The sequence below is a fragment of the Vibrio sp. K4 genome, from assembly GCF_051122595.1.
In the GTDB taxonomy this organism is placed as follows: Bacteria; Pseudomonadota; Gammaproteobacteria; order Enterobacterales; family Vibrionaceae; genus Vibrio; species Vibrio owensii.
In genome coordinates this window covers 1,556,207-1,613,877 of the sequence record NZ_CP178577.1, presented here as the reverse complement: position 1 = coordinate 1,613,877, position 57,671 = coordinate 1,556,207, and the positions used below count along the sequence as shown (strand labels likewise).

The 57,671-nt window shown below is 45.9% G+C and carries 56 protein-coding genes (1 of these 56 cut by a window edge); 24 read left to right on the top strand and 32 right to left on the bottom strand.

The window, feature by feature from the left end; genetic code table 11:
- Nucleotides 1–135: 135 nt before the first annotated feature.
- The 3 genes from ACLIIY_RS07310 to ACLIIY_RS07300 are packed head-to-tail and all read left to right on the top strand — an operon-like array spanning nt 136 to nt 1,779.
- Entirely contained in the window at nt 136–351 is a 216-nt protein-coding gene (locus tag ACLIIY_RS07310; RefSeq protein WP_045481228.1) for a DUF6434 domain-containing protein, read from the top strand.
- Nucleotides 308–1,120: a class I SAM-dependent methyltransferase gene (locus ACLIIY_RS07305; protein WP_434528412.1), complete on the top strand. Its 813-nt coding sequence runs from the start codon at nt 308–310 to the stop codon at nt 1,118–1,120. The genes ACLIIY_RS07310 and ACLIIY_RS07305 overlap by 44 nt, the downstream gene beginning before the upstream one ends.
- Nucleotides 1,117–1,779 (top strand): DNA alkylation repair protein, encoded by a 663-nt coding sequence (locus tag ACLIIY_RS07300; RefSeq protein WP_045481222.1) that lies wholly within the window; start codon nt 1,117–1,119, stop codon nt 1,777–1,779. The genes ACLIIY_RS07305 and ACLIIY_RS07300 overlap by 4 nt, the downstream gene beginning before the upstream one ends.
- Nucleotides 1,780–1,868: 89 nt before the next feature.
- On the opposite strand, the gene ACLIIY_RS07295 is transcribed toward ACLIIY_RS07300, so the two are convergent.
- Nucleotides 1,869–6,269, bottom strand: coding sequence for an SslE/AcfD family lipoprotein zinc metalloprotease (locus ACLIIY_RS07295; protein WP_434528411.1), 4,401 nt, complete (start codon nt 6,267–6,269; stop codon nt 1,869–1,871).
- A 313-nt stretch (nt 6,270–6,582) separates the two neighbouring features.
- On the opposite strand from ACLIIY_RS07295, the gene ACLIIY_RS07290 reads away from it, so the two are divergent.
- Nucleotides 6,583–6,972, top strand: a complete 390-nt coding sequence (locus tag ACLIIY_RS07290; RefSeq protein WP_434528410.1) for an ATP-binding protein — start codon at nt 6,583–6,585, stop codon at nt 6,970–6,972.
- A gap of 47 nt (nt 6,973–7,019) precedes the next feature.
- On the opposite strand, the gene ACLIIY_RS07285 is transcribed toward ACLIIY_RS07290, so the two are convergent.
- The 3 genes from ACLIIY_RS07285 to ACLIIY_RS07275 are packed head-to-tail and all read right to left on the bottom strand — an operon-like array spanning nt 7,020 to nt 9,986.
- Nucleotides 7,020–7,658 (bottom strand): sugar transferase, encoded by a 639-nt coding sequence (locus ACLIIY_RS07285; protein WP_038896898.1) that lies wholly within the window; start codon nt 7,656–7,658, stop codon nt 7,020–7,022.
- A 10-nt stretch (nt 7,659–7,668) separates the two neighbouring features.
- Nucleotides 7,669–8,877 (bottom strand): glycosyltransferase family 2 protein, encoded by a 1,209-nt coding sequence (locus ACLIIY_RS07280; protein ID WP_045481212.1) that lies wholly within the window; start codon nt 8,875–8,877, stop codon nt 7,669–7,671.
- A complete protein-coding gene (locus ACLIIY_RS07275) occupies nt 8,874–9,986 on the bottom strand; it encodes a glycosyltransferase (RefSeq protein ID WP_045481210.1) in 1,113 nt (370 codons plus the stop codon). Before ACLIIY_RS07275 ends, ACLIIY_RS07280 begins: the two co-directional genes overlap by 4 nt.
- Before the next feature lie 393 nt (nt 9,987–10,379).
- Between ACLIIY_RS07275 and ACLIIY_RS07270 the strand changes: the two genes are divergently transcribed.
- Together ACLIIY_RS07270 and ACLIIY_RS07265 are read left to right on the top strand one after the other, a co-directional pair.
- Nucleotides 10,380–11,444, top strand: coding sequence for a molybdopterin guanine dinucleotide synthesis B family protein (locus tag ACLIIY_RS07270; protein WP_045410939.1), 1,065 nt, complete (start codon nt 10,380–10,382; stop codon nt 11,442–11,444).
- Entirely contained in the window at nt 11,441–12,949 is a 1,509-nt protein-coding gene (locus ACLIIY_RS07265) for an ABC transporter transmembrane domain-containing protein (RefSeq protein WP_434528409.1), read from the top strand. Before ACLIIY_RS07270 ends, ACLIIY_RS07265 begins: the two co-directional genes overlap by 4 nt.
- Nucleotides 12,950–12,983: 34 nt before the next feature.
- Here ACLIIY_RS07265 and ACLIIY_RS07260 read toward each other — a convergent pair whose 3' ends face one another.
- The 13 genes from ACLIIY_RS07260 to ACLIIY_RS07200 form a co-directional block, all read right to left on the bottom strand.
- Nucleotides 12,984–14,411, bottom strand: a complete 1,428-nt coding sequence (locus ACLIIY_RS07260) for a GumC family protein (protein ID WP_054823653.1) — start codon at nt 14,409–14,411, stop codon at nt 12,984–12,986.
- The gene (locus tag ACLIIY_RS07255) at nt 14,408–15,532 is read right to left on the bottom strand and encodes a glycosyltransferase (protein ID WP_434528408.1); all 1,125 of its coding nucleotides are present in this window, start codon (nt 15,530–15,532) and stop codon (nt 14,408–14,410) included. The genes ACLIIY_RS07260 and ACLIIY_RS07255 overlap by 4 nt, the downstream gene beginning before the upstream one ends.
- 96 nt (nt 15,533–15,628) lie before the next feature.
- Nucleotides 15,629–17,014, bottom strand: coding sequence for an O-antigen ligase family protein (locus ACLIIY_RS07250; RefSeq protein ID WP_331439514.1), 1,386 nt, complete (start codon nt 17,012–17,014; stop codon nt 15,629–15,631).
- Entirely contained in the window at nt 17,011–18,432 is a 1,422-nt protein-coding gene (locus tag ACLIIY_RS07245; protein WP_434528407.1) for a lipopolysaccharide biosynthesis protein, read from the bottom strand. Before ACLIIY_RS07245 ends, ACLIIY_RS07250 begins: the two co-directional genes overlap by 4 nt.
- The gene (locus ACLIIY_RS07240) at nt 18,425–19,597 is read right to left on the bottom strand and encodes a glycosyltransferase family 4 protein (protein ID WP_434528406.1); all 1,173 of its coding nucleotides are present in this window, start codon (nt 19,595–19,597) and stop codon (nt 18,425–18,427) included. The genes ACLIIY_RS07245 and ACLIIY_RS07240 overlap by 8 nt, the downstream gene beginning before the upstream one ends.
- A gap of 10 nt (nt 19,598–19,607) precedes the next feature.
- Nucleotides 19,608–20,792, bottom strand: coding sequence for a glycosyltransferase (locus tag ACLIIY_RS07235; protein ID WP_434528405.1), 1,185 nt, complete (start codon nt 20,790–20,792; stop codon nt 19,608–19,610).
- A gap of 152 nt (nt 20,793–20,944) precedes the next feature.
- Nucleotides 20,945–22,021 (bottom strand): glycosyltransferase family 4 protein, encoded by a 1,077-nt coding sequence (locus ACLIIY_RS07230; protein WP_434528404.1) that lies wholly within the window; start codon nt 22,019–22,021, stop codon nt 20,945–20,947.
- Nucleotides 21,996–23,555 carry a sigma 54-interacting transcriptional regulator gene (locus tag ACLIIY_RS07225; protein ID WP_434528403.1) on the bottom strand — a complete coding sequence of 520 codons (1,560 nt, stop codon included), beginning with the start codon at nt 23,553–23,555 and terminating at the stop codon, nt 21,996–21,998. The genes ACLIIY_RS07230 and ACLIIY_RS07225 overlap by 26 nt, the downstream gene beginning before the upstream one ends.
- Nucleotides 23,556–23,768: 213 nt before the next feature.
- Nucleotides 23,769–24,152: an Hpt domain-containing protein gene (locus ACLIIY_RS07220; protein WP_434528402.1), complete on the bottom strand. Its 384-nt coding sequence runs from the start codon at nt 24,150–24,152 to the stop codon at nt 23,769–23,771.
- 12 nt (nt 24,153–24,164) lie between these two features.
- Complete coding sequence (locus ACLIIY_RS07215; protein WP_041055789.1) at nt 24,165–24,854, bottom strand: AAA family ATPase; 690 nt, start codon at nt 24,852–24,854, stop codon at nt 24,165–24,167.
- Complete coding sequence (locus ACLIIY_RS07210) at nt 24,854–26,953, bottom strand: SLBB domain-containing protein (RefSeq protein ID WP_009706064.1); 2,100 nt, start codon at nt 26,951–26,953, stop codon at nt 24,854–24,856. The genes ACLIIY_RS07215 and ACLIIY_RS07210 overlap by 1 nt, the downstream gene beginning before the upstream one ends.
- Nucleotides 26,950–27,798: an OmpA family protein gene (locus tag ACLIIY_RS07205; RefSeq protein WP_020198006.1), complete on the bottom strand. Its 849-nt coding sequence runs from the start codon at nt 27,796–27,798 to the stop codon at nt 26,950–26,952. Before ACLIIY_RS07205 ends, ACLIIY_RS07210 begins: the two co-directional genes overlap by 4 nt.
- A 28-nt stretch (nt 27,799–27,826) precedes the next feature.
- On the bottom strand, nt 27,827–28,147 hold the full coding sequence (locus tag ACLIIY_RS07200) for an STAS domain-containing protein (RefSeq protein ID WP_005440957.1): 321 nt from the start codon (nt 28,145–28,147) through the stop codon (nt 27,827–27,829).
- A gap of 317 nt (nt 28,148–28,464) precedes the next feature.
- Here ACLIIY_RS07200 and ACLIIY_RS07195 point away from each other — a divergent pair, with 317 nt between their 5' ends.
- Entirely contained in the window at nt 28,465–29,307 is an 843-nt protein-coding gene (locus ACLIIY_RS07195) for a DNA ligase (protein WP_005440958.1), read from the top strand.
- A 7-nt stretch (nt 29,308–29,314) separates the two neighbouring features.
- On the opposite strand, the gene ACLIIY_RS07190 is transcribed toward ACLIIY_RS07195, so the two are convergent.
- Entirely contained in the window at nt 29,315–30,331 is a 1,017-nt protein-coding gene (locus ACLIIY_RS07190; protein WP_434528401.1) for a DUF3080 domain-containing protein, read from the bottom strand.
- 105 nt (nt 30,332–30,436) lie between these two features.
- Nucleotides 30,437–31,807 (bottom strand): MATE family efflux transporter, encoded by a 1,371-nt coding sequence (locus ACLIIY_RS07185; protein ID WP_009706068.1) that lies wholly within the window; start codon nt 31,805–31,807, stop codon nt 30,437–30,439.
- 281 nt (nt 31,808–32,088) lie between these two features.
- Between ACLIIY_RS07185 and ACLIIY_RS07180 the strand changes: the two genes are divergently transcribed.
- A complete protein-coding gene (locus tag ACLIIY_RS07180; protein ID WP_285375751.1) occupies nt 32,089–32,700 on the top strand; it encodes a riboflavin synthase subunit alpha in 612 nt (203 codons plus the stop codon).
- Between the two features lie 115 nt (nt 32,701–32,815).
- On the opposite strand, the gene ACLIIY_RS07175 is transcribed toward ACLIIY_RS07180, so the two are convergent.
- The gene (locus ACLIIY_RS07175) at nt 32,816–33,010 is read right to left on the bottom strand and encodes a CPXCG motif-containing cysteine-rich protein (protein WP_005427574.1); all 195 of its coding nucleotides are present in this window, start codon (nt 33,008–33,010) and stop codon (nt 32,816–32,818) included.
- 252 nt (nt 33,011–33,262) lie between these two features.
- Entirely contained in the window at nt 33,263–34,129 is an 867-nt protein-coding gene (locus ACLIIY_RS07170; RefSeq protein ID WP_039840916.1) for a fructosamine kinase family protein, read from the bottom strand.
- 224 nt (nt 34,130–34,353) lie between these two features.
- On the opposite strand from ACLIIY_RS07170, the gene ACLIIY_RS07165 reads away from it, so the two are divergent.
- From ACLIIY_RS07165 to ACLIIY_RS07155, 3 genes are all read left to right on the top strand, one after another.
- Complete coding sequence (locus ACLIIY_RS07165; RefSeq protein WP_434528400.1) at nt 34,354–35,322, top strand: response regulator; 969 nt, start codon at nt 34,354–34,356, stop codon at nt 35,320–35,322.
- Complete coding sequence (locus ACLIIY_RS07160; RefSeq protein ID WP_020197995.1) at nt 35,322–36,284, top strand: GGDEF domain-containing protein; 963 nt, start codon at nt 35,322–35,324, stop codon at nt 36,282–36,284. The genes ACLIIY_RS07165 and ACLIIY_RS07160 overlap by 1 nt, the downstream gene beginning before the upstream one ends.
- Nucleotides 36,285–36,424: 140 nt before the next feature.
- Nucleotides 36,425–36,769 carry a DUF3802 family protein gene (locus ACLIIY_RS07155; protein WP_005427720.1) on the top strand — a complete coding sequence of 115 codons (345 nt, stop codon included), beginning with the start codon at nt 36,425–36,427 and terminating at the stop codon, nt 36,767–36,769.
- Between the two features lie 34 nt (nt 36,770–36,803).
- On the opposite strand, the gene ACLIIY_RS07150 is transcribed toward ACLIIY_RS07155, so the two are convergent.
- The gene (locus ACLIIY_RS07150) at nt 36,804–37,292 is read right to left on the bottom strand and encodes an NlpC/P60 family protein (protein ID WP_009706073.1); all 489 of its coding nucleotides are present in this window, start codon (nt 37,290–37,292) and stop codon (nt 36,804–36,806) included.
- Between the two features lie 140 nt (nt 37,293–37,432).
- On the opposite strand from ACLIIY_RS07150, the gene ACLIIY_RS07145 reads away from it, so the two are divergent.
- The 8 genes from ACLIIY_RS07145 (at nt 37,433) to ACLIIY_RS07110 (ending at nt 42,747) form a co-directional block, all read left to right on the top strand.
- Nucleotides 37,433–39,466, top strand: coding sequence for a methyl-accepting chemotaxis protein (locus ACLIIY_RS07145; RefSeq protein ID WP_434528399.1), 2,034 nt, complete (start codon nt 37,433–37,435; stop codon nt 39,464–39,466).
- A gap of 193 nt (nt 39,467–39,659) precedes the next feature.
- The gene (locus tag ACLIIY_RS07140; RefSeq protein ID WP_434528398.1) at nt 39,660–40,073 is read left to right on the top strand and encodes an NUDIX hydrolase; all 414 of its coding nucleotides are present in this window, start codon (nt 39,660–39,662) and stop codon (nt 40,071–40,073) included.
- Entirely contained in the window at nt 40,063–40,479 is a 417-nt protein-coding gene (locus ACLIIY_RS07135) for an NUDIX hydrolase (RefSeq protein WP_434528397.1), read from the top strand. The genes ACLIIY_RS07140 and ACLIIY_RS07135 overlap by 11 nt, the downstream gene beginning before the upstream one ends.
- Nucleotides 40,476–40,952, top strand: a complete 477-nt coding sequence (locus ACLIIY_RS07130) for a hypothetical protein (RefSeq protein ID WP_434528396.1) — start codon at nt 40,476–40,478, stop codon at nt 40,950–40,952. Before ACLIIY_RS07135 ends, ACLIIY_RS07130 begins: the two co-directional genes overlap by 4 nt.
- 149 nt (nt 40,953–41,101) lie before the next feature.
- On the top strand, nt 41,102–41,428 hold the full coding sequence (locus tag ACLIIY_RS07125; protein WP_045411076.1) for a YceK/YidQ family lipoprotein: 327 nt from the start codon (nt 41,102–41,104) through the stop codon (nt 41,426–41,428).
- Nucleotides 41,429–41,629: 201 nt separating this feature from the next.
- Nucleotides 41,630–42,010: a hypothetical protein gene (locus ACLIIY_RS07120; protein WP_020197396.1), complete on the top strand. Its 381-nt coding sequence runs from the start codon at nt 41,630–41,632 to the stop codon at nt 42,008–42,010.
- A gap of 42 nt (nt 42,011–42,052) precedes the next feature.
- Nucleotides 42,053–42,271, top strand: a complete 219-nt coding sequence (locus ACLIIY_RS07115) for a hypothetical protein (RefSeq protein WP_005441533.1) — start codon at nt 42,053–42,055, stop codon at nt 42,269–42,271.
- 17 nt (nt 42,272–42,288) lie between these two features.
- Nucleotides 42,289–42,747 (top strand): GNAT family N-acetyltransferase, encoded by a 459-nt coding sequence (locus ACLIIY_RS07110; protein ID WP_039840910.1) that lies wholly within the window; start codon nt 42,289–42,291, stop codon nt 42,745–42,747.
- Here the strand turns inward: ACLIIY_RS07110 and ACLIIY_RS07105 are convergent.
- Both ACLIIY_RS07105 and ACLIIY_RS07100 read right to left on the bottom strand, forming a co-directional pair.
- Nucleotides 42,720–42,905 (bottom strand): DUF7661 family protein, encoded by a 186-nt coding sequence (locus tag ACLIIY_RS07105; RefSeq protein WP_434528540.1) that lies wholly within the window; start codon nt 42,903–42,905, stop codon nt 42,720–42,722. The two genes, ACLIIY_RS07110 and ACLIIY_RS07105, sit on opposite strands and share 28 nt — an antisense overlap.
- Before the next feature lie 35 nt (nt 42,906–42,940).
- Entirely contained in the window at nt 42,941–43,759 is an 819-nt protein-coding gene (locus ACLIIY_RS07100; protein WP_434528395.1) for a sterol desaturase family protein, read from the bottom strand.
- Between the two features lie 183 nt (nt 43,760–43,942).
- Between ACLIIY_RS07100 and ACLIIY_RS07095 the strand changes: the two genes are divergently transcribed.
- The 3 genes from ACLIIY_RS07095 (at nt 43,943) to ACLIIY_RS07085 (ending at nt 46,486) form a co-directional block, all read left to right on the top strand.
- Nucleotides 43,943–44,692: a tRNA-uridine aminocarboxypropyltransferase gene (locus tag ACLIIY_RS07095; protein WP_009706080.1), complete on the top strand. Its 750-nt coding sequence runs from the start codon at nt 43,943–43,945 to the stop codon at nt 44,690–44,692.
- A 173-nt stretch (nt 44,693–44,865) separates the two neighbouring features.
- Nucleotides 44,866–45,774: an N-acetylglucosamine kinase gene (gene nagK, locus ACLIIY_RS07090; RefSeq protein ID WP_009706081.1), complete on the top strand. Its 909-nt coding sequence runs from the start codon at nt 44,866–44,868 to the stop codon at nt 45,772–45,774.
- 214 nt (nt 45,775–45,988) lie between these two features.
- On the top strand, nt 45,989–46,486 hold the full coding sequence (locus ACLIIY_RS07085; protein WP_434528394.1) for a hypothetical protein: 498 nt from the start codon (nt 45,989–45,991) through the stop codon (nt 46,484–46,486).
- Between the two features lie 77 nt (nt 46,487–46,563).
- On the opposite strand, the gene ACLIIY_RS07080 is transcribed toward ACLIIY_RS07085, so the two are convergent.
- From ACLIIY_RS07080 to ACLIIY_RS07055, 6 genes are all read right to left on the bottom strand, one after another.
- Nucleotides 46,564–46,830: a DUF2960 domain-containing protein gene (locus tag ACLIIY_RS07080; RefSeq protein WP_005441547.1), complete on the bottom strand. Its 267-nt coding sequence runs from the start codon at nt 46,828–46,830 to the stop codon at nt 46,564–46,566.
- A 73-nt stretch (nt 46,831–46,903) separates the two neighbouring features.
- The gene (locus ACLIIY_RS07075; RefSeq protein WP_434528393.1) at nt 46,904–48,682 is read right to left on the bottom strand and encodes a bifunctional molybdopterin-guanine dinucleotide biosynthesis adaptor protein MobB/molybdopterin molybdotransferase MoeA; all 1,779 of its coding nucleotides are present in this window, start codon (nt 48,680–48,682) and stop codon (nt 46,904–46,906) included.
- Nucleotides 48,679–49,266, bottom strand: coding sequence for a molybdenum cofactor guanylyltransferase MobA (mobA, locus tag ACLIIY_RS07070; RefSeq protein WP_005441549.1), 588 nt, complete (start codon nt 49,264–49,266; stop codon nt 48,679–48,681). The genes ACLIIY_RS07075 and mobA overlap by 4 nt, the downstream gene beginning before the upstream one ends.
- Entirely contained in the window at nt 49,244–49,963 is a 720-nt protein-coding gene (locus ACLIIY_RS07065) for an energy-coupling factor ABC transporter ATP-binding protein (protein ID WP_005441550.1), read from the bottom strand. Before ACLIIY_RS07065 ends, mobA begins: the two co-directional genes overlap by 23 nt.
- Nucleotides 49,964–50,006: 43 nt before the next feature.
- Nucleotides 50,007–50,705 (bottom strand): ABC transporter permease, encoded by a 699-nt coding sequence (locus ACLIIY_RS07060; RefSeq protein ID WP_005427748.1) that lies wholly within the window; start codon nt 50,703–50,705, stop codon nt 50,007–50,009.
- A 6-nt stretch (nt 50,706–50,711) separates the two neighbouring features.
- Nucleotides 50,712–51,530 carry a substrate-binding domain-containing protein gene (locus tag ACLIIY_RS07055; protein ID WP_005441551.1) on the bottom strand — a complete coding sequence of 273 codons (819 nt, stop codon included), beginning with the start codon at nt 51,528–51,530 and terminating at the stop codon, nt 50,712–50,714.
- 343 nt (nt 51,531–51,873) lie between these two features.
- Between ACLIIY_RS07055 and ACLIIY_RS07050 the strand changes: the two genes are divergently transcribed.
- Both ACLIIY_RS07050 and ACLIIY_RS07045 read left to right on the top strand, forming a co-directional pair.
- Nucleotides 51,874–53,325 carry a sigma-54-dependent transcriptional regulator gene (locus ACLIIY_RS07050; RefSeq protein WP_039840901.1) on the top strand — a complete coding sequence of 484 codons (1,452 nt, stop codon included), beginning with the start codon at nt 51,874–51,876 and terminating at the stop codon, nt 53,323–53,325.
- A complete protein-coding gene (locus ACLIIY_RS07045) occupies nt 53,315–55,357 on the top strand; it encodes a sensor histidine kinase (RefSeq protein ID WP_434528392.1) in 2,043 nt (680 codons plus the stop codon). Before ACLIIY_RS07050 ends, ACLIIY_RS07045 begins: the two co-directional genes overlap by 11 nt.
- 100 nt (nt 55,358–55,457) lie before the next feature.
- Here the strand turns inward: ACLIIY_RS07045 and ACLIIY_RS07040 are convergent, their stop codons facing one another.
- A complete protein-coding gene (locus ACLIIY_RS07040) occupies nt 55,458–56,336 on the bottom strand; it encodes a mechanosensitive ion channel family protein (RefSeq protein WP_005427576.1) in 879 nt (292 codons plus the stop codon).
- A 2-nt stretch (nt 56,337–56,338) separates the two neighbouring features.
- Nucleotides 56,339–57,671, bottom strand: partial view of an ATP-binding protein gene (locus ACLIIY_RS07035; RefSeq protein ID WP_041055827.1) — the 3' portion only. The gene runs 1,013 nt beyond the window's last position; 1,333 of the gene's 2,346 nt are visible here — the last part of the coding sequence; the start codon falls outside the window, past its right edge; the stop codon is at nt 56,339–56,341.

Genomic DNA, 57,671 nt, shown 5'->3' with positions numbered 1-57,671 from the left:
AATACATAAACCACGGAAATATGACTGAATTGGCAAAAATGAAGTATTCGCGGACTCAAGGTGGATGTAGTTCATAGAAGATGTCACTCTTTCTTTTGAGCAAGGAGTCGCTACAAAGCACAAAGGGAGAGACATGTGAGCAAAGTGGATTGGCATAAAAACCATATTGAAGACAACACGTTAATTACGTCTTCCTATAAGAGCACTCAAAATGTACGTCGTTACTTCAAATCCAAATGTGGAGACGATTTCAAGTTTGACCGCGGCTTTATGCAGTGGATGAACGACGCAGAAGGAACAAGCATGGGTGAAGCCGCACGAGAGTGGTTACGCAGACAGCACGCAAAGTAATTTTATGGATAGCTATCAATACCGTTTAAACAACGCTCTCTTTAATTCGTTATGGACCAAAGCGGCAGGCGAGAAGTATCCCTCTGAACTACAGCCTTACAGCAGTTGCACTGTTCAGTTACTCGAACAACTCCAAGGTAAACTCATTGCGGGCAACCCCGAGACTTTATTGGACTTAGGTTGTGGATCTGGTGGTTTTAGTCGCTGGCTGAACCAGACATTAAACTGTCACGTGTTAGGCGTCGACCGCTCTGAATTTGCGATTGAGTATGCTCAACAACATACATTGAAAGGCTCAAACATCGAGTTTTTCAAATTAGAGTTTGAGAATTTATCCAGTCTTTCAGCAAAGTTTGACAGTGTGATCAGCATTGATGCACTGCCATTTGCAAGAGATGAAGACCAAGTGCTATCGGATATCCATCATTTACTTAACAAAGGTGGGCAACTGATCTTCACGACACGAGAACCATTAGAAGGATCGCCCAAGTTTAAAAAGCTCGGAAGCGCATGGCGTTTAGCGCTCGAAAAAAACGGATTTGAATTAATCGAGGCCACTGAAAGAGAGGGCATTTCCGAATTTTGGCATGCGGTCTATCAAGAATGGGTGAGTCATGAAGTTCAATTAAGAAAAGTCTTACCTGAAGAAGTTGTTGACGGATTGATGTTGGAAGTTGAACAAGTTGGCTCTCGTTTGTTTGATGGACGACCTTGGTGGTTGATTCATGCTAAACGTATCGAAATGGAAGTACAGAAAGAAAAACAATGAGTATTGTAGAAACGTTAACTCAACAGTTAAGTGAGATTGGATACCCAGATAAGCGAGTGCGTACGGGCTTGGTGAGATCGATCTCTGCCGATGGTTTCCGAAGTTTAGATAGTAAGCAAGCAGACTTCGTTTTTGAGCAATGTGAAACGTTGCTGGCAGAGCGTGATTGGGCATTAAGCGTGATTGCGTTTGATTGGGCGTTCAGAGTAAAAAAGCATTATGACGCCGCCACGTACGATCGATTCGAATCTTGGCTTTATCAATACATTACCGATTGGAATGATTGTGATGATTTTTGCACCCATGCACTCGGTGCGCTTATTGCTCAAGACAACAGCCTGTTTATTCGCACATTGGAGTGGGTAAAGAGTGATAACTTTGCCGTGAGGCGAGCAGCCGCTGTGACGCTTATCTATCCGATCAATAAAGGTCTGTATAAAGGGACTGAGCCTTTTCACATAGCGGATTTGTTGCTTGAAGATGACCATTACTTAGTGCAAAAGGGCTATGGTTGGATGCTCAAAGTGTTGGCGCAAAAAGAACCAGAGCGAGTGGTGGACTACTTGAAACGTCAGCATAGCAAGATGCCGAGAACGGCGTTTCGATATGCGATAGAAAAGTTGGATAAGCAAACTAAGCAAGAGCTGATGGCCCTGTAGATTACCTTTTCGGCACTTTGCCAAAACAAGCTGAGTGATACAAAAAAGCCGACAGAATCGAATTCTGTCGGCTTTTATCGTCTTACGGGTTACTTAACAGACAAATACTCAGAAGGAGACTTATCTGGTTTCGGTAAATCCATCGTCGCAACTGCGTTGAAACCGGCAGGCGTTAAACCACCAGAGTAATCAACAGTGCCATTTGGCAGGTTGGCTTTGGTTTCTGATGGGTTCCACATACGGAAGTAATCTGTCAGATCGTATCCGGTCAGGTATGAGGTACATGCCATCATGAGATCACCTTGGCTTAACAGGCTGCTTTGTGCAGAACAGTAGTTAATGCCTTGGTCGCCAATGCTGTCACCACGTGCTTTACGGTGTGCGAGTTTGAAGAAGTTCCAGCCTTGGTCTTCGCCAAAGATGCTCGGCTTATCGGCTTGATTCGTATACCAATCATCGATGTTGAAATGGTCTTCTGCCCAAAGCTTTAACTGGCCGAACATCGCTAAGCGCATGCCGACATCCGCTTCACTCCAAGCATGGCCTTCAAAACGGTCGAGCCATAATGGTGACTTGGATAGATCACTCGCAATGCGGTCCATGTATGGCTTTGATTCACGCTGTTCTTGCATGTAAAGGGCAAGAATGTTGTTGGTGACCTCAGTAGAGCCTGCCATCATAAACGGCGCTGAAGCGAGGTTGTGTCCGACTTCATGCCATAGCAACCAGTCATTGGTTGGGTTTGATGGAACGACAGTCCATGTTGGCCAGTAGCTGTTGCTTTGAACTGGGTAGCCTGAGTGCGCCGCACCAATCGAGATTTGCACATCATTCACGAAGCGATGTCGGTTTGCGAGCAGGGCATCATAAGTAAATCGACGGTGTTTCCCTTCTGCCGTGACTTGATCGCGTCCGTAAAAATCACTCGCATGGTTCGCGAATGCATTCAGTTCATCGGCAAACTTAGGTACGTCTGTGTCCAGTACGTTTTTCACTGGCGTCGTGTAGACGAAATGACCTGAATCGACTTCTGCCAATGGGACGTCAGTGTTGATTGGGTTTAACCAAGCACCGTCCTTCCACCAAGACGCACGAAGCACACCAGTGAAGTTAAACGTCACAACGTCACGAGAATCCACTTCTAGCGGTTGAATGTAAATCAAACCACCGTAAGGTACTTTGAAGCTCAAAGACGAACCGTCATATTGGAAAGTCTTTTGCACGCGTGGTGGGCGTTTCAAGCTCAGTTCGTGGTTTGCACGGCCCGTCAGGTCATCAACCAAAGCAACAATGATAGACGCTTTTACACCACCAGAGATGGTGACTTCTTCAAGTTGTGGCGCCCATAAGCCTGTCGATTGCATGCTGCCTGCCGTACCAATTACGGTTTTGTTGTCGGTATGAATCGCAACGCTCGCTGCACTGCCTGATTGAACAGGGCGACCAGGGTAGCCCGTTGTATCGACACTGATCTCTAAATCCCAGTAAGAGCGACCCAGCATCATGCGTGTTAACGGCTTTTCCATCCAGTTAAGAGGGTAAGACGGGTTCAGCTCGCCTGATTCGGTAATCATTGACCATTTAGCAAGTTGCTCTCGCGTCTCTTGACCACAAACATTACCGCCTTGATGTGCGTTGCTCGTGTAACAGTTCAGCATTTCGACCGCACGTTTGAAGCCAAGCTCATCTTGTACGTTTGGATTGAATTCGTATTGCTCATCATTCCAAAGCCAAACGGATAGGTTATCGTAGGTTGAAGTTAGCTCAGCTTGCGACAAGCGTTCACCAATTTCCCCTTTACTGCGGTAGTAAAGCTCGTGAGAAAGTAGACGATCAATGTTGGCACCTAAGTTCGCCGCTTTTACCATGCTATCCACGACTTCAGGGCTCATTTCGTAACGAGTAAAGTCTGGGCGATGGTGGTTACCACGGCTCGGAATGCCATGGCCTTCTCGCACTTCAATACAGTTTACTTCGTATTGGTAATTGTCTTTACAAACCGGAACGCCAGGAAACTCGCGTTGAAGCTCTGCGATTGCTGCTTGTTTCTCTTGTTCCGACTTCACCATGTGGAATGCATAACGTTGATGCTCTTGTCCATCAATGGAAACTTTGTATAGCGGTATCTCAAGGGTAGGCATGTCGATATTACCCGGCCATGTCACCGTACCGTTGTCATTAATCTCAATCTTAGTCGTGTCTGCATAACGTTCATAAACCACGAGGTCGTGCTCTGCGACGGTATGCAGGTTAGGTACGTTCGGACCTGATGTGCTGTGACACCAATAGCTGTCCGTACACAGAGACTGGAATGTCTTGGCAACGTTCGCTCCACCAACAGAAACGCCTGCCGCATCCGCTAAACGAGCAATCGGCTCTGGGTTACTCTCTTCTAAAGCATCAAAGAAGATGATGCTACCGCCGTTGTTTACGTATTCGATCAGCGCTGTGACGTCGTCTGCGTCCAACTTAGGTTGGTTGATGTCGGACACGACGGATTTTGTCGCGTAGCCATCAGTTTTGATTTCGTAAGACTGAAGCAAAAGCAGTGGTGTAGAGGTTGGATCTAATGAATCAAACTGGCCGCTCCTTAGTACGTCCATTTCACCCAATTTATAGCTTGGGTTGACAAAGAAATCGTAGATTTGACCTTCTTTGCGATCCCAACGGAATGCGTGACCTTTGTTGATGTTGGTAGCAATCGCGACAGATTCTTGCGTTGCATTCGGCACTAACCAATCAATCAAGTTGCTGAACATGATTTGCATGCTGCCGTGGTCGGTACGAGTATCCGCATCTTGTGCTTCTTGGTTGTGAGGCGTGCTGTAACGACATTGCTGCGCTTCGCTGTCGATGCCCAGATCTGCGCCTGCCCAGTAGTTTTCTGGACAAGAGAAGATAGAGGTGTACATCGCGTTACCCAAGAACACCACTTTACCCGAGCCAATCATACCTGCCGTCATGGTTGGTAGATTAAAGGTCGCGGTTTGTTTGGAAATCACTTCTGGGCGCTGCATAACCACCGTTGAGTTTTCATCAATGGTTGTGGCATCCACAATGTAGGCTTTTTGATCTTTGCCTGAACCACGAGTCCACGCTGCTTCTTGACCAAACGGAAGCCAGTAACTGTTGTCGTTACGTGGCATCAGAACAGGGAACGCTTCATTGGTTAGGTTGAAGTTGCGCATTGCACGTGTGTAACCAGAGCCACCCCAACCATGGTTATCATGGAAGATGTGCACGCTATCCACGCCAACATAAATCTGATGTAAAGAGTGCGTGACATAATTGCTACCAGAAGCGCGAACCGTACGTAGCATAGGGGCAGCAAAGCCTGACCATTGAGGCGTCTGCTTTAGTTGCCCATCAATGATTTGTGTTAAACCTTGGCTGAATTGCGCTTCGAACTCATTTGGCGTGGTGAAGTTCGTGCCTTCAATTTTTGCGCCGTTTGGTAGGCTCAAATTGATCAGCTCGTTAATAACGTTCGGGTATTGTGCAAACACCTGACGAACGGTATCGCTGATTTCAATATGGTTGCCAGAAGACACACCATAGCGATGAACGAACGCATCAAGGTTCTGTTTCACCAATGGGCTGTCGCTTAAATCTGCAAGTTGGTAATTGACCTTATTTCCTTTCACTTGGCCTAGAGTAAAGGTGTCGATACCAAAGATCAGGTTCTCACCCCAAAGGTATTCAAATTCACCGTTGGCATCCGTGATTCCGCGTGCGGATTGGCTAAAGAACTCGACGCCAGCAAGCGCATTTCCTTGCGAGTCGGTCAAACGGCTTTTGGTCAACGGTTTGTTGGCTGCACTTGGTTTGTATTCGTAAGTCGCCTCTGCATTGGCAGACACAAACGACCCCGTTAAGTTGTTGCTTGCGCCCGGAGTGACTTCTGGTTGAAGTTCTGGGTCAACGTGCGCGCTTGGTTGTTCACCTTCGTTTGCAACACTTGGATTGAGGAACTCATCAATCGCAGCTTGATCGTCACTTTCGTATAAGTCTTGGATGTCATAACTGTTGATTTCATCCAAACACACTTGTGCGTCCTGAGTAGGGCACGTGTCGATCTTGTTTAACAGCTTAGTGGCATTGTTTGCGTGTTGGCCGAGTACGTCTTTTAGGTCATAGGCTTGCGTTAATTCAGCTGGCTGTGAACCCATACGAGTTTGCTCAGGGATCTGGTAACTGAACTCACCTAAAGTCACACCACCAAATTGACAATCAAACTGGCCTTCTGAAGCAGTGTAGGTGAAGTAGCCAGACTCACTGATGTCTTGTCCATCACACTGAATATCGCCAGTGATCTGTTTACCGTTAATGAACAGCTTGCCTTGGTAGGTCGTTACGCCAATATCTGGTTGATCAGGCGGTAAATCTGGTTCGACCGTTGGAGGTGTGGTACTTGTTGAGTGTTTGTTTTCATCGCCTCCGCAGCCAAACAGCAGCGAAGCGACAAGGATTGAAAGAAGACTTCTTTTCAAAGACTAAACCCTTATGAAATGCCATCGTCGTCTGGATGGCGAGTTGGTTGAGATTAACTTAATCTAAAAGCTCACAGATATTGAGTTTTGGTTTATAAGTGCCTAACTTTTAGTGACTTTTTAGGGCTCAATAAATGCGCGCGCATTCTAGTTTCAAATGCGACAGGAGGGAACAAAAATTAATGGCGCATCGCGATTATTTACGCAAATGGAAGCAGGATTCCGAGAATGGCAAAACCTTGTGGTTGCTTTCGCTTTCTTTTCTATAAAAATAGCGTACAGTTTGCTGGTTTTTCACTGAAATCAACCCATTATGTCTAACGCGAAACTTCTTCTAATCCGTGGTTTACCGGGCTCTGGTAAGACGACACTTGCCAAGAAATTGTCCAAACAGCTCAAAGCAAAACATTTTGAAGCTGACATGTATTTTGAGAATGAAATTGGTGAATACCATTTTGATGGCACAAAGCTGGCTGACGCGCATGAGTGGTGCTTTCAACAAACCCGCAAATGGTTAAGCAAAGGAAAAACTGTGATCGTCAGTAACACGTTTGTGCGCAATTGGGAGATGAAGCGGTATTTGAAGCACTGTGAGAAAAAGCAGATTGAAGTGGAAGTACAGGTTTGTCGAGGTGAGTATCCGAGCATTCATGGTGTGCCATCAGCGACGATAGAGAATATGCGCCGCCAATGGCAAGAGTAACGGTTCTTCATTGTTTGTTTCTTTCTAATCAGTTGAGCCTCTGTGGTTTACTGGCCGCGACCGTCAATCATCACTACTAGTGTTTTGCTCATGATGGCAATGTCCATGGAAATCCACGAGTAGAAAGAACTCAAGCTCAGTGCGTAACTGTGGTCAAAACCTACCTTGCGACGAACGTCTTCGATACAAGAGTCATAACCTTGATTTACTTGGGCTAGACCTGTGATGCCAGGTAGCACACCGTAAGTGCGTTCAACAAAATAAGGGATTTCGTCTTCCAACTTTTGATAGAAAGCAGGGCGCTCTGGACGAGGTCCAATCAAAGACATTTCACCTTTTAGCACATTGAACAGTTGTGGAAGCTCATCCAAGCGAGTCTTACGTAGGAAGCGTCCAACCGGAGTGATACGTGGGTCGTTCTCAGAAGCCCATACCGCACCAGAGCGTTGTTCTGCATCCACATACATGGTTCGAAATTTCATAATTTCAAACAGATCCATTTTTTCCGGTGTGCAACGTCCAACACGAAGCTGACGATAAATCACAGGGCCTTTTGAGTTCATCACAATTGCTAACGCAATCAAAGGCATAATCGGCATGGTGACGAGCAAGATGAGCAGTGAAACAACCACATCGAAAGCACGTTTTGCTAGATGAATATTTGAGTCGTAGCGTGAAGTTTTCATGATGCTTTCCTTATTGATTAACGCGCTTCCAGCGTCCGTTTTCCATTCCAAGTAGGTAGCGTAGTCCGCCTGCGAAGTTAGCTATGTGTCCAACCACCAAGTAATTGATTAACTTAAATGGCTTAAACAAATTTAATACTGGTACTAAGTAAGTGATGAGAGCAACTGAGTAGACTGCCAGTTGTGCCAGCATCAGAAATTGAAATGCTGGGTAGTGAATCAGCAGTAATGAACTCACCAAACACATAATCATTAGGTAAGGTGTCGCAAGACGCAGTACCTTTCCCGATAGAAATGCAAATGCAGTGCCACGATAGCGGGGTAATAACAGTTTTTTCAATTTCAAGAACTGCTGCATGTTACCCGCCGAGATACGTAGGCGACGTTTGAAGTCCGAACTGTCTGAGCTTTCTTCCAGTTCGATGGCTAACATTTTTGGTTCATAAACGGAGTCATAACCTTGAAGCACAATGCGCATTGGCAAAATGAAGTCATCGTTAATGATCTCAGGCTCTAATGGCGAAAACAGTTTGGTTCTGAAGGTATAGAATGCGCCGTGAGAACCAATGGTTGAGCCGATCAATGACTCTTTGTACTTCACGTTCGATTGATATTGCCAGTAAGCTGCTTCGCCTTGGTTTTGTGTCGCCATGATTTGATAGGTTGCGTTCACCACACCCACTTTCTCATTTTGATAATGCTGACTGGCCAATAAGAGCGAGTCGCAAGAGACGAGGGCAGACACATCACTTAATGCAGTAATATCTGAAGTGACGCTCTCCATTTCCACGTTGATTAATCCGACTTTACCGCGGTTTACCTCATGGTCGTGAACAATGAACAGAGTGTCTGCGCAGATGGCTTCTTGAATCGTATCTTGTGCAATCGCTGCGGTGTTATCTGTACAGCCATCGCAAGCAATGACGACGGCCAATTTATCTCTTGGGTAGTCTAGGCTTGCTAGGTTACGGATTTTTTCTGCTATCCATTGTTCCTCATTGTAAGCAGGAACGATCACCGTGACACTTGGCAGTGTGCAGTCACGCTTTGAAGCTTTGTAGCAGCGCTCTTTTGCTTTTTGTTTTCTTGCATTCTTTTTCGCTTTTCGTTGTTCTCTGCGTGCTGATAACCAATTCAAAACCAAAGGATAACCGACGTGATGATAGATAATCAGTAGCGCAGACAAAACAAAACCAGCCGTCCATAGTAGATCAATCATGCGTTCTCTCCCTGAGCCAATGTAGCGTAACGGTTCACCATATTGCGAATGTCAAAATGCTTAAGAATGTGTGCTCTCGGTGATTGGGGTGTTTGTGATAATTGCAGCGATAGCGCATCTACCAACATTGGCACTTTGTTCGGTTCGACGAGCGCTCCAATTTGTGGGCACAGTGTTTCTTTTACCGCGCCAACATCGCTTGCAATGCAAGGTACGCCACAAGCCTGTGCTTCTAATGTGGATAGAGGGAAACCTTCTTGAAGTGAAGGAAGGCAAAACACGTTTAGGCTTTGATAAAAACGAGGCATGTCGCTGACTAATCCGAGGAAAGTCACTCTGTCTCCTAACCCAAGTGTGCGAACTTGTGCTTCAAGAATGCCTCTTTGGCTGCCGCAACCAGCAATGGCAAGGTGGGTGTTTTGTGGCAGATGAGAAAAGGCTTTGATGAGGATCTCTTGTCCTTTCACCGTTTCCAAGCGACCCGCGGTACCCACAATGAACTTGTCGGTAGGAAGAGAGAAAAACTCACGTGCTTTTTGTGGATTGCCATCGGTGAATTTCTCGCAGTCGATTCCATTATGGATGGTGCTTACGCGCTGATATCCCAACTTATTCGTAATTTGGTCAGCGACAAAGTCTGCATCTGCCACGACTTGAGGGCGAAGCACTTTAAGAAGCGTCGATTGCAGTCTCGCGGCTTTTTTATTGTTTAAATGCCACGCATCATGCTCAGTGTGGATCAAGGTTTTGATGCCATTCAAACGAGCTGCGGTGCCACCGTACAGCAAAGGCCCAATGTGATGTGTATGGACGACGTTTGCATCCAGTTGTTTTAATTTTGCTTTCAAAACCTTGAAGGTTAATAGATGCAAACCAGACGGCTTGTTTAGAAAGTGGAGTTGGTCTTCAAAGTCCGCCAACTTTTCCCAATGATTTAGCGCAGTTTGTTTGTTTCCCTCTAGGCTGATAACAAAAACGGAGTCTTCGGCTTTGGCAAAGCGAAGCATCTCAAGCACCAAAGTTTCCAAACCACCCGGAGCAAGGTGCTGAACGATGTGAACGATCACGTTGCCATTATTGCTTGAGTTTTTAGTCTCTGAGTTTTTCATTCCTGGCCCTCGACGCATTTCCCTTAATTTTGCTTATCCAGTTCATTGCAGTCTGTATGCCAGAAATAAACCTATTAAAATTCAGTGGTTTAAATCTTATCTTTCAAAGTGAGTCAAAACGAGAAGGGTAGATTCTCAAATTGAGATTCAAATTTCGTCATGTCAAGAGGAGCGAGAATTCAATTGGTTAGCAGCTATTTGGAATCTGACTAATAAGTTTCATGAATCTTTTATTTCAAACCATCAGTTCTTCACAACTGCTTCACATTTGGTTTTCTACAGTGCTTTCTGTCAGCGCAAAACCTGACCAAATACGCAGGGCGTTGATACCACTAAGTCGGAAATCGAGTTGAAAAAACGCATCTCTACAGATGGTAGAAATGGAGAATTCTTATGATTATGTTGAGTCAGGCTTACCGTATTGCTTCGGCTAAGCGAACTTTTGTAACCCGTCGTGTTCCTCTTGAACTTATGCAATCTCTCGTTGGAGGAAATGGGGTAAGCAAGCCAAAATCTGGTGATCTTGTATTGGCGAAAATTGTGCAGGTTGGTCATCACAAATTTGGAGAGAGAACGGACGGACGACGCGCCGCGTTGTTTGAAGGAGACGAGATCATCTTGGCGTACGGGCATCGCTATGCGCCGGATCAGTTTGAAGCTGTTGTACCAGGCTCACTCGAAGAGTGCCATTTGGTGGCAGCGGGTGGGATTGCTGCTCAAGCGATCTCTTGGCATTCGAAGACCAAATCGCCAACGGTCATTCAACCTGTTGGTCTTATTGCTGATTACTCGGGCAAAATCATTAATGTGTCCGATTTCGCTGTGGATGAATCGAACTTGGTTGATCTCGTCCCGAGCGTAGCGGTGGTTGGTACTTCTATGAACGCAGGCAAAACCACTTCTGCCGCGCACATCATCAGAGGTCTGAACAAGGCCGGTTATCGTGTTGGCGCGATGAAGGTGACTGGAACCGGGGCAGGCGGCGACCTTTGGTTAATGAAAGACTCCGGTGCTTATATTGCGCTTGATTTCACAGATGCAGGTCACGCCACCACCTTTAAAGTAAACAGTTTTGACCTGATGAATATTGTCGATCGTCTGTCTCAGGAGTTGATTCGATTTGGGTGTAACGCCATTGTGGTTGAGATAGCCGACGGGATCTTCCAGAAAGAAACCAGAGAATTACTTGAGAATCGAGAGTTTAAAGCCCGCTTCCCAAACGTCGTTTTTGCGGCGAGAGAGTCATTAGGTGCAACGGCAGGCGTCCAGTGGTTGAGTAATCAAGGTTATTCCGTCTCCGCTGTCAGCGGTATTGTGTGTGCGTCACCCTTGTCTACCCGTGAGATTACGCAACAAATAGACACGCCAGTCTATGGCTTAGATTTGCTTATTGAGCCCAGTATTTCGAAGTCTTTACTGCACTTCCCAAGCATGACACCGGAGCTCGAACTCGCATGAAGCTGCACGCCCTTTTTTCCGGCGTGAGAAAACGCTGGCTGGTTCAGTTAGTGATACTAGGATTGATCATCTCCGCACTCAACGTCGGGAATGTCTTGGTGCTCGATACGCTTTGGCATGATGCGGAGTTTAACAACCTAGTGCTTTTCTTGTTGTTGGGAATTGGGGCGTACTTGCTGACGATAGTCGAAAGCTATTTAGGCGAGAAGCTTGGTCAGCATTACTTGAAAGACATACGACATCAACTCTATACCGAGTTGATGTCGCCTAAGAACGAACAACCTCCGAGAAGGCTTGGCGTGTCGATGAGTCGAATGATCACTGACAGTAACAACATTAAAAACTGGGCGAGTTTAGGGGCGGCGACGTTAGTCACCAGCGGGTTTTCATTTATTGGCTATCTCGTGTTGATCTTCTACTTGTGGCCGAGTTTTAGTTGGCAAGTGTCTTGGGTGGTTGCTGGGCTTTTTTCATTGTCTTTGGCGCTGACGCCACGCTTAACCGAACTTGCTTTAACACTGCGCACTGACCGAGGTCGTTTGAGCGGGCATTTATGCGAGCGCATTATGGGCTACCAAAGTGTGAATCAGTTTCGTCAGATTAAACGTGAAGGGCGACGCCTTAATCGCTGCAGCGAGATGTTGGGTGATACATCAAAGCAAAATAGCGTTTTCCAAGCTGTTCTCACTCAGCAAACGGCAATGTGGTTTTGTATTCTTCTTGCGTTATTGTTCACTCACCAAGTTTGGCAAGAGCATCCGGTGGGGCAAAATTTCGGCACTCTGATGCTGATCATCGGTTTGTTATTTAACGCGCTAAGAGACATCACCATCAGTTGGGGCTATGCCGTCACTTACTATGTCGCCAAGGAACGTTTGGAGTTGGCGATGAGTCGCACGCGGGGTAATTACAAGCGTCAAATTCATCAAATTGATACTGATCTTGCTTTGTGTTTGTGCATTAAGAACTTCTCCGTTCCGTTCTCCGGTGAAAACTTATCGGTCAATATCTTCAAAGGGCGTTCGATTGATCTGTCGAGCATCGACCCAATCAACAAAACCGCAATTTGTACCGTATTGAGTGGGATTGTGACCGACTACATGGGGGATGTCGCGTTGGAGAAAATGGACATTCGAACCATCAACAATTCTTCATTGCGTCGGCATGTTTACATCATCGATGACCAATGTCAGCTGTTTCGAGGTACGGTTTTGACCAACATTCGATATGGCAATCGTCGAGCCTCTGAAGAGGAGATAAGCAGTGTGTGTCTGTTTGTCGGCATCAGTCCAGAGCGTTTAGATTGTGGGGTTGCTGAGTTCGGACGCCATTTAGACAAAACGCTGTATAACCAGATTCTGATTGCACGTGTTTTGTTGTCGAAACCTAAGCTGATTGTGTTGAATCATCACGGTATTGGACAAGACGTCGTATTGATGCGTTTGCTAAAGGTGAATGCGAGTGTTGAAACCTATACCTTACTCAGCTTGGTGCGAATGGAGTAACACCATCGCACCAAGGAGCAGTCAAGTATTCGGCCTAAAAGGCGATTTTGGGAATGGTCGTAATCACTGGCACCCCAAGGTGTTTCTCGAGAGTCTTACGCGAGCGAATCGAATTGTCAGCCAGTTCAACAATGGTTGCCAAACCGATCCCTAAACCTGCTCCGCCAATGAATCCTAAAATGACAAATACAAACGCTGGCAGGTTGGCAGGAATCGTTGGTGTGTAAGGTTCATCAATGACTTTCACACGTTTGTTTTCCTCAAACACACCTAAAGACCCGGTGAGCTGTGCCATTTCGTAACGTTCAACCAGTTCGTCATACAACTCGCGTTTCACTGTCACGTCGCGAGCGAGACGGTTGATTTCAGTTGCGGTACTACCAAAACGGTTTGCATTGACTTCTAGTTCCTGAATCATACTTTGCAGGCTAATGGTTTCTTCCTGAAGCGACTCGTATCGCCCGCGCATGATTTGCAATTGATGAAGCTGAGAAACAAGCAGAGGTTGCGCATCACCAATATTGCTTACCGTTGCTGTACTGGCGATATCCCAAAGCTGATTGCTGTTCATTTCAGGTTGTTTTGAGTTGAGTAGAACCGAACGCTCTTGCTCTAGGCGATTTAGTTCGCGCAGCTTACCTTGAACCATACTGTGTGCTTCTGTGTACTTGGCGCGAAGTAGGGTTAATTCACTGCGGATCTCGATGATTTGTTCCTCAATCTTACCAATCACTGGGTTGGTCTTTGAAAGCTGTTGGTCCAAGCTACCCAAGCTTCGTTTTACACCTGCTAGTTCCGCTTCTTTCTCTGCCAATGTCTGCTTTAGGCTCGCTAAACGAGTCAGGCTTTGCGCTTGCATCTCTGGTGTCGCGTGCGAGTAGGCGTTTTTGTACTCCGCAAAAGCTTGCTCGGCTTTATCCAATTCTTCGCGGCGCTTATCGATGTGAATGGTAAGAAAGTGGCTTGAATCTTTAATTGAAGAGCGCTCTGGTGCAAGCAACTGTTCCACAAAATGGTCGCTGACGGAACCAAGCACTTCTTCCATGCCTTCAGATTTACCACTGGTTAACTGGATTTGAATGAAGTCTTTACCAAGCTGTTGAACCGTGAGACGATTAGCAAGATCTTTAATGATGAACTCTTGCTCTTTCGGACCCATGGTGTCGTCAATCAAGCCTTGTTCCTGAGCAACCGAATACAGCACATGACGGCTTTTTAGTAAGGTGCTTAATGCGCTCAAGCGGTCTTTCAGCATAGTCGAGACGGCAAGGTCCTCAAGGAACGGGTTCATTTTTGCTGTTTCTTGAATCAACATGCTCGTGTGCGCCACATATTTCGTAGGCATCATTTTACTGACGACAAACCCCAAGATTGGTAACACCAACATAGGAATGACAATCAGGTAACGACGTCGCCACGCACCGTGCAGTAATAGGGTGATGTTGTCTCTTAAATCGTTCATAACGCCCTCACTAATTGCTCAACTTGACGTGCTCTTGATTGCCAACTTTGTTGTTGGATGATCGAGAGTGATCCTTCTGGTGGTGGGAGTAAGTGATTGAGGCTTGCACAAACATCATCCACGTCCGCCACAACATGCAACATGTGTTGGTAAGGCTTAAGTGCTGGGAAAGCCGTACTGATGACTGGTGTACCCGTTGCGAGGTATTCCAACAGTTTAAGTGGATTACAGGCTTGAATTTGCGCGTTATCGACGAATGGTAGCCAGCTCGCATCCCAATGCTGTGAGTAGCTAGGTAAATCTTGATGTGCTCGCGGTCCTAGGTAATGGACGTTGCTTCGTTGTGGCAACGGGTTGTGAGGAAATTCATTTGGACCAATAAAGACCAAGTCCCAATCTTGCGCTTGATCGGCCACTTGTTCTATCAAACGGTAATCTAACCATTCTGATAGGCTGCCGTAAAAACCCAGGACCTTGCGACCATTGTTTGGCATATCTTGCGCTTTGGCTGCTGGCTCTGAGAACAAACTGAAATCCACGCCATGCGGTAGGGTAACGGTTTTCTCTTGTGGAAACTCAGCGGCGAGTTTGTCACTCGCAGCCAGAATCAGGTCTGCGCTGTCAATCAGGTCTGCTTCATGTTTTAAAACGGTTTGGTGGTCCACACCTGCTAGCGCGCCAAAGTCATCACCACAGTAATAAACAACGCCTTTGGTGCTCATTTCTCGACAAATGTCCACAGCGGTAGGCAGTGATGTCCAAAAAACGGCATGTTGAAAGCCTAGCTCATTCAGCTTTTTGCTCAGTTGATGTTTCATCATTTTCGTCGCTACGCTACGTGCCCATTTCGATTTGGGAGCGGGAATCGTCAACAGAGTAATGGTGTGGATGTTTGCGTCTTCTTCACGACCGAAAGGCGTTTGGACCTTGTCTTGTTGTTTGACTGAACCAGTCAGTTTAGTGACGAGGCGTTTAGCGTCTTTCGGCGTAAATTTTGGCTGCCTTAAGCCAATAGAATTGACCCAAAGAATACGATGGTTGTTCGCTAGGTGCTTTATCAGATGTTGAGTGGAAGATGGCAAGCCGCCGAAGTCTTCTCCAAATACTACGATATCTGTCATCGTTCTCTCCTTGAGCCAATTGATTCGTTGTTGTTACTCAAAGACGTATCACGATGCGTGCCAAGGAATTAAGTTTTATTAAAACAATAAGTTAGGTTATTTCTTAATTTGAGAGAGTGAAGGTTTCTCATTTTGACAATCAGTTTGAACGATGCGATTTATCACTATGGTTAGTGCGGCAAGTATGTAAATCGGCCAAGTGAAGCCTTGAGTGAGGAAGGTCCCCGAGACTATGGTGCCGATAAGTCCGCTCAATACGGCGTTTGCACCTACAGATAGGGTGAAGTGGGATTTTTCAGTCAGAAGTGAAATGGAACTCAATGACGTTTTTACCAGAGAAACGATCAGAGTAATGAAAACCGCTAAACCAACAAAACCGGTTTCAGCCAGTACACCAAACCAAGTACTGTGCACTGCATGGTTAATGCCATCCCAATGCGGGCTATAGAAGAAGTAGTTGTAGTAGAAGTTCTCTAAACCAACGCCTGTGATTGGGTTATCGAGTGCCATTTTGAAAGCCGCTTCCCAAGCGTACAAACGTCCCATTGCCGAGGCATCAATACCGGCTTCCGCTGCGCCGCCCGATGCTCGCCCAGAGATCCCAGCTACAGCATAAAGAATCAAAGCCGCGACTAAGCCTAGGAAGACAACCAATGCCTTACTCTTGATGTGTTTGAACGCGAAATACGCGAAAACTGAAAGCGCTCCTAATAGACCACCGCGGCTTTGTGTCTCAAGGATAGACATAAACAGAATGATACAAGTGAGCAGCGCGAACCCTCGCAGCCACATGGACGACCGTTTCTCGACCAATTGGCTCACCGTAAAGGCGAGGGGGAACATCAAAACCAGCGCCAAGTCATTGGGGTCGCCTAATACCGAGCCGAATGAACGACCAATCGACACACGCGTTCCTTCAACGATATCAATGCCGTTAGTGGCGTTATAAAGTGCAACGAGTCCGACCAACAACCCAGCAACGATAATCGCTTTTGACATTTGTGCGAGTTGTTTGGGGGTGGTGATAAGCCAAGTGATCGCCAGTGTCATCACAATGATCTTCCAATACGTATTCTTGAACACGGTAATCGCGATGTCGCGTGCCGAGGCGAACACAATACCGATGATGACTAACGCCCAGAAGATGAACAGCCACTTTAAAGAAGGGTGCCAGAAGACCGATAGCTGACGACTGATCAATAGATGAAAAGACAGCGCTCCAAGTGCGCCCAAAGACAACAATAATGGGATTTTGAAGTTGTAGATAACGGGAAACGCTTCGTGAATTCGAAAGAAAGAGAAGATGACGAACAGAGTCACAAGCCAAAAGGTTTGGTTGAGCACAAACAAGATGGCAAGCGGAGCAAAACAAATTGCGACAATCAAAATCGGATGCGGCATCACCAACCACGCTAAAGCGATAACCACAGTAATGGTTATCGCAGCGATGATTTGGGTTGGTCTCACATCCGTGGCATTCATAACGTCACTCTTTTCGCTTCCGTTCTTAATCTCATCACAAGATTGCTACGTGTTTCCTTAGACATGTATCGGAAGGCGATGCCTGCAAGCAGTGTGCATGTCAAAATGCAAATCACAATCGCGCTTCCGATGGATTGAGTAGAGTAAAGCAGGAACAGTGCCACTCCTGAGATGATTTGTAATGCGACCATCAAACTTAGGTGGAAAGGAAGCTGCATACACTGTTGTCCAATCACGAACGTCATCGCCAGTTTGGCTAGTTGCGCGTAGTAAAGCGCGATGAATACGCCATAAATACCAAGAGAAGAAAGCGCAAATAGAAGAGTAATTGCGACGCCAGCGGCAACGACATTGATTCCCAGCAACCAGCGAGTGCGACGTTTGTAAAGAATCGCGATGTTCAGCAGTTCGCTCCATTCTTTGATCATAGCGATTGGCAGAAGAAACAATGTGTAAAGCGCGGCTTCTTGATACGTTTCTGGTAAAAACTGGCTGATCATAATGAAGGCAAGGGTCGCGACTAGGACAGTAAGTGCTGCAATATAAATCATGCCGAAGTGAGAAATTCTTACAGCTTCTTTACCACGATTACGCTCTAGATAGGCGAAGCGACGTGGCATCCACCACATACCGAATGGTTGAACCAAAATACACATGCCAATGGCAAACTTCACCGCAATCGCGTAAACACCAAGTGTTGCTAGTGAAGCGTTCGCACCAATGAACCAACGCTCGGCTCCATTCAAGCAAAAAGCAACCAGCGCAGACATCATGACAGGGATGCAGTAATGTAGATGTTGCTTTGCAATCGCCATGTCAGGCATGACCACTCTGTATTTATTGATAATGTGCAGCCAGGTAAATTGGATAACAGCGGCCAGTAGGCCACCAAGTAACACAGAAATGACGTGTGGGTGAATCATCAGAGCGGCAACAATGAATACAACTTGAAGCACGGTAGTGGTGACCATCACGCTAAGCAGCGTTTTTGCTTTGTCATCTTGCATGCGCAGCCAAGCAGTACCAATACCAATCGCGCCCTCCAAGATAATAGCTAGCATCAGTACGATAAATTCAAACTGAGAAAACGGGCTAGGTATCGGAGCAACTAGAATCGCAAGCAGTAAAACCAAACCAATCGCCGCTGCGATCCAAACAGAAAGCGAGTAGATCTGGTTAAGCATGGTCGCTTTCTTCTCGTTGTCTTTCTCTACACCAACAAAGCGGTAAAGGGCCTCGTGCATTGCCATGCTCGCAAGTAGCGCAGTGACAACACCGAAAGAAGTGAGTAACTCAAGTTTGCCCATTTGCTCTGGCGATAGAAATTGAGGAAGCACTGGCAGCATGATTAAGCTGATGCTTTTGTTGATCACCAACGCTATGGCGAACAGAGACATATTGGTCATGGCTTTAGACATGGTCATATCCTTTGACGTTGTCGCGCTTCTTTGCGCTGTCTTGAGCTTTATTAGTCGGGTCAGTACAAAGCTGTTGGGTAATATCGAAGTAACAACGTTCTGCGGTGTATAAACTCGCAACGTTTAGTGCTTCCATCCCCATGGTGACTTTTAGCCAAGGTGCTTCGTTTAAAAGTCGAATGGCATTGTGAAGAGAAGCGGCGTCTTTCGGTGTGTACTTAATGCAGTTCTTGCCATGGGTTAACACTCGATCCCAATAGCTGTCGTCATGTGGAATCACGACACACATACCAGCGGCTAACGCCTCTAAAATTGATAACCCAAACGGTTCGTTCTCACTGGTCGACACAAACACACCACACTGTGCTCGTAGCTCGTCAAGGTTGTCTGGCGATTCGTGCCATTCAATGTTTGCCTGAGTGAAATCTGGCTGTGAACATTCAACGCCTTCAATGTTAGGTTTGATGTAGCAGATGGTCGCATTTAGGTTCGCTGACTCATCCAGCTTCATCGCGTCGAGCAACAGATCAACGTTCTTCCATTTCAAGAGGCTGGCAGCCCAGAACACTCGATTAGAAATCGGGTTTGCTTGCTTTGGCGCGCGTTCTGAAGACAAGCCGTTCACAAAAGAAGAGGTGTTTAAGGTTGTCCAAAAGCGTTCTACCGCCGGTTTTGGCATTTTTAAATAGGCAGCAAGCGCATCAATCATGGAAGCACGAGTGTTCGATAAATAATGAATCGCAGACGCTTTTACTAAGCAGTAGCCAGATGAGCGAGACACGCCGACTGGACCATGCACCATTTGCACGATAGGTTTGCGATTGAACAGACGAAGCAGGTACAAAGGCATGTCGTTGTTTGGTGAAGACAAGCCCATAAACCAGTCGAGTTTTGGTAGTTTGAACGTGACCAAAATCAGTTGCACCAGGTAAAAACAGTTCATCAACCAATAAGCGATACCATGATGAGACGTGAATGGAGAACGCTTGATTTTCAATACCTGTACGCGAGGGTTTGAGCTGAATGTGGCAGTCCAGTGTTCTGGATTTGTCGTCACGACATAGCTAATCACATCACGTTGGTCACACTGTTTAATCAACTCAGCGTTGGCAATTTTCGAACCGCCTTGCATTGGGATGGCGTCAAACATCAATACACGTTTCATGGTGAGCTCCTTAGTTGATGTTTAACCAGCGCGAAATTGGTTTCATACAGTGGCTGACAGGCATAGGTGTCAGTTCTTTCTGCGTCAGTTCATCGTGGTAAATGTCTTCAATCGCTTTTACTGAGGCAGAAACCGTTAGATGCTGATTCGCGTGTTGATGCGCATTCTCGGCTAGCTTATTTCGTAGCGGCGCATCTTGAATCATTTGCTGAATCGCATTTAACAGACTCGCCATACCGTGATTGGCGAACAATAGGGCACTGTGGTTGTGCTCAAACAGCTCCGGGATACCACCTGTTTTTGGTGCAATGATTGGCAACTTCGCTAGTGCCGCCTCACCAAGAACAAGACCAAATGCCTCTTCGTAAGCACCACTGATGAAGGCATCTACATTACCTTTCATCCAGTCTCCGGCGTTGTGTTGTTCCCCAACAAAATGCACACGATCCTCCACACCTAAATCAACGGCTAACTGCTTCAACGCGATACGTTCTTCACCATCACCAACAATCACCAAATGCGGATTATGTTGATGGTAGTTGTGCATACGCATGGCTTGGATTAAGCGGTCAAAGCCTTTGCGTTTAATGAGAGATCCAACCGAAATAAAGGTGAATGCTTGGTGAGGAATGCCCAGACGATCTTTGACATCGATAGGTGCATCGTGACTCTCCAACGACACGCCGTTATGAACGACATGAAGATGTTCTTCTGGGTAGCCATCTTTGAGAATCTCGTGACCCACATCTTTACTCACACAAATCAATTTTGGAGAAAGGTGCAGACCCAGTGAGAAGCGGTCACGCAAGGTGTAGTGGCAATGAAGCTGCGTTACCAAAGGAATGTGATTCATTCGAGCAGCTAGGCACATCCATTGGCATGGGCCGCCGCTGTTTACGTGGACAAGGTCAATGTTGTGCTTTTCGATCAACGCTGTGCCTTGTTTGATCAAATCGTTCCAACCACTGATGTCCCAGCGAGGCGTGTTCCAACCGCCAACAAGGCTGAAGTTCGAATGTTCTGCTTCGATGCCTAGAGATTGGCATCTCTCAATCAAAGGCTCGCAGTTTGACCAGACAATCGGTTGGTACTGGTCGCGATCAATATTTGTGATGAGGTCAAGCAGTACTACTTCGCTGCCGCGAATCCAGTTATCACCATAATGAACGTAAAGAATGCGTTTTGGAGTAGTCATAGTCGTTACCTCGGTTAGCCAATCTGTTTGGATTAGCTATTGCAACCGAGATGCCAAAATATGCTATTGCTTTAAGTGTCTGTTTTTGATTGGGAAATGCAGTGGGTGCGAAAATCAGATACGAAACTTCTCAAATTGAGAATAGATATGCATCAAGTGTGATTCTCAATTTGGTAGCGTTCAATCAGAATAGGAATGATGCTGCGAGAGGAATAGTGCGCTTTGATGGTCTCAATTGCTTTGTGGCGCATTGGGTATTGTTCGCTATGGCTCATTTCCAACCAGTTATTGATCTTGTCGGTTAGTGCCGGAATATCGTGAGCGAGGAATCCATTTTGACCATCTTGGATCAAATCAGGAAGGCGACCAACGTCAAGGCTTATCACAACGATACCACGCGCCATCGCCTCTAACGCCGCCATTGGCAAGCCCTCATAGCGCGATGAAATGACGAGAACGCTGATATTGCGCCAAACGGCATCCATGTCACTTTGATGACCGTGAAATATCACGTTGGTAGGTGCGCTTTCTACGAGTCTCGGTTTTTCGGGGCCGTCACCATAAATAGAGAACTCGACATCAGGAATTTGGCGGGCAATATCGATGAAGCGGTCTGCGCCTTTCTCATGGCTTAGGCGACCAACAAATGCGATTTCTTTGTAACGACAATGCTGTTCGGGAATCGTGACAAAGTTATTGAGCAATTCTGATTGAGTAGGGAGCTTGTCTTGAATGGCCTGACTCACCGCAAAGCTATGATCAGAGAGCCGCGCGGAATATCGGTCCAGCCAGTCATACACCCAAACTTTGCCCGTTGGTGTTTCACCGGCGTGGTAGGTGGAAATTAAACGGGGAAAAGTACGGGTGAATAGCTTTGCGCTTCTGGCTAACAGTGCCGCTTTGTAACCATGGGTGTGAATAACGCTGGGTTGATGCTCGGCCACCGCGCCAGTGATTTGTTTGACTGGAATGGTTTTTGACCGTTCTGACTTTGGGCACAGGTGCCACAAATAACTCACAGGGATTTGAGCCTGATTTAATTTGTCGATAAGTGGTGCTGGTGGATCGTATTCCACCACCAACACAACTCGTACGTTAACATGAAAGGACTGCAACCCTGTGGCGAGTTCGACTACATGGCTTTCAATACCACCGTAAATACGGCTATCCAGCAGAATCCAAACTTCGCCGACAACTGGGATCTCAAGATTGTTCGAGATTAGCTTCATCCGCTTCCCACGCTTGTTTTTTACGATACACAGTGGAAGGGCTAAGCTCCAACATCACCGCCGCGTTAAGCACGTTACCATCACAATACGCAATGGCGTTTTGAATCGCCTCTCGCTCAACTTTCCACATTGGACGAATGGTGCCATCGGAATTGAAGTAAGGCGATGACACTTGCGCCGCAGGGCTTGCTGGAGGCGCTTCGTTCGTAACCATAGTTGAGGCGAACTCTGGTTGCGCGGATGTTTCTACAGGCGCACTTTCTAATGGTTGTGCTTGCATTGGCGTTGCAGCGGTGACTGGATTTACCGCGGCTACTTGAGCACTTTCAACATGAGGTGGTGTGACAGTGCGTGCTTTTGACGGTTTGCGAGTCAGTTGAGCGGGTAGGTGTGCCAGAGTCACTTTGTCATCGTCATTCAACACGACTATGTTGCGAATGATGTTTTGCAACTGACGCACATTGCCTGGCCAGTCATAGTGCTTAATCACATGTTGGGCTTCGCTGTCGATATTGCTGAACTTCTTCTTATCCTGCTTCGCGTATGTGGTTAAGAAATGCTTAGCAAGTGTGACAATGTCACTACCACGTTCGCGAAGTGGCGGCATATCGATTGGAACAACGTGCACACGATAGTATAAGTCTTCGCGGAAACGTCCTTCTTCCACTTCGGTCAATGGATCTCGGTTGGTTGCACAGATAATCCGAACATCCACCTTCATCTCTTTGGTGCCACCAAGCGGGGTGTAGGTTCCGGTTTGCAGAAAACGTAGAAGTTTTTTCTGCATCTCAAGTTCCATTTCACACAGTTCGTCTAGGAATAGTGTACCGCCGTGGGCAAGCGTTGCTGCACCTTTACGGTCTGTGGTTGCGCCGGTAAATGCGCCTTTAACGTGACCAAAAATTTCACTCTCCATCAAATCGCGAGGGATAGCACTACAGTTAATGGCAATGAAAGGTTTGTCTCGGCGATCGCTTTGTCTGTGAACGGCTTCTGCACACACTTCCTTACCCGTACCACTTTCACCAACGATAAACACGCTTGCAGAGGTTGGGGCAACCGCATCAATGGTTTTGTATACCGCTTGCATCGGTAGGCTAGAGCCAATAAAACCATGGTAGTTGTGGCGATCGAAGGTTGATTGAATGTTCTCGACGAGATTTTCTAATTTCGCGCGTTTTAAGTGAAGAGCGACTGAGGTTTTTAAACGGTCCGCATTGATGGGCTTCTCTAGGAAGTCTTCCGCGCCTTTCTGGATCAGATTGACCGCGAGATCGACACTGCCGTGCGCCGTTGCGATGATGACAGAGGTCGGGATCTCGTTTTCATTGATCCAGTCCAACACGTCTTCGCCCGACATGTCCGGAAGTTTAAGGTCGAGAATGATAAGTTGCGGTTTGCTGCGCTCAATGAATTGAATCGCCTCACGTCCCGTTTCTACGTGGAAGATGTCGTAAGGCTCATCCTTGACGTACTGCTTATAAAGTATGGCTAGTGAAGTAGAGTCTTCTACCAGTAACACCCTTGGTCTCATAATCCTTTCCCAACTTTCTTCAATTCGTTGTTTTAATGCGTTAAGTCGGCTTGAGGTTCATGCTGTCATGATAAGTTCGTTTTTCTTGCCTCAAGCTGATGGCTTCTTTTCGATTCTCATTTTGAGAATCTTTATATTTAAGTATTAGCACACGCTGTGAGGATTGCAGAAAATTCTTTATTTTTTAGTTAATTAAATCCCTGAAATTTGTTGTTAGTCTTCAAACCCTTGCTCTTTTCTTTGGTTTAGCGCGGTAAAAGACTGTTCTGCCAGTTCTGGTAAGGATTGGCAAAGCTCAAAAGCTTGTTTTGTATTACCTTCAACACAGTATTTCTCGATGGTGCGAGCATGACGCGATAGAGTGCGATTACCCAAGGCAAGTGCAGAGCTACCAAGCGTGTGCACTTCAAACTCCATCGCTTCTTTGTCTTGGCTGTTGAGTGCCTGCTGAATCTTTTCGACGCGCTCACGAGATTCCTCAATATAGTGCTCGATTAAGGTAGGCATGATTTCCGCACAGGTGTCTTTGATCATTTGCTGAAGAATCAACTCATCAACCAATTCTTGCTCCAACGTTACATCAGTTTGAGTATTCATAGTGCGCGCTCCCTATAAGGTAAATAATTCGCTGTTCTTTATTTGTTTCGATATTTTCGCTTTCAGCTTCTCTGGCAAAAAGCGCAGTTTTTTCACCTGACGAATCAGTTCGTCTTTTAAACCTGCGTTGTGCTTCATGTTGAGCACAGCGCCTAGCAGATTGGCATTGCTGGTTTCTAATAGCTTTTTAGCTTGGTCGATTTGGCTCGTAGTCGTTGAGCCGTAACTGGCAACCAGTACACAAGTATCGCAAACGCCTGCAACGACTTGGGCAGGAATGTTGCTGCGGTTCATGCTCAGTAGCGGTGAAGTGTCAATTACCACTCGGTCGTATTGCTCAAGCCACTTATCGACCGCCTTTCGCAACATGGTTGGGTCGCGATAGGCGAGTTGTGTGCTCGCAAGGGAAGGGACGGTTAACCCTACCAGCGTTTGATGGTCTTCCTCACGAGAGATCAATTGTCCGACTTCTTCCGGTTCTTCTTCAAAAGCATGAACTGTGCTGTAAGCGGGCTTGAACAGGTTCAAGTCGACATAAAGTGTTTTATGACCTGCAAGAATCAAACGCTCCGCCAGTGCAGAAGCCACAGACGTAACCCCATCTTCAGACTGACAAGCCACGACACTAATTGACCTGTAGCCCTTGAGTTCACTTTGAAGATAGATTTGCTCAATCTCAGCATGTGTTGCAGGAATAGTCATTACAGCGCTCCTATTAACACTATAGTGGTGGTGATTTGTAGCAAGTCACGTAAACCAGCACGGGCTTTCTCAGCAAAACTTTCGTCTTTGTGCGGAACATAAATCGTATCACCGGCACGAATCACAGGCAGGTCGTAAATGTTGGCGGTTTTGCTGAATTCAACCAAGTTAAACACGCGTGCCTGACCTTGGCAGCAAGACATGTTAACCACACTGATCTTCTCAACGTAAGCACTGTCACTCGGTCCACCAGCTTCAGCAAGCAGGTCAAGAATGGTCATGTTGTCATTGAAGACATAGCGGCCCGGAGCATGTACTTCACCCAGTACGCGAACTGTGGATTCTTTAGAGCGATCAAGCCAGTTCTTGTCTTTCTCTGGAATGTAGATGGTATCGCCAGGGCGTACATCTGGCAGAATTGATTCATCGCCAGTTTCAAAGTAAAGCGACAGGTTAAGTTTGCTTACTTTTGCGTAACCCAAACCACGATGCGTCACTCGGATGTTATGAATATCAGCATCTTTGGTAGGACCATCAGCCGCAGACAAGATATCTAGGAAATGCATCTCTTTGGTAAAGCGGTAACGACCCGGCGCATTGATCTGACCGAACACATAAATTGATGCATCAGAGCTTTGGCTGACCCACTGTGATTTGTTGTCTGATGGGTCGTCTGGTAACGCATGAACACGAACCACTGTGCCTGCTGAAACCCTTGGCAACTTAGAATGTGGTGAGCCTTGTAGTATGTATTTATCCAAATCAAACTTGGTCACTTTACCGTTGTTGGAGATTTCAATCTTACTGGTGTCCGCACGGCGAGTAGGGCCGCCGACATGGGCAATCAAATCGATCAAGTCCATTTCGTCTGACCATTCGATACGACCGGGACGAACCACTTCACCCATTACAGCGACCGCACGACTTGGTGCAACCTTCAACCATGACTTTTCATTCATGTCGGTTTTTTCAGGGACGAAGATAGCGTCACCCGGTCCAACCGTCGGTACTTTTTGTTTAGACAGTCCTTCGGTGTGAGCGGTTAAGTCGAAATTGATGACACCACCATCCGCTTTGATAACGCGGATTTGGCGAGATTCTGCAAAACGTGTTGGACCACCTGCGTTAGCAAGAATGTCCATAAAGCTCGCACCTTTCTTACCTTCGTAGGCTCCAGGGTGAGCCACTTCACCCATCACGTAAACCACGTTCGCGCCGGCTTTGATCTCTTCTTCCTGCTTTGGCACAAAGATGGTTGCACCCGGAAGGATCTCTGGCAGCAAGCTCTGGTCGCCTGTATCTAGGTAGCGCTTTAAGTTAAACATAATTGGCGTGTTGTTGGTGATAACGCGGATTTGTTCCACACTAGCGTAACGGGTAACACCGCCGGCACGCATGACCACATCGACAAGTGTCGTGTTAGGTTTGTAGGTAAATGATCCCGGAGCGTTTACTTCACCGAATACTTTAATTGCGCGGGCAGAATCGGCACTGTCGCCGGAGTTTGCTAGTTTCGCTGCATCGAATTCTTGTTCAATATTACCCACCAACGGTGAAGCAGGGACGAAAAGAACGTCCAATGATTCTAGAGTTGGCAGTTTTGAATCGTCACCGGTATCGAGAAAGCGTTTGTAGTCGAACTCAATGTTCTTGTTGCCACGCTTTACGATGATTTTATCAAGCTGAGCACCAGCACGTAGGCCGCCAGCTTCATAAAGGAACATTTGAATATTGGAGCCAGATGGAAGCGTATATTCGCCCGGCTTAACCACGTAGCCCTGTACTGAAATCAATAGCTGTTGTTGTTTGATGAATACGCGTGCGTTACTTACATCGCGGAACACAGTTTTAAGGTTATCGGTGATGACATTTTGAAGCTGAGTCTCGTTGTAACCCGCAACAAAAACCGGACCGATTTCAGGCAGATTGATGCGGCCACGTTTATCAACTTGAAAACCTTTATTCAGAGATGCTTCGCCGGGCAGGTTGATTTGTACCAAATCGCCGACTTTAACCACGTCATCTTCCGCTGCCCACGCTGTATTTATGGTGATTAAACACAGCATCAGTAGGGTGGTGATGGCTTTGAGTATTCTCATAGTGTGCCTCCCATTTCTGCGCTTGTGTCTGAATTAGCGTTCAGGACTTCGATGCTCACGCGGCGATTAGTCAAACGAACCGCTGGTGTTTGCCCTTCGTAAAGGGGCAGTGTTTCGCCCACAGATTTGGTTTGCACACGGTCAGAGGTGATGCCAAATACGTTCAAGTAACGCTTAACTTGCTCTGCTCGGTCTTGAGCCAATTTTTGGTTATATTCCGGTGTGCCCGTTGCGTCTGCATGTCCGGTTACGACCAGAGACAAAGATGGATGGTCACGAAGGATATAAGCTGCCTCAGCAAGATGTCCCATGTACTTTGGGTTGATCTCCGCAGAGTCGACGGCGAATTGATTGTCTACGTTCAGGAGGTCATAGATGTCCGCAACGATGTTTAGGTCACTGCGCAGTGCTTCTATGTCCTGTGGTGGTTTACACGTAGTTTGCGACAATACGTAATCGAGCTGTTGCTCAAGTTGGTTTAGGCGTCGGCGCTGAATCACGATGTCGTTGGCTGCATCAAGGAGCAGTCCGCCTTCCAACTCACGAGCGATACGGTTTTGTTTCTCAAGTGCCTGCACAACGGCAGCAGGAAAACACCAGCGTGCGCCTTCTTGAATCAAAGCATCCAAGTGCAGCTTGGTTAACTGCCAATCGAAACGTAAACCGTGCTCAGGGCCAAGAGGCTCGTCGGGCATCACTGGTGAAAACTGATAATTCTCGATAGAAATATCTTGGTAGCTTTCAGCCATGCCACCCTTGCCATGATCAGGGTAGTTAAACGTTGAGCAACCAAACATGCCGACAACGAGACTACAAAACACACTTTGTCGTAAAAGATTCACCATGCCAACCTCCGTATTAACCGGTATTTTTTTAATGACCTTTTGAATTGACCGGGATAGCGTGATTGATGCGTAACAGGCTCATGATCTCCAATGGCTGTCCCGATACGTTTTCAATAATCATGCTACGCTCACGTTCAACTAGGCGCTTATATAGATAAACAATGGCACCAATCCCTGAAGAATCAAGAAATTGGACGTGTTGCAGATTGATTTCTACTTCCTTGTGATCGTCACTGTGAATCACCTCATCAATTTGATGTTGTGCTTGACGGCAGCCTTTTGCATCGAGGTCACCAAAAAATTCGATAGTTAGCGTGTTTGGGGTAGTTTCAAGTTTACGTAGTTCCATGATGCTTTCTCCATTTATTCGATTTCCTGATTTGGATAGAGCAGGGAACGTGCCAAATAAAAAATCCTTTAATTACATAGCATTAAATAAGTGTAGAGCGATGTTTCATATTGAAAATCTGGTTTTTCTCAATATGAGAATCAAAAAAGTGAATCGTTTTAGGGGTTTATAAATGCTAATCCGATCTGATCTTTATGTATGCAGTTGCACTTATTTGCTTATGAGTATTGCGTTGAGTCGTAGAACGTAAAATGTGGGTTAGGCGTTTACAGAGAGGTACGGTTCAATAGAGGTGCTTTTTCGTACAAGGTTCCCGCATGCCATTAAGAATGACATTGATTGCCCTCGCTGTAATAGCTTCCGCCCAGCCTCAAGCTGATCCCAACTTACTACCACCTGTTTCACTTGCCGATTCCTATCAAGACGGAATAGATGTATCCCAGTACTGGTATAGCGAAAAGCTTGATGGCATTCGGGCGTACTGGACGGGACAACATCTAGTGACACGAAATGGAAATCGCATCTACGCGCCAGATTGGTTTATCCGAGTGTTACCTGATTATCCTTTAGATGGCGAATTGTGGGCAGGGCGAGGTAACTTCCATCTTGTTCAGCAGACGGTTTTAGACAGAACACCGGTAGACAGTGCTTGGCAAAGAATCGACTTCATGCTGTTTGATATGCCTTATTCGGCTGGTGATTACAGAAAACGGTACTACAACATTCAGGACCTAGTGTTTGCGATTGACGCGCCTCATATTAAGTACGTTGAGCATCGTGCAATTCAAGATGAGAAACATTTGTTCGAACAACTCGACCAAATTTCGCAATCTGACGGTGAAGGTGTCATGTTGAGAAAGGTATCAAGCCGTTATCAGGCAGGAAGAGGCAGTGATTTACTCAAGCTCAAACGCTTTGAAGATGCAGAAGCCTTAGTGGTCGGTTACAAGCCAGGGACCGGACGTTTACTGGGAATGATGGGAGCGTTATTGGTGCGTTTGAGCAATGGCACAGAGTTTTATATTGGCAGTGGCTTTACCGATGATGTAAGAAAGTCGCCGCCACGAATCGGCTCGACAATCACATTTCGTTTTAACGGCTATACCCATAATGGAAAACCACGATTTGCCCGATTCTTAAGAGAGCGAGTTCCACAATAAATCGAAGCTACTGATTGCCAACACTCACACCGCAGCGTTTAAATAAGTCTTTCCAGAATTGCACATGCTCCAATGTCTTTTGTCGAAATTGGTCATGTGCTTTTTCAATACCGTAATTTGCACCATGTGCAGCCATTCTTTGTTCGACTAATTTAATCCCGCCATCGAGCTGCTGATAAGTACTGTCGACAAACGCCATGTAAGGTTGAACCTCGCCGACATAAATCGACTGAAATACGTTTCTCAAATAGCGGAACTGCGTGGTATCTCGGTTAGCACCACAAATAATTTTGTCTTGGTTTGCTTCGAGCATTTGTGTGGTTTGTTCTAGCCAACGGGTCGCATCAATCAAGGTGTAATACAGTCGTCCAACGAGACGTGTTTTTTCAATCTCTTCTTGATAGTTCACTATCGTTACGTCGGGTAAGCGAGAAAGGGTGCGATAAGGTGTTTGGTACATTTCATCCAAAGCAATGAAAGCGTCTCGTACGTGGGCAACTTGGTCTTTGCTCTCCATCGGCAACCATTCAGACCCGGTTAATTGCTTGCGCATGGCATCGCTAGTCAGCAACATATTGTCGAGATGTACGGTTAGGTGATGCCATTTCTGATCGTACAAACCGTTAAGTTTTGTGCTTTCTTCGTCACTCAATGGGTAATCATTCAAACAACCATTCAGCGTTCTGAGCAGATTGGTTTGATAGTCGAAATCGTAAAAGGCGTCTTGGACTTTACCCAATTGCGAGTTTTTTTCTGCGAGCAAGTTGAATAGACCACATTGACGCAATTGATAGCTTTCCAATAGGCCAAGTGATAGGCGAGGGAGCTCTTGAAACAGTTCTCTTTTCTCAGGAACAGTGACAGCTGGAGAAGCCTCTAGGTCAGATTCTGATGTGTCTAACACGTTAGCCAAGCGTTGATTGTATTTTTCGAATATCGCTTTTTCTGGGTTAAACCATTCGTTACACCCAGTGAGTAAGCTTGTCGATAATAAAAGCGCCGTAGCAACAAGTGAATTTCTCACAGCATTTCCTTTTTAATCACTTAGATAAGTATACTTTGTGACGCGCGGGAGAGATCAAAAAAGCCAGCGTTCGCTGGCTTTAAGATTTGATAGTCGAAGTTTGAATTACTGCTGAGAGAAATTCAACTGCACTTCTGGGTCTTGGCGGTGCATCCAACGCAAGCGAATACCTAGTAGGAATGCAGCCGACGATAGACCAATGATAAAGCCTAACCAGAAACCTTGTGCGCCCATAGGCTCAACAATCCAGTCTGTACGACCTAACACGTAGCCGATTGGCAAACCAAGCAACCAGTAGGCGATAAAGGTACGGTTGAAGATCGCGCGCATGTCTTTGTAACCGCGCAGAGCACCTGCCGCAATAACTTGCACTGCATCGGTACATTGGTAAATTGCTGCAAACAGCAGTAGCACCATTGCCAGTTCGATAACTTCAGGGTTATTGGTGTAAAGCAGGGCAATTTGCTCACGGAACACAACAGTTAGAATTGCCGTCATCATCGCAAGAGCAAGACCAACCATCACACCTACGCGAGAAGCAACACGTGCACCATCAACGTTTTCTTCACCCAAGCGGTGACCAACGCGAATACTCACCGCAGCACCCACACTCATTGGTAGCATGAAAACAAGTGAAGAGAAGTTAATTGCTACTTGGTGCGCGGCAACAATGATCGAACCGAGTGGAGAGACCAAAAGCGCAACCACGGCAAACAACGTCACTTCAAAGAACAACGCTGCAGCGACAGGGAAGCCCAGTTTGAATAGACGAATTTGAGCCTTAAGTTGAGGCTTGTGGAACTCGCCAAAAAGATTGATGCTTTTTAGTCGTGCAGAAGTGGTTACGTAAAGAAGCAGTAAGCCAAACATCACCCAGTAGACGATCGCGGTTGCAACACCACAGCCCACACCGCCTAGTGCAGGTGCACCGAATTTACCGTAAACGAAAATCCAGTTAAGTGGGATGTTCAGCATCAAGCCGATAAAGCCGATGAACATCGCAGGCTTCGTTAGCGACATACCATCAGTAAAGCTGCGTAAAGTTTGGAACAGCAAGAACGCTGGTACAGCAAAAATAACCGCATGGATATAGCCAATGGTTTTCTCTGTCATTGCTGCCTCGACATCCATTAACCCAAGAATGAACTGGGTTTGGAATAACACTCCGATGATTGGAATGCTGATCAGTAGGGCAAGCACAATGCCTTGTTGGATCTCGAATGGGATTTTAACGCGGCGACCTGAACCGTTTAGTTGAGCAACCACTGGTACAAGCGCCATCAATAAACCCACACCAAATAGAATTGATGGAAGCCAGATACTTGCAGCCACAGATACCGCAGCCATGTCCGTCGCGCTGACGCCACCTGCCATTACGGTATCGACAAAGCCCATCCCCGTCTGCGCGACAGAAGCGATCAACACAGGGGTGGCTAATTTAATAAGACTCGATGCTTCTTCTTTATAACGATGCACGAAATACTCCAGAGCGGAACAATATATTGTAAAAGAAATAATTTGAATCGAAAGAGAGTGCTCGAGGACAAAAGATGTGATGAACTGATCTGATGGTTGATTTTAGTCACTATAAGGTGAAAAAATGCCTCGGTGGAACTCCGCGCAGATGATAAACAATTGTATGCTCAGATACCATACCCACAAGATGTGGATTTTTGGTTAATTGATAGACGATTGTAAAAACAATCGGCGGACGTTTAGCTTGGCTATCAGTCGCTTCTAACAAATAGGTAAAAAGAATGTTTACAGGAATCGTTCAGGGTACGGCTAAAGTCGTTCATATCGACAAGAAAGATCGCTTTCAAACTCACGTTGTTGAACTGGAAGGCGCATTAAGTGAAGGTCTTGAAATTGGTGCGTCTGTCGCGCACAACGGTTGTTGCCTCACCGTAACGAAAATCGAAGGATCGCAAATCAGCTTTGACCTAATGCAAGCGACACTTGCGCTGACCAACCTAGGCGAATTGGTAGAAGGCGACAGCGTCAACATTGAACGCGCAGCAAAGTTCGGTGATGAGATTGGCGGCCACAGCATGTCTGGTCACATTAGCTTGATGGCAGAAATTGCAGAAGTCATTGATACGCCAAACAATCGCACCATTTGGTTTACGCTGCCAGAAGAGTCGATGAAGTACGTGCTTGCTAAAGGCTACATTGGCTTAGATGGGTGCTCACTGACCATTGGTGAAGTCGAAGACAACCGTTTCTCAGTACACTTAATTCCGGAAACGCTCGAAAGAACCTTATTTGGTCGTCGCCAAGTGGGTGAAAAAATCAACGTAGAATTCGATCCACAAACGCAAGCAATTGTTGATACGGTAGAACGTGTATTGGCTGCGAAGCAGCTCTAGTTCTGCGAGGAATAGCTACTCTGTTTAACTAGGCAAACGTAACAGGGTAAAAATAATAAAGGAGCACTTGAGGCTCCTTTTTTGTTTCTTCTGTTTTTAGGGGGGATGTGAGTTCCTACTCGTAGTTGTCGTCAATGAACAATTCGACCTTTTGCTGCAACTCATCAACTTTCATGTTGAGGTGAATCGCATGACAACAAGCCGGACAGTCATCATAGAACTCTTGGTTACCATTACTTGCATCGAGAGTGATGCCGATTGAGTGCCCGCAGTGGGGACATTTCACATGTCTTTCAGTGTAATTTTGCATACAAAAACTCCTAGTATTGCAGGGCTTTTAATACTTTATTGTAGAGAAAATACAGCCCTTATTTACTCGCTTGTCTCTTAGGGTTAGAGATACAACGTAAGCCGAGTTACTTAGAATATTAGGTGCTCTTGTTGCTAATTGAGTCGAAATAAGTACAAAAGTTGACCCCAAACCCAACGTTGGGCTTGGGGTCTTTCTCTAGAGTGATATGCGTCGAAAATTTACACTCAGCAATGATCTTTTCCTTCCAAATCAATAAGAAATTATCTTCTTAATTATCGATTGCGCTTGTTCCAGATAATGTCCGCCAAACAGGTTGCAATGGTTAAGAACATGATAGAGATTATAGATATCTTTACGTTCTTCATAGCCAACCGAAAGTGGTGCAACTGATTCATATCCTTGATAAAAATCAGGTTGGAAACCCCCAAATAACTCGGTCATGGCGAGGTCACATTCCCGATCTCCCCAGTAACAGGCTGGATCAAAACTAATAGGTCCTGCAGGGGTCAGTGCAACGTTTCCATTCCACAGGTCACCATGCAAAAGAGAAGGCTGAGGTGAGTGATTTGCTAAAAGCTGTTTCACGACGTCAATAAAGTCATCGATATCAACCAAAGATACGCCTTTTTCTTTCAGCAATTGTAATTGCCATCCGATCCGCTGCTCAGCGAAGAAGACGCACCATTTCTTGTGCCATTGATTTGGCTGAAGTGTCGACCCGATATAATTATCGCTGTCGAAACCGAACTCTTTTTGTTCACCCCACAAGTGAAGGCGAGCCAGTTGTTGGCCAAACTTAAAGCTGTTGCTGGCATCTTCAAGCGGTTTGGTTGGGAGGTAATTAAGGATAATAAATGAGTGCGTTTTAGTTTTACCGACTAAAACGACTTCAGGGACAAATAGAGTAGAGGTTTCACGCAAAAGGTGAAGGCTTTCCGCTTCTACTTCAAACTTGGCTAAGAAATCCCGATCATTAAGTTTGACGAAATAGCGTTGCTCTCCGTCATTGATCATGTAGCTTTCGCTAATGTCGCCGCCTGAAAGTTTCACTTTCTCGGTGATTTGATATTCAAACATTAAGGTATCAGAAAGCTGTTGCGATATTGCTTGCCACATACAAAACCTCGCTCATCTATTTGACCAACAATAGTTTAGGATAAACGGCGGAAGATTGACGCGCACTTGAGCAAACTTCGACAATAAATACGTCGGTCATAGTGAAAAATGTGCATAAGTGTGAATCATGTCGCCTATAACTCTATGATTTATCGACTTAACATATGGAGCTATTGAGATACAACGAGTATTATAATTTTTTTGACTTTAGTTCCATTGGTGGCATGAAAATACTGATTTGTGATGATTCGGCAGTCGCACGAAAGTTGATTTCCCGATCCATCGTACAAGATACATCATTGCACCTTCTCGAAGCCCAAGATGGTCACGAGGCGTTGAAAATCCTAGCGGAACAAAATATTGACGTTTTGTTTCTCGATTTGACGATGCCAATAATGGACGGATTCGAGGTACTAGAGTCTCTGCCTGTTAGCCAACATCAAACTAAGATTGTCATCGTTTCGGGTGACGTCCAGCAAGAAGCCAAACAACGTTGTTTAGATCTTGGTGCAATAGACTTTATTGCGAAACCTCTCTCTGAAGAACAAGTCGTTCCTTTATATGAAAGTCTGGGGTTGCACTACGCCTTTAGTTCTAGTGTTGAAGTTGAACCAACGCCAAACATAGAAATTACCCCATTGTCTAAGTTCCGAGAGGTGGCCAATATTGCGCTAGGTAAAGGTGCAGCAATCATGGCGGACCATCTGCACGAATTTATTCAACTGCCTGTGCCTCATGTAGGACCGCTTTCTTATGGCGAGCTTCATATGACGCTGGTGGATGTGATCGGGCGTGATAGTTCTGTGGCGGTTGCCCAGCGATTTGTCGGTGGTGGTATCCACGGTGAAGCACTGGTTTGCTTGCGCGGTAAAGACATCAACCAAATCGGTGAGCGGTTGGGGTACTTATTAGAGTTTACGCCACACAATGAAATCATCTTAAACGTGTCTAACTTGTTGGTTTCTTCTTTCCTAACTTCTTTAGGTAACCAACTGGATAAGCAATTCTCTCTGCGTCAGCCAGGTATCATTGAAACCATTACGCCTTTCAGTGAAGAAAAGGGCGAAGCTGGCCAACTCTTTACCATCGAATACACCTACATGGCAGAGGCACTCGACTTCGAGTGTGAAGTTCTGTTTTTGATAGATAAATCATCCGTAGAAATCATCTATGAAATCATGGAGTTAATCTAATGTCCGAAATTACGCTGGACATAGCAGACTTTCACTGGGTTACCCAAATTCTGGATACCATGGACTCTGGACTTATCGTACTCGACCAAGAGTATAAAGTCTGTGTGTGGAACAGTTTCATGCAGTCTTACAGCGGTATCCTGTCGCAAAACATCTTAGGTGAGTGCTTATTTGATCACTTTGAAGATCTACCCCGAACATGGTTAGAGACCAAGCTGAAAACGTCGGCGGATTTAGAGACGCGTTCATTCTCTAGCTGGGAAAACCGACCATATCTTTTTAAGTTCAACAACTTCTCGCCGGTTTCAAACAGCAGCAACCTGATGTTCCAAGACATTGTGATCACGCCATTGCGCTCCCTCTCAGGAGAAGTGAGCCACATTGCGATTCAAATCAACGATGTGTCAGAAACCGCGCGTAACCGTATTCATTTGAGAGAAACCAACCAGCACCTTTCTGAAATCAGTCGTAAAGACGGTCTCACGGGATTGTTTAATCGTGCGTACTGGGAGCAGTCATTGAAAGAAGAGTTTGCCCAACTCAAAGTCATTGAAGGGGCAAGTTCGTTGGTAATCTTTGATATTGACCACTTTAAAAAGGTCAACGACACCTATGGCCACCATACTGGCGATGAAGTGATTCGTCGTACATCTAGCTTATTGCGTAAAACGGCTCGCAGCAGTGATGTTTGCGGGCGTTTCGGTGGGGAAGAGTTTACTGTTTTACTGCCACATACCAATCAAGAACAGGCGAGCTATTTTGCAGAGCGTTTAAGAAAGCGAATCGAGCAAGAAATCGTGAAAGTTGAAGACTTTTTGATTAACTACACGATAAGTATCGGCGTTTGCGAGTATAAATCGTACTTCGAGAGTCACACACAATGGCTTAAGAGTGCCGATGCTGCGTTATATCGCGCTAAAGAAAATGGACGAAATCAAACCTGTTGTCACGAAGATGACTAACCTAATTGGTTGAAAACCATTCAGTTAACGCATCAATGCTTATTAATATGAAATAAGTTAATGAAATTTTCTCGGCATGTCTTACTATTGAAACTATTTCGCTTTCAGCTTCGAAGGCTTGCACTAAACGGAGAAAAACAGTGGTTGTAGAAACCGATGGATATCTCGCTCTAATCGAGCACTTGTCACTTAACTTAGATATTTTCACGTCTGAAATCGGTGACACAGGATCAGAAAGCATTGAAGATGTCGTGACTGACATGGTTGCGTCGAACATCATGGCGATATTCGAACAAAACCCAGAATTGCATTCAAGTGTGCGCTTTAAGTTACTAAAAGAAGCTGATGCGGTAGTAGAGGATTTGGGTGAAGTGCTTGCGGGTGTGTGGACGAAAAAAGCGACCAATGAACAGATCGCTTTTTTAGATGAATACATCGCGTTGGTGAAGAACTTGTTCGATACAGCTGTCGCGACCTACGACTGATTCCAATCTCTCGTCATTTCTATTCAAAGAAGAGTTACATTGTAACTCTTCTCACTTGCCAAAATTTCGATGCCCAATACGGGTTGTCGATTCTTGAAATGATCACGCCTTTCGATGTGGAAGCGTGCATAAACTGCTTATTACCTAAGTAGATACCGACATGGTATGTGCTTCTTCTGGTCTTAAAAAACACCAAGTCGCCTTGCTGCGCATCAGACCAACTCATCTCAACACCTTGTTTAGACTGTTGGCGCGTTGTTCGCGGTAATGACATTTGGTATGCCTCGACAAAGGCTTTTTGTACAAACGCAGAACAGTCTATGCCTGATTTTTTTGTACCGCCTAAACGATAGGGCGTGCCTTCCCATTCATTAAAAAACTGAAACAAGTCCTGATTGTCAGACAGAAGTTGGTTGACTGGAAGGGAGGCGTTTACTTGCGTTTCTGGGTCTGGGCCAGAAGAACACGCACTAAGTAGCGTACTGATTATTAAAGGGAAAAATATACGACGTACTTTGTACACAGGTCATCTCCATGACTTAAAACTGAAATATTAGTGTCATAACCAATGCCTACTATGGGCTGAAAATCACGTTTTTGTCTCACTTATGTGACGAACAAACGGAAAGTTGATTCAAAACCAAGAAAGAACATAAATTGATTATGACAGAGCGCAAACGTTTACGCCTTTCTCTTTCACTGATTCAGACTATCAGTGCAACATTTTTAACTATCATCGCACTTGTTATAGCCCTTTCTGTCTCAAGTTTCAAAGGAATGGAACAGATTGGCGAACAATTTGAAGAGTTGTCTCAAAAAGCGTTACCCATGGCAATGGCAAATGCGACACTCACAAGGAACGTATTAGAACAGGTCAAACTGCTTAACTATGGAATGCAAATCACCGACCCGAATGAACTTCCTCTTATCACTTCTCAAATTGAAGAGTTAGCGCAGCAAAGTGACGGGCTCATAGAGCAAACTTCCGGTGTAGCTGAACATCTATCAAGCATGCTCAAAGAAAACGTTGCTGAGTTGCATCAAGTCACCAATTCCATTTTATCGAAACAGTCTGCGGTGATTCAGATGCAAAGCGACATTAACTCGGCCGTAGGTGGGTTTCGATATGGTTTAAGTTCGATTGGTCCAGAGATGAACCGTATCAGCTCCTTTCTAAGCAACGACAACCCTGAATCGAGTGATGCGGCAAATCGCTTCATTGCATCCGCAAGCTCGATGGAAAGCACCTTCTTGGTCATGATGATGCAAACCGAGCTAGAGAAAGCGGAGCAAGAATACAGAGAAATGCGAAACCGTATCGCTGGTATTAATCTCGCTTACGATGACTTCAAAGAATGGCATCCTGAAGTGGCTGAGTTCGCCAGCCTAACTGCGCCTTATGAGATGGTACAGACAGGCTTCAAAGATGACGGGGTTTTGCGTTTGATTCTGGCGAAACTTGAGCAGAGCGAACAGCAAAAGGTCGAGTTTCAACGTGCCTCTCAGCTCTCAAACGAAACCATGTATTTGCTCGACCAAGTATCTGATTCCGCCTCAGCGCTGATTGATGAGCGTGAAACCATTGTCCACAGTACCATTCAAAACGTCAGTTTGATGGTTGTTGTTGCCGCTGGCGTTATCTCGCTTGTGGTTTTAGTGACTTGGTTTGGCCTTCGTACTTGGATTAATCGAGGTTTGAAAAACATCCTTACTCGTCTCTTCGCGCTAACGGAACATGATTTCCGAGATAAGGCGCAAGAGATTGGCCCGTTTGAACTTAAAGAAGTCGCACGCAAACTCAACCAAGTTATCGATTCAACACACGATTCGATTTCTACCGTCACACGTAACTGCGAAACCTTGTACCAAACCGCTGAGATAAGCCACGATGCGGCTGAGCAAACCAATCAAAGCTTAACGGTGCAAAATGAAGCGCTGGCGAGCATGGTGACGACCATTACTCAGTTAGAAGCATCGATTAGAGAGATCGCAACGGTGACGAATGCCTCTTCCGAAGATTCGCATTTAGCGACGGAACACACAGTGACAGGCGTTGCAGTGGTAGAGCAAAACCGTCAGCGTTTGGAATCACTAGAAAACTCACTCAACATCAATGAACACTCCATGATTGAGCTCGACCAACGAGTAAAACAGATTCGTGAGATGGTTGATATGATCAGTGGCATTGCTGATAACACCAACTTACTTGCTTTGAATGCGGCGATTGAAGCGGCGCGTGCAGGGGAACAAGGGCGAGGTTTTGCAGTCGTCGCCGATGAGGTTCGCAAGCTAGCCAGTGATACTTCGCAGCAGACCACCAATATTCGTGAAATGATGAATGAGTTAGTTGCAGCGGCAGAACGCTCACGTAAAGCGGTAAATGACTCACGTGAGGAAATGTCTTACGCAATGCAATCGAGTGATGAAGTGAAATCGGCATTCTCAGACATTAACGAAGCGGTTCAGCATATCCAACAACGTGTCGAACAGATTTCTGTTGCGACAGAAGAGCAAGAGCGAGCAACGGCAGACGTGTCGCAAGCCATTACACACATTTCTGACCAAGGTGAGCACACCAAACTCCAATTAGAATCCATGGTCGAAAGCTCAGAGCAAGTTGCAGACATCGCAGGGCATCAACAAGCGATGCTGCATAAATACGAACTGCATAAAGTGAGTTGCTCCAGCATTAGGTAAGACCAAACGAACTTCCAATACGACCAAAGGCAGGGCAATCGCTCTGCCTTTTTATTTTTTGATGCCAAGAGTGAGTGACCCAAATCGCAAATTGATTAACGGCACAAGAGAAATGTGCCACCGGCATTTGTTAATTCTTTGTTATCGCTTCAAGGTTGTTAGAATGTTCCGCTAAATCAAGGGAGTGAGATGAATGCCGAAGCGAGCAAGTTTGATATTAATAAACGAGCACCGAGAAGTTTTATTGATTGAACGAGTGAAGGGCGACAGACACTATTGGGTGTTTCCTGGCGGTAGTGTAGAGGATGGAGAAATTCTTTCTGAAGCGGCGAAACGCGAAGCTCTAGAAGAGACCTCTATAGAGCTGACATCGCTCACACCTGTGTTTCAGATTCAAAATCAAGGCCGAATGGATCATTACTTCTTATCACATATCGGCTCAGCTACCTCAACGCTAGGTAATGGCCCCGAGCAACAAAGGCAATCGGCTTCCAATCAATATATTTTGAGATGGGTGAGTTTTACTGAACTAGCCATGTTGCCTCTCTTTCCAGTCGAAGCGAAACAAATATGCCTTCAGAGCGAGGAGGTACTCTGTGGTCGATAAAGTGTGTCCTCTGGTGTTACGAAAACAAAACCGCGAGATTCTTCTTTTCAAACATCCTCTTGCGGGCGTTCAGTTGGTGAAAGGCACTGTTGAACTCTTCGATTGCGACTTCTTCAGTGCGGCAAAAAGAGAATTGGCAGAAGAGTCGGGCATCGAATTGGTCAATCACACAACCTACTTAGGGGCTTGGGAGAGTGGGTTTCAAGAGCAGCTTTGGCATTTCGTTTTGTGTGAATGTGAAGAGTTGCCGGAGCATTGGGTCTTCCACACTCAAGATGATGGTGGGCATGATTTCGAATTCTTTTGGCATGGGGTGACAAAAGACATTTCCTCCCATGCGCACCCTGTCTTTCAGCGTGCTTTAGAGCAAGTTCGTCAGCTTATCCGCCTTGGAGCAATTAAGTGAAAGTTGAAATCGGTAATCACACGAATGCAGAGTTGCTTCAAGAACTCAAAGATCAACGCATTCAATTCAATCCGTTTGCCTTACAGCTGTTTGAAGATCAATTGATACAAACCAAACAACATGCTCAGACTTTGTCTTTATCGATAGTAACGCCTTCGGAATTAGGTGCTTCATTTGGAGCAACGTTGGCTGAGCTTCTTACTCATGGAGCTCAGAAAGGGCTAGAGCCTTGTTCGCTCGCCGTTGCACCATACTTGTTACTTCAAGGTATTTTGCTCACAAAAGACGAATACATAACGCTCGCTTCTTCGGCTCTTGAGCAGGAAGAGACCTATCCCAGAGGTTTGTATCTGCGTAAGCGGGATGATGGTGTGTGGCTAAGAGGTTATCGGTGTGATGATTCCTTTATCTTTCCGCCTTCGATGAAGTTTGTGTTCATTGATGCGAAGTCTAAAGAGGGGGAACAAGATTGACGTTCGACTATTACTCGTTCACGACAATTTCACTGGAGATTTGTTGCAGCTTCTAAACCACATCCAAACGTCACATCTCACGAGTATCAGCAGTAAACAAAGAAGTACGTAAATCATTCTCACGAAGGAAATACAAACAAGGAAAGTTCATGAAAAAACGACTCGTCATATTGGCAGCCATTGCGTCGCAAGGTTGTGCAACAATAGAGACCCTAAACCCAACAAACAATCATGTGAGAATCGCTCATGAGGGGAAGCAGAGCTACTGCAAGGAAATACCAAGAGTTTACAGTGGGGTGAATTACAACATGTGTTTGTTGAATGGTGAGCCTAGCTATTCTGAAAACACGGGTCCCAAACTAGATGGGGTGCCTTTCTTTGTGTTTGATACTGCTTTTTCAGCGTTGGCTGATACTTTATTCCTACCATACACAATAACGATGCAGGCACAGAAAGGGCCAATAGAGGTTAACTAAGCTTTCAAGCGAACCATCAAACCAAACGCTATGCTTTTATCAGGAGCGAATTGATAAGGAAGAGCAGCCATTGTTGTTCTTTCAACCTCTCACGTACGGTTTAAAGGCACTGTCGCTCTCAAAAATGGCGTCGAAATTACAATTATTTAGCTGATTTCTATATGCTTTGCGCATTCATTCAGATAAGGAAAGGAAACGATAATGGATAAATTCGTACTGTTTCTCCTATGCCTTTGCCTGACAGTGGGTGGTGTCATCCACATTTACGACAATATTGTCGATGGCTTTTTGCCTTACGATTTTGCCCCAGGCTGGTTAAACATGTATTGGAGCGCTCTTGGCCTCCTTGATTTACTCGCCGTTTATTTGCTGATTAGGCACCGCCGGACTGGGCTGGTTTTACTGTTATTGATTATGTTGAGCAGCGTAGGCTTTAACTCTTATGCGCACTATGGATTGGGCGTATTGGAAAGCAGTGGACAACTGCAATGGCAAACGTTGTTGTTAGGGTTTTCTATTGGAGTATCAATTTGGCTGTGGAATTCGCAAAAGCATCGCCACTCACGTCAGATATTCCGGTAATTGTTTTATTCGACAATACGTATTTTTAAACAGGGAAGTGTTATGGATAACTTTAAGGAGCTGGCGAGCTTCGGTGTTTTTGCCGCGCTATCGGGCTTTAGTTTTGGCGCAATCTTTTTTGGCATTGCGTTTGTGTACGCTGCCATCAACAAACAACAAGATGTGAGCGTGTTCGCCATCTCTTCAATTGTTCTTGGGATTATCGGTTTGTTTGTTGGTGTGACCCAATCAAACAAAAAACGCGATTTAATTAAAGCCTAAGCTCATTAAAATAGAAAATGCTTAAACGCGTTTCGAGTGAAAACCCTTCGGTAGTATCCCTTACTAGAGATTGCTTTCAAGAATTGAGAGCAATCTACTCTCCAAATAAAGCCGCGAAACCGACTTCAAGCAAAGATGAATGGGTCAATTATGCTTATTATCTTGAAGGTAGAATCGTTGGTTGCGTCAAAGTCAAACTTACAGACGACGAGCTGCAATTATCAGGACTGGCTGTTGAAAGTGCATCTCGCAAACAAGGAATCGCTCGTCGCTTGATTGTGGCTTTATGTAAGTTACATAGCTCAGTGAATGCTTTGAGTGTCTGGTGTGTGGAAGAAACTGGTAATGTCGAGATTTTCAAAGCACTCGGTTTTGAAGTGCTGCAAACAGAGTCCTCTTCGTTGTTCTCGTTAACCAATGGTCGTCCAGCTACGGAAGTTAAACTGGGCTATTCAATCCGAAATACATTGGGATGAGATGCAGTCGCGTGCTCGTGATACATATCATCTAGGTAGGTCAGTAACTCGTCTTCATTGAGAAAGGGCGGCACTACAAAATCTCTGATAGGGCGCTTTATCGAAGTTTCCGAATCGATATAAAGCGTCCAAATCCCATCTTTGCATTCAGCAAGCATGATTTTTCCAAACACATTCACTTTCATTGAACTGCTCATGAGGAAGACTTTTCCTTGTAACGAAATGGCTGGGTGATCAGTTTATCCAATCTTTGCTCGTCTTTGTCACGAATCTCTGGAACACCAATCACAACATCATCATGACCTAACTCCGGTTGAGCACGGTAAGTGCCAAACAAACGATCCCAGATCGACAAGAAGAAACCAAAGTTTGAATGTGTCTCACGCACGATGACAGAGTGGTGCACGCGGTGCATGTCTGGCGTCACAACCAATTTGCGTAACGTCGCATCCCAAGGCAGTGAAAGCTTTGCATTGCTATGGTTAAACATCGCGCTAGCATTCAATACGATTTCAAACACCACGATGGCGATAGGAGACACACCCAAAGCGAAAACAGCAGCGATTTTTACAATCATTGAAAGAATGATTTCTATCGGGTGGAATCGTGTTCCTGTGGTGACATCGATATCCAGATCGGCGTGATGCATGCGGTGAAGCTTCCACAGCGGTTTAACGCGATGGAAGACTAAATGCTGTAGGTAGATGATGAGATCGAGTAATACGACGGCAATCAGCACATGTAGCCAAGTTGGTAAGGTGAATGCATTGAGTAGACCCCATTGGTTTTCATAAGCAATGATGGCTGCTTGGAAAGCGGCAATAGGCATGACAACGGCAATAACGACACTATTTAGCGCGACCAGTGTGAGGTTGTTAAACCAGCGAAATGAACGGTCGACGGTCAACTGCTTTCTTGGTAGCTTATTTTCCCACAGAGTACACAGCAACAAAACACCAATAAAGATGCTAAGTCGTAGCCAAGAAGGGTCGTTAAATGCTGTTTCGGTCACGCTAATTTCCTTGATTGATTCGCTTATTTGTTAAGACCTTAAGACTCCACCGTATCTTTCACCGAGAAGAAAGGAATGTGAATGTCCGTCCGTTTACGAGCATTTCTTGAGACTCACTGGCGATGCAAGTAGAATCGCGCTCTACTTTATACATGCACTTATTCCAACTGGTACTTTCTATCCATGAGAATCCACGCTTTCCATCGTTTATACCAGCACCGTCAATCTATCTCAACGAAGCCGTTTAACGCTCGTGGCTGCAAAGTGGTTCGCTGTCCTTATTGTCAGGTTTCTGAGCAATATTGTTTGTGCGACATTCAGCCTAACATCGAATCCAATATTGCCTGCATGCTGATCGTATCGGAAAACGAAGTGTTCAAGCCGAGTAATACCGGGCGTCTAATTGCTGATACGATTCAAGAGACCTACGTGTATCAATGGAATCGTACTGAGCCTTCTCAAGAGATGCTTGCACTGCTAGAAAACGATGCTTATCAACCTGTGGTTGTCTTCCCAGCAGATTACGTGGATGAGCCTGAGCGTTTATTGGATGGTTTGAATCCAGAGCGTTTGAAGGCATCCGATGGTTCAGATAAAAAATGGTTACTGATCTTCATTGATGGCAGTTGGCGTGAAGCGCGCAAGATCTTCCGCCGTTCAGAGTTCTTGAAGTCTCTGCCTGTGCTTTCTATTGAGCCGGAATCATTGTCTGAATACATCATGCGCCGCTCGGACAACGAGCAGCATTTGTCTACTGCAGAAGTCGCGACGTTAGTATTCAAACAGGCAGGTGAAGAGCAAGCTTCGGAGTGTCTGCAATTGTGGTTTGAAGCCTTCCGTGAAACCTACATGCTGACAAAAACTCGCGTAAAAACTGACTGGTCTCGACCGCATCTGAAACGTTTCAAAGAGTGGGCTAAAATCGAGAGCTAACTCTAAGGAATGAACTTTTGTTGATGGCTTGTTGTTCAACTGGCTTCGATGAGGGGATAAATCTGCATTCGGTCACGGTTTGCAGGCGTACAGATATGGATAATGCTCGGAGTTTATCTTTTTTGACTCCAGCATTTTTTGGGAGTCGTTTGAGCTTTTTAGGAGAGAATTGCATGTATTACGGCTTTGATGTCGGTGGCACTAAAATTGAGTTTGGTGCGTTTAACGAAAAACTTGAGCGTGTAGCAACTGAACGTGTACCAACACCAACAGACAACTACGATTTGCTGGTAGAAACTATCGCAGGTCTGGTTAACAAATACGATGCGGAATTTGGTTGTGAGGGTACGATTGGTCTTGGTCTTCCGGGGATGGAAGATGCTGATGATGCAACTGTACTAACGGTTAACGTACCTGCAGCAAAAGGCAAACCACTTCGCGCTGATCTTGAAGCTAAAATCGGTCGCAGCGTAAAAATTGAAAACGATGCAAACTGTTTCGCGCTGTCTGAAGCATGGGATGAAGACCTTCAAGATGAACCATCTGTACTAGGTTTGATTCTTGGTACGGGTTTTGGTGGCGGCTTTATCTACGAAGGTAAAGTATTCTCTGGCCGTAACCACGTAGCGGGTGAGGTAGGTCATACACGTCTTCCTATCGACGCATGGTTCCACCTAGGCGACAACGCACCTCTACTAGGTTGTGGTTGTGAAAAGAAAGGTTGTCTAGATAGCTACCTATCTGGTCGTGGTTTCGAGCTTCTGTACGCGCATTACTACGGCGAAGAGAAGAAAGCGATCGATATCATTAAGTCACACGCAGAAGGCGAAGCAAAAGCGGTTGAGCACGTTGAGCGCTTTATGGAGCTTCTAGCAATCTGCTTCGCTAACCTGTTTACTGCGACTGACCCACACGTTGTTGTACTAGGCGGCGGTCTATCTAACTTCGAACTGATTTACGAAGAGATGCCAAAACGTATTCCTAAGTACCTACTTTCTGTCGCGAAATGTCCGAAGATCATCAAAGCAAAACACGGCGATTCAGGCGGTGTACGTGGTGCTGCGTTCCTAAACATCAAATAATCGTCTGAGTTTTCAGTAAGCGAAAACACATAAGACCAACATTGAAAGCCTCGTTTTCCTTTAAGGTGAAACGAGGCTTTTTATTTTGTCGAACCATACTGCTGCTTTGTATAACTAAGCTGCCATCTTTACCCAGCTTTACGCTTCGTTTACGTCCCTTGAACTCTCGATTGATAAGCTGTTTGTATTGCTTCCACGAACAGTAGGAATGAAGATGTTCAACTCATCAAAATTACGCTACGGCGTTCTTAGCATCGCATTATTTGGTATGGTTTCACCGACGTTTGCCAAGCCTCCAGCACCTAAGCCACCAAAGCATGGAAAGAAGGTAGTGGTGGTAAAGCCTGTCTACCGTCCCGTTTATAAAGCGCCAGTTCATCGCGTATACCATTACAATAAAATTCCGAGAACCGCGACTTACCTAGTGATTGCGGGGATCACTTATGCCGTCGTTGATAATGTCTATTACAAGCGAAGTGGCGATCAGTATATTTACGTGGAGCAACCACCGGTATCTGTACAGAGTGAAGTGAATACAGCGAGTGCCACTGTCGTAACAAATAAGGGGATTGCAGGTAAGATAGTCGATGTCTTGCCGAATGAAGCAACCACGGTGACTGTTAATGGGGCGACTTTCTATGTTCAAGGCAGTGACTGGTATGCGCCAATTGCGGGAACCAATCAGTTCGTGATTGTAGAGCCTCAGCTATAGTGTGTTGCCTTTAGATTGCATGCATAAAAAAACTCGCGACGAATCGTGAGTTTTTGTTTTGGTCTGTATAGCTTGGCTTATTTTTTCTTTTTGCCTACGCCCAAGTTTTCTTTTTGAGCTAGGGTGATTTTGCTAAAGCCAAGTTTTCTGAAATGATTATCGCGGTAGTTGCGCACAGCTTTGGTGTCAGATACTGCTTCGATTTGCTGCTCCATCTTTAGGTACTCAGTGATATCGATACCTTCCGCCTCTGCAACTGCTTCTTGAATGTTGCGGTGCTGCTGGTATGAGAACGTCAGTTCTTTGTCTTGGTCTTTGTAAGTGTAAAGAATGGTGCGAGCCATAGCTGTCTCTCTGAAAAATTTTCTGTTATCAATAAAAAGGTCAGACGTGCTGACCTTTGAATTCTGAATCGGCCTAGATTCTGCCTTGAAGTGGGATAATTGTCACGCTTTCTCCCGTTTTTACTGTATCAACAGCAGGGGAGATTTCGATCAAACAGTTTGCCTCACTCATTGAGCGTAGAATGCCAGAGCCTTGTTTGCCTGTTGTGCGAACGGTTAGGCGACCTGTTTCGTCTAGCTCGTAGATACCACGGCTAAACTCGGTACGACCTTGGCGAGAGCGCAGATTTTCTGTCGCAATAGCGCTAACTTTAAGTGGCTTCCAACCTTGTTCACCTTGCATCTTACGCAGAGCAGGTTCAACAAAGTTAATGAATGAAACCATCACCGCCACAGGGTTACCCGGCAAACCAAAGAAAGGCTTATCGTTGATTTGACCGAACGCAAGCGGACGACCAGGGCGCATGTTGATACGCCAGAAATCAATTTGACCCAGCTTATCCAATGCCAGCTTAATGTAATCGGCATCGCCAACGGATACGCCGCCAGAAGTCATCACTACGTCGGCTTGCGCAGAAGCATTTTCGAGCGCTTCAATCATCAATTGCTCGTTATCTTCTAGAATGCCGAAATCCAAGATCTCGCAACCTAGCTTCTCTAACATGCCCATGATAGTGAAACGGTTTGAATCGTAGATTGAATTCGCTTTCTGTTCTGTACCTGGCGCTTGTACTTCGTCACCGGTAGAGAACACAGCAACTTTCAACTTGCGGAATACGTTCGCTTCGCCAAAACCAAGAGAAGCAATCATGCCCATCTCAGGAGAAGCTAGACGAGTGCCTGCAGTAAACACATCGCTACCAATTGCTAAGTCTTCACCCGCTTGGCGAACGTTTTGACCAGTTTTGATGCTCGCACCATTGAATGTGACAGTATCGCCATCCTGTTTCGCTTGCTCACGCATAACAACGGTATCACCATTGGTAGGCGTTGGTGCGCCCGTCATGATCTTCACCGCTTGGCCAACTTCCAAAGGCTGATCGTAAGCATGACCTGCCATCACTTCAGCAACTACTTGGTAGCTTTCACGCTCGACGTCATCACCGCGAATCGCGTAACCGTCCATCGCTGAGTTGGTGTATTGCGGAACATTCACTGGTGACACAACATGATCTGCAAGCACACGACCGTATGCATCTTCAATCTTGCATGCTTCGGTTTCAGAAACCGTGTTTACCAAAGAAAGGATCTTTTCTTGTCCTTGAACCACAGAAAGGAAAGCTGGAGAAAGGGTATCGCAGCAAGCGGCTTCTTTCTCTTTACTCTTTGGTGCTTTCGCTTCTTGAACATACTGAATAACGAACTGGGCAATCGCTTCAAGATCGTTGATGTTCATTTGTGGCAGTTCAGAGTCCAATTCGCCGCTGTCTGAAGCAATCGCGATGATGTTTTCATCGTTTGGATAAAGCCAAGGCTTACCGACTTCTTCACGGTGCAATTCGATCTTTGGAAAGGCAATATTTTTGCAGCCTTCCACTAGAACCACGTCTAGCTTGTCTTCATCGAAACGCGTCAGAAGGTAATCAAACTCAGATTCTGACTCTGGTGTTTCTGTCATCAGTGCGAAGCGGTTACGAGAAGAGATCAGCATTTGCGATGCGCCCGCTTTACGTAGGCGATGGCTGTCTTTACCCGGTTGGTCGACATCGAAGTTATGGTGTGCGTGCTTTAGCATGCCGATGCGTAAACCTGCTTCGGTCAATTTTGGTAGCAATGCTTCAAGTAGCGTAGTTTTGCCCGTACCAGAGTAGGCAGCAAAACCAAGAATAGGGATGTTTAGCGTGTGTTTCATGATTCGAGTTGTCCAAATTGCGCCAATTCTTCAGGCGTATTTAAGTTGACGAAACAGTTTGGTGAGTCGCTAAAGTCAACGTAACTGGTGTTGCACTCTTTGTAGAGTAGGATGATCTTACGATCGCCACGTTCTAAAAACGCGGTCAGCTTTGGCAGTACGCGCTTGTGGTAAAGCGTGAAGACAGGCTGCTGGTGGTCGCCATCATGAGCAACCAAAATATCGGTGTCTTCTTTTACTGCATTGCAAAAACGTTCAACAAGGTCGGTGTTGATTTGTGGGCTGTCGCAAGGGACGAAGCCAACCCAATCGGTTTCTGCATGAACTAGGCCCGCGTGGATACCGCCCATCGGACCTGGGAAATCTTTAAATTGATCGCTGAAGACGAAACCAAACGCACGGTAGGCGTCTTGGTTTCGGTTCGCATTGATTAGAATGCGTGGTGTTTGCGGAGATAAACGTTCGATAACGTGTTCGATGAGTGGCTTCTGATTCAGTTCGATCAGACCTTTGTCTTTTCCACCCATACGGCTGGCTTGACCACCAGCCAAAATGACCCAACTAGTTTGTGTTGGCTGAAGCATATGCGTTCTCTTGGGATGTTTCTTTTGGTATGACATACAAGAGTGGAGACTCTACCAAAGTCTTGTCTTTAATCCACCACTGTTTTTTACATAAATCCGTCAACGCGTTGGCTTGGTGACTGGTCACGACAATACTAGAGCCGCGATCAAGCAGATCTTTTGCCATGATAACCAGACGTTCAATCGACTCTTGGTCGAGAGAGGCACTTGGTTCATCCATCAACAAAATCGATGGTTTTAAGATCCAAGCTCGTGCCATTGCTACGCGTTGCTTCTCACCGCCGGACAATACAGAGATATGTTCGTCGGCTAAGGTTTCTAACCCTACCATGCGTAGCGCACTAATAACTTGAGCTCGCTTATCTTTTGCCGTGTCTTGTTGATATTTAACTCCATAAACGACGTTTTCATAAACAGTGCCGTCAAAAAGGTAAGGAGACTGATGGAGATAAATCACATCAACACGACCATTGCGGCGCGTCCACTTCTTCAACCAAGTATCTTTCGGTGCCACCACTTTACCCGTTGAAGGCTTGAGCAAACCTGCAAGGATCTTGAGTAGGGTGGTTTTACCAACGCCATTGTCACCTTTTAGGTAAATCGCGTCGTTTGGACCAATGGCCAATTCAGGGATGTGGAAAAGCACACGCTCTTTAAAGCGCATGGACAATTGCTCGGCGGTAATTTTTATAGTCATAATTCACCCTTACATTGGGTCGATGGCGAGTCGATTGCTTGCTTCATGTTCTTAGATAGCCTTTGCCTCTCATGCTCGATAAGAGGAAGTTGAGCGCTAACGCTAACGATAGTAATACAATTCCTAATGCAACTCCTTGCGCAAAAGCACCTTTACTACTTTCCATAGCAATGGCAGTCGGAATATTACGGGTTACGCCCATAATGTTGCCACCAACCATCATTGAACAGCCTACCTCTGTGACGATTCGTGAGAATCCCGCAATGATAGCCGCCAATAAAGGAAAACGTGTCTCCCAGATCATAGTAGCAGCGATACGAGGTATTGACGCACCTAACGTAATCGCTGTTTCAACTGCGCGACGGTCACTCGATTGAAGCGCACCGTGCATCATGGAAACCAGAACCGGAAAACAGACGATCATTTGTCCTAAGATCATGGCTTTTTGCGTAAACAGCATTTGCCAATCACCCAAAGGGCCTGCTCTTGAAAGCATCATGTACAGTAGCAAACCAATCACGACCGTTGGCACCGCCTGTAAGGTGTTCACAATGGACAGCAAGAACCACTTACCACGAAAGTCGGTGTAGGCTAGGACAAAAGACATCAAAATAGACGGCAATACCACCAAAGATATTGCCGTAATAGAAACACTAAAGGAGACCGCAACGATCTCCCATAGGTCTGCATCAAAATTCACCAGTAAGCGCAGGGCTTCTAGTGTTGTATCAGCAAGATTCATATTGCGTTATTTGCTCTCAGCATTCGCAACGAACAATTGTTTACCATTCAGACGGAAGCCATTGATCAGCTCTTGACCGCGTGGGTTCACCAACCAGTCACTGAAAGCCTTCGCACCTTGGTAGTTGATGGTTGGGTAACGCTCTGGGTTCACCAAAATCACTTGGTACGGGTTAAACAGTTTTTCGTCGCCTTGGAATAGAATCGCAAGATCTAATTTGTTTTGGTAAGCCAACCAAGTGCCACGGTCAGTCATGGTGTAGCCTTGCATTTCTGACGCCATGTTTAGAGTAGGGCCCATGCCTTGGCCTACACTGCGGTAGCCACCAAAGTTTGGTTCCATTTTAGTTTGCGCCCAGATGCCCAATTCTTTTTTGTGTGTACCAGAATCATCGCCACGAGAGATGAATGTCGCGTCTTTGTTTGCGATCTCTTTGAATACGTCTAGTACTGACGCATCGTCTTTTACTTGCGCTGGGTCAGCTTTAGGACCAACGATAACGAAGTCGTTGTACATCAGTTTACGTGGAAGGACACCGTAGCCGTTCTCAACAAACACACCTTCTGCTTTAGGAGCGTGCGTCATAACCAAATCAACGTCACCGTTTTCACCCATCTTCAGCGCTTTACCAGTACCAGCAGCGATGATATCCACTTTGTAGCCAGTGTCTTTTTCAAATTGAGGAAGTAGGTAGTCCAGTAAGCCAGAATGGTAAGTACTTGTTGTTGTCGCCAGACGAATGTGTTCGCCATCTTGAGCTGAAAAAGCAGAGTAGCTTACAAGAGTGATTGACGTTGCAGCTAGAGTCAGCGCAATTTTTTTCATTTTAGTTGTTTCCTTTCCAATGATTCTTTGGCTTCTTAAGTCTTGGGTTACTAAAGAAGTCGCCAGAGCGTCAGTGAGCGCTCAAATCACAAGCCACCTTAGGGTGAGGGAGCGAGAAGCGATGGTATTGCATTGATGTCTCCCACATCCTGAGGTCACTTGGACACTCCATATAGCAAACAAGATGCCAACATTTTACAAGCTCAAAATGTTTGATTTATGCGCTAATTCATGGACTTATTTGCATAAAAATATGCGTTGGTACAAAATGTCGCACTTTTTGTAGGGTATCTCTGTTTAAACTTGGTACACTCTGTCCCATTCCAATCCAACTGGGGTAAATATGTCTACTCAATCCCATATTAGTACAAACCAACAATACAACGCTTTTTCAGTACTGGTCGTTGATGATGAACTCGGTATGCAAGCCATCCTTAAAAAGGCGCTGGGCAAACTGTTTTCGCAAGTCGATACAGCGGGCAGCATTGAAGAAGCGGAAGAGCTACGTAACTCACGCCACTACGATTTGATTCTGTTAGATATCAACTTGCCGGGGCGTTCAGGGATTGAATGGGAAGAGGCGTTTGAAGATGACGACAAACGCGCGGATGTCATCTTTATGACTGGCTACGCGGATTTGGAAATTGCCATTCGAGCACTGCAGCTTGGTGCGTCGGACTTTATCCTCAAGCCGTTCAACCTAGAACAGATGCTGAAAGCGGTCAGTCGTTGTATGGATCGTCGTTTGAACGAGCGCATGCAATACGCGATGAAGCGTGACTATCAGCGTCACAACACCTCAGAGATTATTGGTGGCTCGGAAAAAACTCGCCAACTCAAACAGCTGATTACTCAATTTGCGCCGTCTCGTGCGTCTGTCTTAGTAGAAGGTGAGTCGGGCACCGGTAAAGAACTGGTCGCGAGAGGCATTCACCAAGCCAGTGGTCGAACAGGTCCTTTCGTCCCACTTAACTGTGGTGCGATTGCACCAGAGCTTTTAGAGAGTGAGTTGTTTGGCCATACCTCGGGGGCTTTTACTGGCGCAAAGAAATCTCGCGAAGGTCTTTTTCGAGTAGCCAATGGCGGTACACTATTCCTCGATGAAATCGGTGAAATGCCTTTATCCATGCAGGCGTCACTGCTGCGTGTGCTAGAGCAACGTACGATTCGTCCGGTAGGTTCTGAGCGTGAAATCAGCATTGATGTTCGTATTGTCGCGGCGACCAACCGCAACCTGCAAGAAGAGGTCAACAAAGGTAACTTCCGTAGCGACCTTTACTACCGTTTAAACGTGTTGAAGATCGAAGTTACCCCTCTGCGTGAGCGTAAAACTGACTTGTTTGAACTGGTTCCGTACTTCAGCAATATGCTGACCAGTGAACTTGGCATGCAAGCACCGAAGTGGGCGCATGAAGACATGGAAGCGATGAGTGAGTACGAATGGCCAGGTAACATTCGTGAACTTAAAAACCTCATCGAACGTTGCATTTTGTTAGGTAAACCGCCTGCGCATCACTGGCGTGAACTCAATGGCGGTCATGCTTTACCGAATGTTTCCATTACCGTGTCACACAGTGAAGAATTGCCAACTTTCAAAGAGGGCAAAGAGTTCTCCGGTGAAGGCTATCCAAACACTTGGACATTAAAAGAAGTGGAAAAAGCGCATATCCAACAATTGGTTAATTTGCACGAAGGCAACAAGTCGGCGGCGGCTCGAGATTTAGGAGTGGCACGAAAAACGCTAGAGCGCAAATACAAAGAGTGGGATTCTGAGGACGAGGATTATGCCGAGTAGTAGTTGGCAGCAACACAAAGGATTGTCTAAATGGACGTACCGATTCAAAACCATGGTGCGTTATCGACTGTTGATTTTGACTTCTGCGCCAATCTTCTTAACGCTGATAGCCCTTATCGGCATTACGATCTATTGGTCGATTCACTATACGTGGCAAAACGCATTATTAGACGTGTCGGAGCGTTTAGGTGTCGCCAATAACAGCATTACGCTGCTGCAACAAAAGCAGGCGAACTACGTCAAATCGTTCGCGGACTCTTATGACTTCCGTACCCGAGTGAATCAAAATGTCCCACAAGCAGAGTTGCAAAAGTGGGTGACTGCGCAGAAAAAACGCTACGGTTTGGACTTTTTGTCCTTCCAACGTGTTAATTCGATGGAAAACAAATTCCGCTTTATGGATTTAACTAAGCGCGAATCTTTCTTCGATGTGCTCGACAGAAAAGAACTGGAAAAGCTAGACCCCGAACTCGCCAAACGTGCTGAAGTACCGATTCTAAAGAATGGTGGTGTAGAAGCGCGTGGCTTGGTGAGTCGAACTGTGATCCCAGTTTACAGCCAACAGAACGACTTAATTGGCTTCTTAGATGGCGGTTTGCTGCTTAACAACAGCACGGTATTGGTCGATCAAATTCGTGATCTTATCTATTTGAGTGATAACGACACCCTCCGTCCAGTGGGGACTCTGACGGTATTCTTGGATGATCTTCGTGTTAGTACTAACGTTCCGCTAGACAGTGACCAACGTTTGGGGCGCGCTATCGGTACGCGAGTAAGTTCTGAGGTATACAACAAGGTATTGGCGGAAGGTGAGCAATGGGTCGACCGCGCGTTTGTTTACGATGCTTGGTATATCACCGCTTATCAACCAATCAAAGACCAGTACGATAACGTCATTGGTATGCTCTACACCGGTTACTTGATGTGGCCATTCGTCAAGGCGTATATGACCAATATCGTTGAGATCAGCTTGATTACCTTAATGTTGCTCTTAGTTTCTGGCGTGATGGTGTATCGCGGCTCACGTGATCTATTCCGTCCAATCGAGCGCATCTATAAGGTCGTGAAGCTTGTCCAGTTGGGTAAAGAAAAGCGCATTGGTCCATTAGGGCTGGATGAGCATCACGAGCTGGCTCAATTAGCGCGCCAGTTCGACAACATGCTTGATGCTTTGGAAGATCGTAAAGTCGAGCTGAAGAACTCAGCCATGCAGCTGGAAGGTAAAGTTCAACAACGTACGGCGAGTTTGAAAGACAAAACTGAACAACTCGAACTTCATATTCAATTGCTCAACCAAACCCGTGACAAGCTTGTGGTCAACGAAAAGCTTGCTGCATTGGGTGAGTTAACCGCGGGCATCGCGCACGAGATTAACAACCCAACCGCAGTGATTCTGGGTAACGTTGAATTGATTCAGTTTGAGCTCGGTGAAGAGGCAAGCCGCGTTCAGGAAGAGATTGATGCGATTCACGCTCAGATTGACCGTATTCGGAATATCACGCGCAGCTTGCTGCAATACAGCCGTCAGGGCGGTGTACAAGACGAGATTACGTGGCAACACGTGAACCCAATCATCGATGAGAGCATCACTCTGGTTAAAACCGGTACTAAGAAGCGCGATATCGAGTTTGTCACCGATTTACAAGCTCATACTTCGGTTGAGATCAATCGCCACCACTTGTTGCAGATTCTGGTGAACTTGCAGATGAATGGCATTCACGCGATGGACGGTAAAGGCAAGTTGACCGTCGTGAGTGAAGATTGGATTGAAGATGGCGAACTGAAAGGCGCAGCGATTCATGTCACCGATGAAGGTTGTGGTATCAAGCCAGAAAACTTAAGCCGTATCTTCTCTCCGTTCTATACCACTAAACGCGATGGTACAGGTCTAGGGCTTTCTGTTTCGCAAAGTATTCTTAGTCAAACAGGCGGCGAGCTAAAAGCCGAATCGGAATGGGGCAAAGGCAGTACGTTCAGTATCTACCTTCCAAAGAAAGCCGAGTTACTGCTTGAGGTCACGAATATCGCTTAACCGGCGATTCCAATTAGCTAACGCGTAAAGAAAAGGGTCAGTGTAATCACTGACCCTTTTTGTATCTGTCCTTCTCTAAACGCGAGAGGATTACGTTGAATTAACCCGTATGCACTGCAATCTTCGGTGGATTGATGCCATGCTTCTTGAACTCTTTCATCACACGCAGAGTAATGTCGGTTTCAAACAGCTTTTCGTAGGCGGTGTCTACCACATAAGCCTTACACGTTAGTTGAATTGCTAAGTAGTTATCAGTAATAGTCTGCTTGACGAGAACCGTTACGGGCTTAGGTAGGTGGATATAACGGCTTGAAGACGCCGCTTCCTGAATCAAGTCACGCGCTAACGTAATGTCTTCATTCATGCCGACATAGAACGGAATCACCACCTGCATATCCAGCGCACCGTAGTTACCGCTGACCACAACTTCACTCAAGAACTTGTTGTTTGGAATCGTAATAATGTCATCGGTTAGGGTACGCATGCGTACAGAGCGCAAACCAATCGCAATAATATCACCGTAGTTACCTTCGAACGTGACGCGGTCACCAACTTGGAATGGACGGTCAACCATAACCGTCATACCTGCGATGAAGGATGCGGCTAGGTCTTTCAATGCGAAACCAACCGAAACCGCTAACGTACCACCAATCAAAGCAAGGATTTGATCGTTAATACGGAAGCTCATCATAAACACGACAGAGCCAGCGGTTAAGTAGATAAAGAACTGCAGGAATGATTGGAGCTTTTGCAGCACCATGCGGTATTGCACGAACTGGCTACCAATACTTTCTACCATCGAGTTCATGAACTTAAGCAATAGCCACGTTGAGGCAATCACAATGATGGAGAAGAACACGCCGCTCCAACGAATTAGGCTAGCGATTTGCGAGATATTATCCACACTCGCGATTTCTTCAGTCGCCAATGCAGAGGTGCTTAATAGCGATAACGCTAATACGGTGAGTAGTTTTTTCATCGTTATTTCACCAATAAATGTTGACGGTCGAGAACGTTGGTAATGTGACGGAACCAGTGATCCGACACGCGAGCTTTGTCTTCGCTCCACTCAATAAAGCCGCGGCTTTGGAAGTAGCGCAGCGTACCAATCACTTCCGCAATACTCAGCTGAGTACACTCAGAAAGCTCTTCCGGCGACGCCACTTCAAGCTGAACAATTGAGCGCAGCACGGCCAGCATTGGCTTCGGCATTTTCTCTAGCTCTTGAGACTCTGGTGCGTGGAACAATCGAACCACCACTTGTTGCGTCTCTTTATCCTGACGCAGAGACAAGCGGAAAAAGCGCAAGCCAACTGTCGGGTTACCATCAGAGTAATGCCACAAAATACGGTAGAAACCTTGCTTAGCTCGTTCTTCTTCTGTGATGTCTTCTTGGTCCCATTGTTTAGGCACGACAAGACCATCAAACGTTACTGGGTTCTCGATCTCTTGGTTAATACGTGTATCAAACAGCGCAGACAGTTGTTTTTCACTCCAACGCGGCATAAACGCTACCCAGTCAAACAACAAACGTTCGCCACGAGCACGGTCGACGAAACGCCAGCTTGCTTTCTCAATCGCCATCACAACGCGGTGGTTCTTCTTAGAGCGACGAAGTAGGTTAGTCAGTTTAATCAAACCGCTTAAACCGCCTACCATTGGCTTAACTAAGCGCTGGGCGTTATCAACTGCGATAAGGTAAGGCGTATCACTTTTACGAAGATGCGCAAGAACCTGTATCTCAGACGCGTCTTCTTCTAACCCAAGTTGTAGTGCCAGCTCTTTTAGTAGTTCACTGTAACCTGCGTATGGACAGTTCAAATAAAGTGGCTCGGCGTTCTTCACTTTGTTCAGGATAGTGCGAAGGAAGGTCGTTGTACCAACGCCACGTTCACCAGAAATCACACACACAGCAGGGCTATCTGTCAGTAGGTATTTAGACAGTTGTTTGATTTCGTCAGAGGCATACTCCACCAACTCGCTGTCTTCGCTACCAGGGAGAATATACTCGAATGTTTGCTCGCCCTTGATTCTTACGAGATTGGTATCACCACCGTTATTACCCGTTTGTTTGGCAACTTCGATTCGGAACAAGTACGCCAACGCTTGGCTAAACATGGTGTAGTTAGACAACATTGCAACAATGCGGTGTTTAAAGCTGTGCAGCATAATCCACACAGCACAAATTGCCGTACCGATGATGCTTAGCAACAAGGTATCTTTACGACGGATTGACCAGTTTACCCAAACAGGACGATCAGAGAGCTTCTCCGCGACTTCAAATACCTTCTTACGCCATAGGCGCAATACCGAC

Bases quoted from the DNA above. Each gene is read 5' to 3' on its own strand.
- ACLIIY_RS07300 (WP_045481222.1), top strand. From the start codon at position 1,117: ATGAGTATTGTAGAAACGTTAACTCAACAGTTAAGTGAGATTGGATAC.
- ACLIIY_RS07290 (WP_434528410.1), top strand. From the start codon at position 6,583: ATGTCTAACGCGAAACTTCTTCTAATCCGTGGTTTACCGGGCTCTGGT.
- ACLIIY_RS07285 (WP_038896898.1), bottom strand. From the start codon at position 7,658: ATGAAAACTTCACGCTACGACTCAAATATTCATCTAGCAAAACGTGCT.
- ACLIIY_RS07280 (WP_045481212.1), bottom strand. From the start codon at position 8,877: ATGATTGATCTACTATGGACGGCTGGTTTTGTTTTGTCTGCGCTACTG.
- ACLIIY_RS07275 (WP_045481210.1), bottom strand. From the start codon at position 9,986: ATGAAAAACTCAGAGACTAAAAACTCAAGCAATAATGGCAACGTGATC.
- ACLIIY_RS07270 (WP_045410939.1), top strand. From the start codon at position 10,380: ATGATTATGTTGAGTCAGGCTTACCGTATTGCTTCGGCTAAGCGAACT.
- ACLIIY_RS07265 (WP_434528409.1), top strand. From the start codon at position 11,441: ATGAAGCTGCACGCCCTTTTTTCCGGCGTGAGAAAACGCTGGCTGGTT.
- ACLIIY_RS07260 (WP_054823653.1), bottom strand. From the start codon at position 14,411: ATGAACGATTTAAGAGACAACATCACCCTATTACTGCACGGTGCGTGG.
- ACLIIY_RS07255 (WP_434528408.1), bottom strand. From the start codon at position 15,532: ATGACAGATATCGTAGTATTTGGAGAAGACTTCGGCGGCTTGCCATCT.
- ACLIIY_RS07250 (WP_331439514.1), bottom strand. From the start codon at position 17,014: ATGAATGCCACGGATGTGAGACCAACCCAAATCATCGCTGCGATAACC.
- ACLIIY_RS07245 (WP_434528407.1), bottom strand. From the start codon at position 18,432: ATGTCTAAAGCCATGACCAATATGTCTCTGTTCGCCATAGCGTTGGTG.
- ACLIIY_RS07240 (WP_434528406.1), bottom strand. From the start codon at position 19,597: ATGAAACGTGTATTGATGTTTGACGCCATCCCAATGCAAGGCGGTTCG.
- ACLIIY_RS07235 (WP_434528405.1), bottom strand. From the start codon at position 20,792: ATGACTACTCCAAAACGCATTCTTTACGTTCATTATGGTGATAACTGG.
- ACLIIY_RS07230 (WP_434528404.1), bottom strand. From the start codon at position 22,021: ATGAAGCTAATCTCGAACAATCTTGAGATCCCAGTTGTCGGCGAAGTT.
- ACLIIY_RS07225 (WP_434528403.1), bottom strand. From the start codon at position 23,555: ATGAGACCAAGGGTGTTACTGGTAGAAGACTCTACTTCACTAGCCATA.
- ACLIIY_RS07220 (WP_434528402.1), bottom strand. From the start codon at position 24,152: ATGAATACTCAAACTGATGTAACGTTGGAGCAAGAATTGGTTGATGAG.
- ACLIIY_RS07215 (WP_041055789.1), bottom strand. From the start codon at position 24,854: ATGACTATTCCTGCAACACATGCTGAGATTGAGCAAATCTATCTTCAA.
- ACLIIY_RS07210 (WP_009706064.1), bottom strand. From the start codon at position 26,953: ATGAGAATACTCAAAGCCATCACCACCCTACTGATGCTGTGTTTAATC.
- ACLIIY_RS07205 (WP_020198006.1), bottom strand. From the start codon at position 27,798: ATGGTGAATCTTTTACGACAAAGTGTGTTTTGTAGTCTCGTTGTCGGC.
- ACLIIY_RS07200 (WP_005440957.1), bottom strand. From the start codon at position 28,147: ATGGAACTACGTAAACTTGAAACTACCCCAAACACGCTAACTATCGAA.
- ACLIIY_RS07195 (WP_005440958.1), top strand. From the start codon at position 28,465: ATGCCATTAAGAATGACATTGATTGCCCTCGCTGTAATAGCTTCCGCC.
- ACLIIY_RS07180 (WP_285375751.1), top strand. From the start codon at position 32,089: ATGTTTACAGGAATCGTTCAGGGTACGGCTAAAGTCGTTCATATCGAC.
- ACLIIY_RS07175 (WP_005427574.1), bottom strand. From the start codon at position 33,010: ATGCAAAATTACACTGAAAGACATGTGAAATGTCCCCACTGCGGGCAC.
- ACLIIY_RS07170 (WP_039840916.1), bottom strand. From the start codon at position 34,129: ATGTGGCAAGCAATATCGCAACAGCTTTCTGATACCTTAATGTTTGAA.
- ACLIIY_RS07165 (WP_434528400.1), top strand. From the start codon at position 34,354: ATGAAAATACTGATTTGTGATGATTCGGCAGTCGCACGAAAGTTGATT.
- ACLIIY_RS07160 (WP_020197995.1), top strand. From the start codon at position 35,322: ATGTCCGAAATTACGCTGGACATAGCAGACTTTCACTGGGTTACCCAA.
- ACLIIY_RS07145 (WP_434528399.1), top strand. From the start codon at position 37,433: ATGACAGAGCGCAAACGTTTACGCCTTTCTCTTTCACTGATTCAGACT.
- ACLIIY_RS07140 (WP_434528398.1), top strand. From the start codon at position 39,660: ATGCCGAAGCGAGCAAGTTTGATATTAATAAACGAGCACCGAGAAGTT.
- ACLIIY_RS07125 (WP_045411076.1), top strand. From the start codon at position 41,102: ATGAAAAAACGACTCGTCATATTGGCAGCCATTGCGTCGCAAGGTTGT.
- ACLIIY_RS07120 (WP_020197396.1), top strand. From the start codon at position 41,630: ATGGATAAATTCGTACTGTTTCTCCTATGCCTTTGCCTGACAGTGGGT.
- ACLIIY_RS07115 (WP_005441533.1), top strand. From the start codon at position 42,053: ATGGATAACTTTAAGGAGCTGGCGAGCTTCGGTGTTTTTGCCGCGCTA.
- ACLIIY_RS07110 (WP_039840910.1), top strand. From the start codon at position 42,289: ATGCTTAAACGCGTTTCGAGTGAAAACCCTTCGGTAGTATCCCTTACT.
- ACLIIY_RS07105 (WP_434528540.1), bottom strand. From the start codon at position 42,905: ATGCTTGCTGAATGCAAAGATGGGATTTGGACGCTTTATATCGATTCG.
- ACLIIY_RS07095 (WP_009706080.1), top strand. From the start codon at position 43,943: ATGAGAATCCACGCTTTCCATCGTTTATACCAGCACCGTCAATCTATC.
- nagK (WP_009706081.1), top strand. From the start codon at position 44,866: ATGTATTACGGCTTTGATGTCGGTGGCACTAAAATTGAGTTTGGTGCG.
- ACLIIY_RS07085 (WP_434528394.1), top strand. From the start codon at position 45,989: ATGTTCAACTCATCAAAATTACGCTACGGCGTTCTTAGCATCGCATTA.
- ACLIIY_RS07080 (WP_005441547.1), bottom strand. From the start codon at position 46,830: ATGGCTCGCACCATTCTTTACACTTACAAAGACCAAGACAAAGAACTG.
- ACLIIY_RS07075 (WP_434528393.1), bottom strand. From the start codon at position 48,682: ATGAAACACACGCTAAACATCCCTATTCTTGGTTTTGCTGCCTACTCT.
- mobA (WP_005441549.1), bottom strand. From the start codon at position 49,266: ATGCTTCAGCCAACACAAACTAGTTGGGTCATTTTGGCTGGTGGTCAA.
- ACLIIY_RS07065 (WP_005441550.1), bottom strand. From the start codon at position 49,963: ATGACTATAAAAATTACCGCCGAGCAATTGTCCATGCGCTTTAAAGAG.
- ACLIIY_RS07060 (WP_005427748.1), bottom strand. From the start codon at position 50,705: ATGAATCTTGCTGATACAACACTAGAAGCCCTGCGCTTACTGGTGAAT.
- ACLIIY_RS07055 (WP_005441551.1), bottom strand. From the start codon at position 51,530: ATGAAAAAAATTGCGCTGACTCTAGCTGCAACGTCAATCACTCTTGTA.
- ACLIIY_RS07050 (WP_039840901.1), top strand. From the start codon at position 51,874: ATGTCTACTCAATCCCATATTAGTACAAACCAACAATACAACGCTTTT.
- ACLIIY_RS07045 (WP_434528392.1), top strand. From the start codon at position 53,315: ATGCCGAGTAGTAGTTGGCAGCAACACAAAGGATTGTCTAAATGGACG.
- ACLIIY_RS07040 (WP_005427576.1), bottom strand. From the start codon at position 56,336: ATGAAAAAACTACTCACCGTATTAGCGTTATCGCTATTAAGCACCTCT.